This is a genomic window from Pseudorhodoplanes sp. (assembly GCF_035565795.1).
Classification (GTDB): domain Bacteria; phylum Pseudomonadota; class Alphaproteobacteria; order Rhizobiales; family Xanthobacteraceae; genus Pseudorhodoplanes.
Genome location: NZ_DATMRV010000157.1, coordinates 1 through 56,760 on the forward strand (window position 1 = coordinate 1; position 56,760 = coordinate 56,760).

At 63.2% G+C, this 56,760-nt stretch carries 53 protein-coding genes and 1 pseudogene (1 of these 54 only partly in view); 37 read left to right on the plus strand and 17 right to left on the minus strand.

Going from position 1 to position 56,760, the window contains the following annotated elements; translation table 11 throughout:
• The 3 genes and pseudogenes from rlmN to VNZ93_RS14280 form a co-directional block, all read right to left on the minus strand.
• On the minus strand, window positions 1-1,188 hold a 1,188-nt coding region (gene rlmN / locus VNZ93_RS14270; RefSeq protein ID WP_325706150.1), incomplete at its 3' end, for a 23S rRNA (adenine(2503)-C(2))-methyltransferase RlmN.
• A gap of 44 nt (window positions 1,189-1,232) precedes the next feature.
• A pseudogene (locus tag VNZ93_RS14275) lies at window positions 1,233-1,519 on the minus strand (GIY-YIG nuclease family protein).
• An 82-nt stretch (window positions 1,520-1,601) separates the two neighbouring features.
• Entirely contained in the window at window positions 1,602-2,144 is a 543-nt protein-coding gene (locus VNZ93_RS14280) for an invasion associated locus B family protein (protein ID WP_325706153.1), read from the minus strand.
• Window positions 2,145-2,298: 154 nt separating this feature from the next.
• On the opposite strand from VNZ93_RS14280, the gene VNZ93_RS14285 reads away from it, so the two are divergent.
• Window positions 2,299-3,273, plus strand: a complete 975-nt coding sequence (locus VNZ93_RS14285) for an NADPH:quinone oxidoreductase family protein (RefSeq protein ID WP_325706156.1) — start codon at window positions 2,299-2,301, stop codon at window positions 3,271-3,273.
• 97 nt (window positions 3,274-3,370) lie between these two features.
• Here VNZ93_RS14285 and VNZ93_RS14290 read toward each other — a convergent pair whose 3' ends face one another.
• From VNZ93_RS14290 to VNZ93_RS14300, 3 genes are all read right to left on the minus strand, one after another.
• Window positions 3,371-3,592, minus strand: coding sequence for a hypothetical protein (locus VNZ93_RS14290; RefSeq protein WP_325706158.1), 222 nt, complete (start codon window positions 3,590-3,592; stop codon window positions 3,371-3,373).
• 159 nt (window positions 3,593-3,751) lie between these two features.
• Entirely contained in the window at window positions 3,752-4,117 is a 366-nt protein-coding gene (locus VNZ93_RS14295; RefSeq protein ID WP_325706160.1) for a YkvA family protein, read from the minus strand.
• Window positions 4,118-4,200: 83 nt separating this feature from the next.
• Entirely contained in the window at window positions 4,201-5,508 is a 1,308-nt protein-coding gene (locus VNZ93_RS14300) for an MFS transporter (protein ID WP_325706163.1), read from the minus strand.
• Between the two features lie 114 nt (window positions 5,509-5,622).
• Here VNZ93_RS14300 and VNZ93_RS14305 point away from each other — a divergent pair, with 114 nt between their 5' ends.
• The gene (locus VNZ93_RS14305) at window positions 5,623-6,207 is read left to right on the plus strand and encodes a TetR/AcrR family transcriptional regulator (protein ID WP_325706166.1); all 585 of its coding nucleotides are present in this window, start codon (window positions 5,623-5,625) and stop codon (window positions 6,205-6,207) included.
• Window positions 6,208-6,236: 29 nt separating this feature from the next.
• On the opposite strand, the gene VNZ93_RS14310 is transcribed toward VNZ93_RS14305, so the two are convergent.
• The gene (locus VNZ93_RS14310; protein ID WP_325706169.1) at window positions 6,237-7,130 is read right to left on the minus strand and encodes a LysR family transcriptional regulator; all 894 of its coding nucleotides are present in this window, start codon (window positions 7,128-7,130) and stop codon (window positions 6,237-6,239) included.
• Window positions 7,131-7,245: 115 nt separating this feature from the next.
• Here VNZ93_RS14310 and styA point away from each other — a divergent pair, with 115 nt between their 5' ends.
• From styA to VNZ93_RS14325, 3 genes are all read left to right on the plus strand, one after another.
• Window positions 7,246-8,493 (plus strand): styrene monooxygenase subunit StyA, encoded by a 1,248-nt coding sequence (styA, locus tag VNZ93_RS14315; RefSeq protein WP_325706172.1) that lies wholly within the window; start codon window positions 7,246-7,248, stop codon window positions 8,491-8,493.
• 150 nt (window positions 8,494-8,643) lie between these two features.
• Window positions 8,644-8,946, plus strand: a complete 303-nt coding sequence (locus VNZ93_RS14320) for an EthD family reductase (protein WP_325706175.1) — start codon at window positions 8,644-8,646, stop codon at window positions 8,944-8,946.
• 16 nt (window positions 8,947-8,962) lie between these two features.
• A complete protein-coding gene (locus tag VNZ93_RS14325) occupies window positions 8,963-10,375 on the plus strand; it encodes an aldehyde dehydrogenase family protein (protein ID WP_325706177.1) in 1,413 nt (470 codons plus the stop codon).
• Window positions 10,376-10,522: 147 nt separating this feature from the next.
• On the opposite strand, the gene VNZ93_RS14330 is transcribed toward VNZ93_RS14325, so the two are convergent.
• The gene (locus tag VNZ93_RS14330; RefSeq protein ID WP_325706179.1) at window positions 10,523-10,813 is read right to left on the minus strand and encodes a 4a-hydroxytetrahydrobiopterin dehydratase; all 291 of its coding nucleotides are present in this window, start codon (window positions 10,811-10,813) and stop codon (window positions 10,523-10,525) included.
• Window positions 10,814-10,989: 176 nt separating this feature from the next.
• On the opposite strand from VNZ93_RS14330, the gene VNZ93_RS14335 reads away from it, so the two are divergent.
• From VNZ93_RS14335 to VNZ93_RS14350, 4 genes are all read left to right on the plus strand, one after another.
• Window positions 10,990-12,126 carry a site-2 protease family protein gene (locus VNZ93_RS14335; protein ID WP_325706182.1) on the plus strand — a complete coding sequence of 379 codons (1,137 nt, stop codon included), beginning with the start codon at window positions 10,990-10,992 and terminating at the stop codon, window positions 12,124-12,126.
• Between the two features lie 115 nt (window positions 12,127-12,241).
• Complete coding sequence (locus VNZ93_RS14340) at window positions 12,242-13,750, plus strand: TAXI family TRAP transporter solute-binding subunit (RefSeq protein WP_325706185.1); 1,509 nt, start codon at window positions 12,242-12,244, stop codon at window positions 13,748-13,750.
• Between the two features lie 256 nt (window positions 13,751-14,006).
• Window positions 14,007-15,833 (plus strand): translational GTPase TypA, encoded by a 1,827-nt coding sequence (gene typA, locus VNZ93_RS14345; protein ID WP_325706188.1) that lies wholly within the window; start codon window positions 14,007-14,009, stop codon window positions 15,831-15,833.
• A 201-nt stretch (window positions 15,834-16,034) separates the two neighbouring features.
• Window positions 16,035-16,544 (plus strand): GNAT family N-acetyltransferase, encoded by a 510-nt coding sequence (locus VNZ93_RS14350; protein WP_325706191.1) that lies wholly within the window; start codon window positions 16,035-16,037, stop codon window positions 16,542-16,544.
• 61 nt (window positions 16,545-16,605) lie between these two features.
• Here VNZ93_RS14350 and VNZ93_RS14355 read toward each other — a convergent pair whose 3' ends face one another.
• Window positions 16,606-17,604 (minus strand): adenosine kinase, encoded by a 999-nt coding sequence (locus VNZ93_RS14355; protein ID WP_325706194.1) that lies wholly within the window; start codon window positions 17,602-17,604, stop codon window positions 16,606-16,608.
• A gap of 413 nt (window positions 17,605-18,017) precedes the next feature.
• On the opposite strand from VNZ93_RS14355, the gene murJ reads away from it, so the two are divergent.
• From murJ to trmB, 15 genes are all read left to right on the plus strand, one after another.
• Window positions 18,018-19,565 carry a murein biosynthesis integral membrane protein MurJ gene (gene murJ, locus VNZ93_RS14360; RefSeq protein ID WP_325706197.1) on the plus strand — a complete coding sequence of 516 codons (1,548 nt, stop codon included), beginning with the start codon at window positions 18,018-18,020 and terminating at the stop codon, window positions 19,563-19,565.
• Between the two features lie 121 nt (window positions 19,566-19,686).
• A complete protein-coding gene (gene trpS, locus VNZ93_RS14365; RefSeq protein WP_325706200.1) occupies window positions 19,687-20,721 on the plus strand; it encodes a tryptophan--tRNA ligase in 1,035 nt (344 codons plus the stop codon).
• Window positions 20,722-20,809: 88 nt separating this feature from the next.
• Window positions 20,810-21,304, plus strand: a complete 495-nt coding sequence (locus VNZ93_RS14370; RefSeq protein ID WP_325706203.1) for a universal stress protein — start codon at window positions 20,810-20,812, stop codon at window positions 21,302-21,304.
• 100 nt (window positions 21,305-21,404) lie between these two features.
• The gene (locus VNZ93_RS14375) at window positions 21,405-21,962 is read left to right on the plus strand and encodes a NifU family protein (RefSeq protein WP_325706206.1); all 558 of its coding nucleotides are present in this window, start codon (window positions 21,405-21,407) and stop codon (window positions 21,960-21,962) included.
• A gap of 87 nt (window positions 21,963-22,049) precedes the next feature.
• Window positions 22,050-22,730, plus strand: coding sequence for a tRNA (adenosine(37)-N6)-threonylcarbamoyltransferase complex dimerization subunit type 1 TsaB (tsaB, locus tag VNZ93_RS14380; RefSeq protein ID WP_325706209.1), 681 nt, complete (start codon window positions 22,050-22,052; stop codon window positions 22,728-22,730).
• Window positions 22,730-23,215: a GNAT family N-acetyltransferase gene (locus VNZ93_RS14385; RefSeq protein ID WP_414710080.1), complete on the plus strand. Its 486-nt coding sequence runs from the start codon at window positions 22,730-22,732 to the stop codon at window positions 23,213-23,215. Before tsaB ends, VNZ93_RS14385 begins: the two co-directional genes overlap by 1 nt.
• A gap of 137 nt (window positions 23,216-23,352) precedes the next feature.
• Window positions 23,353-23,736: a Fur family transcriptional regulator gene (locus VNZ93_RS14390; protein WP_325706313.1), complete on the plus strand. Its 384-nt coding sequence runs from the start codon at window positions 23,353-23,355 to the stop codon at window positions 23,734-23,736.
• A gap of 235 nt (window positions 23,737-23,971) precedes the next feature.
• Entirely contained in the window at window positions 23,972-25,372 is a 1,401-nt protein-coding gene (gene miaB / locus VNZ93_RS14395; protein WP_325706215.1) for a tRNA (N6-isopentenyl adenosine(37)-C2)-methylthiotransferase MiaB, read from the plus strand.
• A gap of 77 nt (window positions 25,373-25,449) precedes the next feature.
• Entirely contained in the window at window positions 25,450-26,421 is a 972-nt protein-coding gene (locus tag VNZ93_RS14400; protein WP_325706316.1) for a PhoH family protein, read from the plus strand.
• On the plus strand, window positions 26,418-26,930 hold the full coding sequence (ybeY, locus tag VNZ93_RS14405) for an rRNA maturation RNase YbeY (protein WP_325706219.1): 513 nt from the start codon (window positions 26,418-26,420) through the stop codon (window positions 26,928-26,930). The genes VNZ93_RS14400 and ybeY overlap by 4 nt, the downstream gene beginning before the upstream one ends.
• A gap of 11 nt (window positions 26,931-26,941) precedes the next feature.
• Window positions 26,942-28,117, plus strand: a complete 1,176-nt coding sequence (locus tag VNZ93_RS14410) for a hemolysin family protein (protein ID WP_325706222.1) — start codon at window positions 26,942-26,944, stop codon at window positions 28,115-28,117.
• Window positions 28,114-29,709: an apolipoprotein N-acyltransferase gene (gene lnt / locus VNZ93_RS14415; protein WP_325706225.1), complete on the plus strand. Its 1,596-nt coding sequence runs from the start codon at window positions 28,114-28,116 to the stop codon at window positions 29,707-29,709. The genes VNZ93_RS14410 and lnt overlap by 4 nt, the downstream gene beginning before the upstream one ends.
• Window positions 29,710-29,967: 258 nt before the next feature.
• Entirely contained in the window at window positions 29,968-30,372 is a 405-nt protein-coding gene (locus VNZ93_RS14420; protein ID WP_325706228.1) for a helix-turn-helix domain-containing protein, read from the plus strand.
• 126 nt (window positions 30,373-30,498) lie between these two features.
• Window positions 30,499-31,773 (plus strand): methionine adenosyltransferase, encoded by a 1,275-nt coding sequence (gene metK / locus VNZ93_RS14425; protein WP_325706231.1) that lies wholly within the window; start codon window positions 30,499-30,501, stop codon window positions 31,771-31,773.
• A gap of 38 nt (window positions 31,774-31,811) precedes the next feature.
• Window positions 31,812-32,552, plus strand: coding sequence for a tRNA (guanosine(46)-N7)-methyltransferase TrmB (gene trmB / locus VNZ93_RS14430; protein WP_325706234.1), 741 nt, complete (start codon window positions 31,812-31,814; stop codon window positions 32,550-32,552).
• A 33-nt stretch (window positions 32,553-32,585) separates the two neighbouring features.
• On the opposite strand, the gene VNZ93_RS14435 is transcribed toward trmB, so the two are convergent.
• The gene (locus VNZ93_RS14435; protein WP_325706237.1) at window positions 32,586-33,680 is read right to left on the minus strand and encodes a DUF2336 domain-containing protein; all 1,095 of its coding nucleotides are present in this window, start codon (window positions 33,678-33,680) and stop codon (window positions 32,586-32,588) included.
• Between the two features lie 296 nt (window positions 33,681-33,976).
• Between VNZ93_RS14435 and rimP the strand changes: the two genes are divergently transcribed.
• From rimP to pnp, 8 genes are all read left to right on the plus strand, one after another.
• Window positions 33,977-34,726 carry a ribosome maturation factor RimP gene (gene rimP, locus VNZ93_RS14440; RefSeq protein ID WP_325706240.1) on the plus strand — a complete coding sequence of 250 codons (750 nt, stop codon included), beginning with the start codon at window positions 33,977-33,979 and terminating at the stop codon, window positions 34,724-34,726.
• A gap of 2 nt (window positions 34,727-34,728) precedes the next feature.
• Window positions 34,729-36,336 (plus strand): transcription termination factor NusA, encoded by a 1,608-nt coding sequence (nusA, locus tag VNZ93_RS14445; RefSeq protein WP_325706243.1) that lies wholly within the window; start codon window positions 34,729-34,731, stop codon window positions 36,334-36,336.
• A gap of 15 nt (window positions 36,337-36,351) precedes the next feature.
• Complete coding sequence (locus VNZ93_RS14450) at window positions 36,352-37,026, plus strand: RNA-binding protein (protein WP_325706246.1); 675 nt, start codon at window positions 36,352-36,354, stop codon at window positions 37,024-37,026.
• 35 nt (window positions 37,027-37,061) lie between these two features.
• Window positions 37,062-39,641 carry a translation initiation factor IF-2 gene (gene infB / locus VNZ93_RS14455; RefSeq protein WP_325706249.1) on the plus strand — a complete coding sequence of 860 codons (2,580 nt, stop codon included), beginning with the start codon at window positions 37,062-37,064 and terminating at the stop codon, window positions 39,639-39,641.
• Window positions 39,642-39,801: 160 nt separating this feature from the next.
• Entirely contained in the window at window positions 39,802-40,221 is a 420-nt protein-coding gene (gene rbfA, locus VNZ93_RS14460) for a 30S ribosome-binding factor RbfA (protein ID WP_325706319.1), read from the plus strand.
• Complete coding sequence (gene truB / locus VNZ93_RS14465) at window positions 40,214-41,284, plus strand: tRNA pseudouridine(55) synthase TruB (protein ID WP_325706252.1); 1,071 nt, start codon at window positions 40,214-40,216, stop codon at window positions 41,282-41,284. The genes rbfA and truB overlap by 8 nt, the downstream gene beginning before the upstream one ends.
• A 2-nt stretch (window positions 41,285-41,286) precedes the next feature.
• A complete protein-coding gene (rpsO, locus tag VNZ93_RS14470; protein ID WP_325706255.1) occupies window positions 41,287-41,556 on the plus strand; it encodes a 30S ribosomal protein S15 in 270 nt (89 codons plus the stop codon).
• 357 nt (window positions 41,557-41,913) lie between these two features.
• A complete protein-coding gene (gene pnp, locus VNZ93_RS14475) occupies window positions 41,914-44,079 on the plus strand; it encodes a polyribonucleotide nucleotidyltransferase (protein ID WP_325706258.1) in 2,166 nt (721 codons plus the stop codon).
• Window positions 44,080-44,186: 107 nt separating this feature from the next.
• Here pnp and VNZ93_RS14480 read toward each other — a convergent pair whose 3' ends face one another.
• Window positions 44,187-45,074, minus strand: a complete 888-nt coding sequence (locus tag VNZ93_RS14480) for a LysR substrate-binding domain-containing protein (RefSeq protein WP_325706261.1) — start codon at window positions 45,072-45,074, stop codon at window positions 44,187-44,189.
• A 118-nt stretch (window positions 45,075-45,192) separates the two neighbouring features.
• On the opposite strand from VNZ93_RS14480, the gene katG reads away from it, so the two are divergent.
• On the plus strand, window positions 45,193-47,370 hold the full coding sequence (katG, locus tag VNZ93_RS14485) for a catalase/peroxidase HPI (RefSeq protein ID WP_325706264.1): 2,178 nt from the start codon (window positions 45,193-45,195) through the stop codon (window positions 47,368-47,370).
• An 82-nt stretch (window positions 47,371-47,452) separates the two neighbouring features.
• Here the strand turns inward: katG and VNZ93_RS14490 are convergent, their stop codons facing one another.
• The 5 genes from VNZ93_RS14490 to fabA all read right to left on the minus strand — a co-directional run bounded on the left by VNZ93_RS14490 (window position 47,453) and on the right by fabA (window position 50,963).
• Window positions 47,453-47,851: a hypothetical protein gene (locus tag VNZ93_RS14490; RefSeq protein ID WP_325706266.1), complete on the minus strand. Its 399-nt coding sequence runs from the start codon at window positions 47,849-47,851 to the stop codon at window positions 47,453-47,455.
• A gap of 66 nt (window positions 47,852-47,917) precedes the next feature.
• Window positions 47,918-48,736, minus strand: coding sequence for an enoyl-ACP reductase FabI (fabI, locus tag VNZ93_RS14495; protein WP_325706269.1), 819 nt, complete (start codon window positions 48,734-48,736; stop codon window positions 47,918-47,920).
• The gene (locus VNZ93_RS14500; RefSeq protein ID WP_325706273.1) at window positions 48,733-49,077 is read right to left on the minus strand and encodes a hypothetical protein; all 345 of its coding nucleotides are present in this window, start codon (window positions 49,075-49,077) and stop codon (window positions 48,733-48,735) included. Before VNZ93_RS14500 ends, fabI begins: the two co-directional genes overlap by 4 nt.
• A gap of 6 nt (window positions 49,078-49,083) precedes the next feature.
• Window positions 49,084-50,304: a beta-ketoacyl-ACP synthase I gene (gene fabB, locus VNZ93_RS14505; protein ID WP_325706276.1), complete on the minus strand. Its 1,221-nt coding sequence runs from the start codon at window positions 50,302-50,304 to the stop codon at window positions 49,084-49,086.
• Window positions 50,305-50,435: 131 nt separating this feature from the next.
• Window positions 50,436-50,963 carry a bifunctional 3-hydroxydecanoyl-ACP dehydratase/trans-2-decenoyl-ACP isomerase gene (gene fabA, locus VNZ93_RS14510; RefSeq protein ID WP_325706279.1) on the minus strand — a complete coding sequence of 176 codons (528 nt, stop codon included), beginning with the start codon at window positions 50,961-50,963 and terminating at the stop codon, window positions 50,436-50,438.
• Window positions 50,964-51,157: 194 nt separating this feature from the next.
• On the opposite strand from fabA, the gene irrA reads away from it, so the two are divergent.
• The 3 genes from irrA (at window position 51,158) to VNZ93_RS14525 (ending at window position 53,267) form a co-directional block, all read left to right on the plus strand.
• Window positions 51,158-51,688, plus strand: a complete 531-nt coding sequence (irrA, locus tag VNZ93_RS14515) for an iron response transcriptional regulator IrrA (RefSeq protein ID WP_325706282.1) — start codon at window positions 51,158-51,160, stop codon at window positions 51,686-51,688.
• A 160-nt stretch (window positions 51,689-51,848) separates the two neighbouring features.
• Window positions 51,849-52,628, plus strand: coding sequence for a sulfate transporter family protein (locus tag VNZ93_RS14520; RefSeq protein WP_325706285.1), 780 nt, complete (start codon window positions 51,849-51,851; stop codon window positions 52,626-52,628).
• Between the two features lie 186 nt (window positions 52,629-52,814).
• On the plus strand, window positions 52,815-53,267 hold the full coding sequence (locus tag VNZ93_RS14525; protein ID WP_325706287.1) for a cupin domain-containing protein: 453 nt from the start codon (window positions 52,815-52,817) through the stop codon (window positions 53,265-53,267).
• Window positions 53,268-53,306: 39 nt separating this feature from the next.
• Here the strand turns inward: VNZ93_RS14525 and VNZ93_RS14530 are convergent, their stop codons facing one another.
• Window positions 53,307-54,560 (minus strand): flavin-dependent oxidoreductase, encoded by a 1,254-nt coding sequence (locus VNZ93_RS14530; protein WP_325706290.1) that lies wholly within the window; start codon window positions 54,558-54,560, stop codon window positions 53,307-53,309.
• 287 nt (window positions 54,561-54,847) lie between these two features.
• Here VNZ93_RS14530 and VNZ93_RS14535 point away from each other — a divergent pair, with 287 nt between their 5' ends.
• On the plus strand, window positions 54,848-56,760 hold the 5' portion of the coding sequence (locus tag VNZ93_RS14535) for an adenylate/guanylate cyclase domain-containing protein (protein WP_325706293.1). It continues 400 nt past the right edge of the window; 1,913 of the gene's 2,313 nt are visible here — the first part of the coding sequence; it begins with the start codon at window positions 54,848-54,850; the stop codon falls past the right edge of the window.

The window sequence follows — 56,760 nt, forward strand, 5'->3', positions numbered from 1 at the left end:
GCGCTCGCGGGCCGAGAGCTTCTCGGTCTCGCTCTTGAGCTGGCCGCAGGCGGCCAGAATGTCACGACCGCGCGGGGTGCGCACCGGCGAGGCATAGCCCGCATTGAACACCACCTCGGAAAACTTCTCGATCTGCTCCCAGTCGGAGCATTCGTATTGCGAACCCGGCCAGGGATTGAACGGGATAAGGTTGATCTTGGCCGGAATGCCCTTGAGCAGCCGCACCAGTTCCTTCGCCTCGGCGAGCGAGTCATTGACGCCCTTCAGCATCACATATTCGAAGGTGATGCGGCGCGCGTTCGAGGCGCCGGGATAGTCGCGGCAGGCCTGGAGCACGTCCTTGATCGGATATTTGCGGTTCAGCGGCACGAGTTCATTGCGCAGATCATCGCGCACGGCATGCAGCGAGATCGCGAGCGAACAGCCGATCTCGGCACCGGTGCGCGCGATGTTCGGCACAACGCCGGACGTCGACAGCGTGATGCGCCGCTTCGACAGCGACAGCCCGTCGCCATCCATGGTCACGAGCAGCGCGTCCCGCACATTCTCGAAATTGTAGAGCGGCTCGCCCATTCCCATCATTACGATGTTCGAGACGCAGCGCTCGCCTTCGGTCGGCAGGCCTGGGCCGGTGGCCCGCGCCTGCCCAAGGAAATCGCCCAGCCGGTCGCGCGCGACCATGATCTGGCCGACGATCTCGCCGGCCGTGAGATTGCGAACCAGACGCTGCGTGCCGGTATGACAGAACGAGCAGTTCAGCGTGCAGCCGACCTGGCTCGACACGCACAGGGTGCCGCGATCGCTCTCCGGGATATAGACGGTCTCGATCATGTGCGGCCGCTCGCCGGGCGTCTCGCTCGCGAGTTTCAGCAGCCATTTGCGCGTGCCGTCGGCGGATACCTGTTCGGTCACGACCTCCGGACGATCGAGCGTGAAATGCTGGTCGAGCGCGCCGCGCACCTCTTTCGAGATGCTGGTCATCGTAGAGAAATCCTGCGCGCCCCGGACGTAAAGCCAGTGCCAGATCTGCTGCGCGCGCATCTTGCGCTCGCGCTCGGGCACGCCGATCCCGCCCAGCATGTCCGCGAGTTGCGCACGCGAAGCGCCGACCAGCGAGGGCTTGTCGGGCGCGACATAAACCTCAAGCGGCGTCTTCTCGAGCGGGGCAATGGCGGGGACAGCGATCATTACTGGGTCATGCCCGGGCTTGACCCGGGCATCCATCCTTTTCGTCACGATGCGATTTCGTCATACAGGTCTCGCCAGTCGGGATTCGAGGCTAAAATCAGATCGATCTTCCATCCCGCGACCAGTGCTTGATGTTATTTTCGCGCTGGATCGCGGTAGCCGGGTCATCGTATTGCTCGAAATAGACCAGCCGCCTGACGCCATATCGTCGCGTGAAGCCGGCGGCCAGTCCGTTCCTGTGCTCGCAGGCCCTGCGAATCAGGTCACTGGTGACGCCGACATACAACGTCCCGCCGGGCTTGCTCGCCAGCATATAAACCCAAAAGGCCATTTCTCAATGATGGATTGCCGGGTCAAGCCCGGCAATGACCTCGTGGGGAGACTACAATCAGATCAGGGCAGCGTAGGAACGCCTACCGGCACTCCTGTGCGGCGCGGTCCAGCGCCTGCGCGACGCCCTTGAGCGAGAACTTGTCGATGGTCTTGGTGCCGCGGCCCGATTCGCCGCGCACGGTCACTTCCGCCCCCTTACGCATGGCATCTACCAGCCGCGCCTCTTCCGCGGCGTTTTTCACCCAGGCGCCGTCATTCTGGGTGTACATCGCGAAATTGGTCGAACCGATCTCGATCGTGGCGTCGGTATTGGCCTTGAGCGGATACCCAAAGATGATCGACACCTCCTCCCTCACCTTCTCGGAGGGACGGGTCGAGACGAACAGCCAGGCCGGGTCGCGCGGGCGATTCGGCGGCACGGTCTCCGAAGACGAAGGCTTGGCGAGCGCGAAACACACTTTCTTGCCGCCGGGAGCCGCCGTATAGGCGCCCCAGCCGCCGAATTCGCCGAGCAGCTGGGCCGCAGACTGCGCCCGCGCCGAATCGATGGCAGCACCGGCAGACAGCAGGGCCGCCGCACCAAGCAGGCTGGACAGAACGGACAGACGTGTGAGCGCGCGCATCTTCGAAACCCGATAGATTCGGAATGGCCGACAACAGGTTAGCACAGAGAGTCGATTGCAATAATAAGTGAAAATCGGCGATGTGATGGCGCGGCGCCTTCATCTATGCCCGTTGTGCACATTCGCCGCAGGTCGCGCCGGAGAAGGTCTGGACATGAAAGCCATCATCTGCCGCCGCTATGGCACCGCTGACGATCTGGAACTTTACGATCTGCCGGAGCCGGAAGCCGGCGAGGGCGAAGTCGTCGTCAAGGTTGCCGCTGCCGCGCTCAATTTTTTCGACACGCTGCTGATCGCCGGAAAGTATCAGGTCAAGCCGGATTTTCCGTTTTCACCGGCTGCAGAATTTGCAGGAACGGTTCATGAGGTGGGTCCCGGAGTCACAGGCTTCGAGATCGGCGATCGGGTGATGAGCTATGCGGCCTACGGCGCCGCGCGCGAATATTACGTGCAGAAGGCATCGCGTCTCGTGAAGGTGCCGGATAGTCTCGACCTTGACCGCGCGGCCGGGCTCTCGGTCACCTACGGCACAACGATCCACGCATTGAAGGACCGTGCGAAGCTGAAAGCGGGCGAAACGCTCGCGGTGCTCGGTGCTGCCGGCGGCACCGGCCTTGCGGCAGTGGAGATCGGCAAGCTGATGGGCGCGCGCGTCATCGCCTGCGCGTCATCGGACGAGAAATGCGCGTTCGCGAAAAAGCACGGCGCCGACGAAACCATCAATTACGCCGCGAATGATCTGCGCGCCGAGCTGAAGCGCCTCGGCGGACGCCATGGCATCGACGTGATCTACGATCCGGTCGGCGACAGGTACGCCGAACCGGCCTTGCGCTCGATGGCGTGGGCCGGTCGCTATCTCGTCATCGGATTCGCCGCGGGCGAAATTCCGAAAATACCGCTCAACCTCGTGCTGCTGAAAAGCTGCGATATCGTCGGCGTGCATTGGGGCGCGTTCGTCGCGCGCGATCCGGAAGCCGAGGCGGCCAACATGAACGAGATCGTGCGCTGGTGTGCAGACGGCAAATTGTCTGCGCATGTGCATGCGGTCTACCCGCTGAGCGAAACTGCGCAGGCGCTGAAAGACATCGCCGCACGCAAGATCATGGGCAAGGCGATTCTGAAACCGTGACGACCACGCCCGAAAAAGCAAAACCCGGCCTCCTTTCGGAGACCGGGTTGGCTGCCTGAAACGGCGCCGGGGTCACACAGGTGAACCCGAAGAGCGATTAGTAGCCGTAACCGTAGGACTTGTAGCCGTACGAGCGATAGCCGTAGCCGTAGGAATTGTAGCCGTAGCTGTAGGACGGGGTGTAGTAATTGTAGGACGGGGCGTAATACGACTTGTAGCCATACCCACCGTAATAGTGAGCGGAAGCGGCCGTCGGGGCCATAGCGGCGGTTACGAGAGCGGCGCCAGCAGCGAGGCCGAGGATGGTCTTGCGGAACATTGGGTTTCTCCTGTGTGAGGGATACGGTCATCGCATCCTGCACATCAGTCGTGCCGGCCCGCCGGAAGGTTCAAAGCCTCCGCCCCCTCCTCGCACTTCACAGCTTCGTGTGGATTTCTGGCCACCGTGCCGCCTGGCCTCGCAAGGGCCTGGACGCGGCTAAGCCGCCAGCGTCCGCCGCGCAGCCTCGCGGTGCTCCGGCCGGATCGCGTCGGTGACGGCCTTCAGCGCCCCGGCCAGCAGCGCGGCATCGTCCGCAAAGCCCAGTATTGGCAGCATGTCGGGAACCACGTCGATCGGCATGACGAAATAGGCCAGCGCACCGAGCAGGATCACCCGCACATGGTTCGGCGTCTGCCGGTCGAAGGCACAGTAATAAGCCGCCAGCAGGTCTTCGGCGAATGGCAGCCGCGCCGCGACCCTCGTCACCTTCGGCCAGAAGCCGGCGCGCACCGTCTGCTCGTCGGCAGCGGCCTTGTCGTTGAATGATGCCTCATCGGCAGTAGCGGCTTTGGCACGGACCATCGATGGCTCCCCAAGCGACAGACTGCAACAGCCACAAGATGGCCACGGCACGCCCGCCTCGCAAGCAGACCGCCTCCAGTCGATCAGGCAGCCGCCCCCGCACGAACTGTCCCGGTCGGAGCGGCCTCGTCCTTGCCGATCAGCAGCACGAGACCCGCTGCGATCATGCACAGGGCTCCGGCAATGAAGAAAGCCGGCAGGTAGCTGTCGAGCAGCGTCCGGCTCAGACCACCGCCGAAGGCTGCCGCCGCGGCGCCGAGTTGATGACCCGCGAAAACCCAGCCGAACACGATGTTGGTCCGCTCGCGACCGAACCGTTCCGCAGTCAGGCGCACGGTCGGCGGAACGGTGGCGAGCCAGTCGAGACCGTAAAAGATCGCGAAAAGCGACAGGGCGTAGAACGAGAATGACGTGAACGGCAGAACCAGCAGCGACAGACCGCGCAAGCCGTAATACCAGAACAGCAGCCAGCGATTGTCGTAGCGGTCGGACAGCCAGCCCGAACCGACGGTGCCGAGAAAATCGAATGCGCCCATCGCGGCAAGCACGGCTGCGGCGCCTACGGGGAGGATTCCAACATCGCCGCACATCGCGATGAAGTGCGTCTGGATCAGGCCCGCGGTCGATGCACCGCAGATGAAGAAGGTTCCAAACAGGATCCAGAACACCGGCACCCGTGCGGCGTCCGCCAGCACCGTGAACGGCTCTATCAGGGCAAGCCACAGGCTGGGCTTCTCCGCCACCGGCGGCTGCACCTTGCTGTCGCCAAAGGCCGGCAAGCCGAGATCGGAAGGCCGGTCGCTCAGGAACAGCACGACGACGGCAGCGGTGACCACCAGCGCCAGAGCGACGATTGCCAGTGTCACCCGCCAGCCATGGCTGTCGGTGATGCTTGCAAGGAGCGGCAGAAACAGCAACTGGCCGGATGCCGAACTCGCCGAGAGAATGCCGACAGCCAATCCGCGTCGCTGCGAAAACCACCGCATCGCGATCGTCGCGCCGAGCACCATCGCCGTGACCCCGGTCGCCATGCCGAGCATCACGCCCCAGAGCAGCACGAGCTGCCAGAGTTGTGTCATACCAAGCGAAAGCAGGAGGGCCAGCGCGATCGTCGCCAGCGCTCCTGTCGCCATCCGTCGCACACCGAAATGATTCAGCAATGCCGCGGCGAAGGGTGCGAGCGCGCCGAACAACATGAAGCGGATCGCGAGGGCCGACGAAATCTGCGATGCGTCCCAGCCGAATTCCTTCTGCAGCGGCACCATCAGCACGCCCGGCGTGCCGAGCGCACCCGCAGTCACCAGCATCGTGACGAAGGTCGCGGCGACCACGATCCAGCCGTAATAGATATTCCAGCGGCCAAAGATCGGCGCAAACAACGATGCCAGCATGACGCAATTCCCCATCTAATGGCGCGATCACGCCGCTTTAAATGACGGTCATCATCTATTTGCGTATTTATGTTGACCATCATATAAATGTCAAGCCAGCCGGGGACAGGACCCATGAAAGTCAGCCGCGAGGAAGCCGACGCCAATCATCAACGCATTATCGACGTTGCGAGCCGCCTGTTCCGGGAAAAGGGCTTCGACGGCGTGAGCGTGTCCGAACTGATGACCGCTGCCGGGCTGACCCATGGCGGCTTCTACGGGCATTTCAAATCGAAGGATGACCTTGTCGCTCAGGCCGCGGACCGCGCCTTTGACCGTTCCGGCGAGGCATGGGCGACGATCGCAAGCGAATCCGGCAAACCTTTCACGACACTGGTCGACCGCTATCTGGATGAGGCGAAGCTGTCCAAGGCCGGCACTGCCTGCATGTTTGCAGCCCTCGCGCCGGAAGCGGCTCGTCGCGGCCGCAATGTGCGCCGTGTCTTTGCGGAAGGCTTTCGTTCGCTCGTCGGACAGATTGCAAAGCTGTTGCCTTCGGAGACCCGGAGCAAAACCCGGACAACGTCGATTGCGGTCTTTTCCGAAATGGTCGGCGCGCTGGTGCTGGCGCGGTCGGTCGACGATCCCGAGCTTGCGCGCGAAATCCTGAACGCCGCGAAATCAGACCTGAAAAGCCGGTTTCCGGAAGCAGGCGTCTAAGTCTCGGATCGCGCGCCCGGTCAAACCGCTCAAGCGTTGAAGTCTTCCGCCCGCGCGATGACAAAATCGAGGAAACTGCGCGCCCGCGCAGACATCCAGTGCGTCTCCGGATAGACCGCGTGCAGCGGCATGGTGGACACTGTGTAATCAGGCAGCAACGCCTTCATTTCCCCGCGGCGGATGCTGTCCGTCACGCACCAGGCCGGCACGATCGCGACGCCGAGATGCTGCAGCACCGCTTCCCTCATCGCATCCGCATCGTCCACCATCACCGGACCGGAAATGCTGACAACATGGCGTCCGTCATCGGACTCGAAGGTCCATTGGTTGGCCGGCGCCAGCCGCGCGTAGGAAATGCATTGATGGTCCTTCAGATCGTCCGGCGTGCGCGGCGTGCCGTGTTCGCGCAGATAGACCGGCGTCGCGACCAGATGGCGCCTCACCGTTCCGATCCGGCGCGCCATCAGCGAACTCGACTCAAGCTGTCCGATGCGCAGCGCAAGCTCGATCCCCTCCTCGACGAGGTTGATGGTGCGCTCATCGAAACGCAGATCGAGCTTCACGTCCGGATACTCGCGCGCGTAATCGCGCACGATCGGCATGAGATAATGCCGGCCGAAGGATGACGGAACGCTGACGCGCAAAGTTCCGGACGGACGCGCTGGCGCCTCACGGATGCTGGCGCGCGCCGCCTCGAAGGTGCCGAGCACCTGACGCGCGAGATCGTAAACGCGATGCGCTTCGCGCGTCGGCGTCAGCTTGCGCGTCGTGCGCATGAAAAGCTGCGAACCGAACTCCTCTTCCAGCAGCGCGATCCGCTTGCTCACGGCCGGCTGGCCGAGCCCAAGTTCCTTGGCCGCCGCGGAGAAGCTTCCGCCCTCCATGGCCCGCACGAACGCCAGCAGACAGTCGATCCGGTCCATCCGACTAATTCCCAGCCGGAATAAATCTTATTCTGTTCATTCCGTATACGCCAGCCCGGACCGTGCCCTAAGCTTCGCGCCAACAAGCAAGAAATCTGAAAATCGGGAGGATCCTTTGAAGCGTTCGATCGGAATTGTCGGCGCCGGTGTCGGCGGCCTGCATCTCGCTCTCTATCTGCAAAAGCATGGTGTCGACGCGACGATCATCACCGATCGCGCTGCGGACGAGTATCGCAACTCACGTCTGCTCAACACCGTCGCACATCATGCCGTGACGATCGCGCGCGAGAATTACCTCGGCCTCGATCACTGGAACGATCCGAAGCTGTTCTATTACTACCACGACCACGTCTTCAATTTTCCGCAGCCGCTGCAATTCCGCGGCGACTTCAAGAAGCCGAGCCGCGCGGTCGATTACCGCATCTATCTGCCGACGCTGATGAACGACTTCGCGCGCCGCGGCGGCAAGATCGAAATCCGCAAGATCGAGGAAGGTGACATCCCGGCTCTGGTGGACCGCTTCGATCTGCTGGTAGTGTCCACCGGCAAGGGCGCACTCGGCGATCTGTTCTCGTATCGGCCCGAACATTCGCCTTACACGCAGCCGCAGCGCCGGCTCTGCGTCGGCCTCTACAAGGGCGTGCGCCAGCCCAACCCGATGAATGTCACGCTCTCGGTTTCTCCCGGCCACGGCGAGATGATCGTGATCCCGACATTGACTTTCGACGGCATCGCCAACGCGCTGCTGATGGAGAATGTGCCGGGCGGCGATCTGGAAGAACTCGCCACGCTCAATTACGAACAGGACCGCAAGCGCTTCCTGCAGGTGCTGCTCGGCAAGCTCGAAAAGCATCATCCGACCACTTACGACCGCATCGACACCGCGAGCTTCGATCTCGCGCAGCCGCAGGACCTGCTGCAGGGCGGGGTCGTGCCCACCGTCCGCAACTCCACCGTACAGTTTGACGGCGGCAAATGCGCGATCGCGTTGGGCGACCTTCACTCCGTCGTCGATCCCATGATGGGCCAGGGCGCGAATATGGCCTCCTACGCCGCCTTCGTGCTGGGCGAGGAGATCGTCAATGCCGACGCGCTGGATGCGCGCTTCTGCGAAAAGGTCGACATGCGCCGGCAGGATCGCGTGCTCGCGGCATCGCGCTGGACCAACCTGATGCTGGCGCCGCCCTCCGAAGCGATGGGCGCGCTGATTGGGACGATGAGCCAGAACAAGACGCTGGCGGACGAGTTCACCGAGAACTTCAATTATCCCGAGCAGCAATGGGATCGCATCGCGACGCCACAGCGCATTCACGCGTGGCTCAATCGTGTATCATCGCCGCAAGCCGCAACCGCGGCCGCGTAGCCGGTCGATAGCCATCAGCACCGTTCGTCCCCGCGAAAGCGGGGACCCAGAGAGACGACATCTGGATTCCCGCTTTCGCGGGAATGGGCGGCCATGAGCAAAGCTCCTCGATCGCGTCACGCCCGAGAACAAACCAGGGAAACGCACCCGATGCACTGTCTTACTGTCATTTATCCGCGCCCCGATGACGAGGCCCACTTCAAGAAATACTACAAGGAGACGCACATCCCCCTTGCCAAGCAGCTCCCCGGGCTGAAATCCTGCCACTATTCCTATCCGGCGGCCGTTGGGCCCGCCGACAACGTTCCGTTCTGCATCTTCCAGGCCTTCTTCGACTCTCCGCAGGCCATGGGTGCAGCGATGCAGTCGGACATGGGACAGAAGGTTGCGGCAGACGTGCCGAACTATTCGCCCAAGGGCGCGACCATCTTCCACTTCGCGCCGGAACAGTAACGCAAGGACAATAGCAGTGCAGGAAACGACCCGTTACAATCTCACCATCGGCGGCAAGTCCGTCCCGACCAAGGATCACTTCGAGGTTCGCAATCCGTCGACCGGCGCGGTCGTTGGACTCGCACCCAAGGCAAGTGCGGCGGATCTCGATCTCGCCGTCGAATCCGCACGGACCGCATTCGCGAGCTGGTCGAAGCTGTCGCATGCCGAGCGCCAGAAATTCTGTCATGCGGCGGCGCAGAAGCTTACCGACAATGCCGAGGAGATCGCACGCCTGATCACGCTGGAGCAGGGCAAGCCGCTGAACGGGCTTGGCTCTCGCTTCGAGATGGGCGGCGCCGGCGCCTGGGCGAACTACACCGCTTCGCTCGATATCCCGGTGAAGGTGCTCCAGGACAACAACGAAGGCCGCATCGAGTTGCATCGCCGTCCGATCGGCGTCGTCGGTTCGATCACGCCATGGAACTGGCCGGTGCTGATCGCGATCTGGCACATCTTCCCGGCGCTCCGCGCGGGCAACACGGTGGTCAACAAGCCGTCGCCGTTCACGCCGCTGTCCACCTTGCGCGCGATCGAACTGATGAACGAGGTGCTGCCGGCCGGCGTCCTCAACGGCATCGCGGGCGAAGACACCATCGGCGCCGCCATGTCCTCGCATGAGGGCATCGGAAAGATCGTGTTCACCGGGTCGGCTGCAACCGGCAAGAAGGTGATGTCGAGCGCGGCGAACACCCTGAAGCGTCTCACGCTCGAACTCGGCGGCAATGATGCCGGAATCGTGCTGCCGGATGTCGATCCGAAGCAGATCGCGCCGGGGCTGTTCTGGGGCGGCTTTATCAATAACGGCCAGACCTGCGCTGCGCTCAAGCGGCTCTACGTGCATGACAGCGTCTATGACGATGTCTGCAAGGAGCTGGTCGCATTTGCGAAGACCATCCCGATGGGCGATGGCCTGAAGGACGACACGCAGCTCGGCCCGGTGCAGAACCGCATGCAGTACGACAAGGTCACGCGCCTCGTCGAAGCGGCGAAGAAGGGCGGCGGCCAGGTGCTGATGGGCGGCGATCCGGAAAAGGGCAGCCTGTTCTATCCGATCACGCTGATCGGCGGGCTCGACAACGGCAATCCGCTGGTTGACGAGGAGCAGTTCGGACCGGCGCTGCCCATTATCCGCTATTCCGATGTCGATGAAGTCATCGTGCGCGCCAACGACAACCCGAACGGCCTCGGCGGCTCGGTGTGGTCGAAGAATATCGAGAAGGCGAAGGAATACGGCGCGCAGCTCGAATGCGGCACGGTGTGGATCAACAAGCACGGACCGATCCAGCCCAACGTGCCGTTCGGTGGCGTGAAGGGCTCCGGCATTGGTGTCGAATTCGGCGAGGAAGGCCTGTTCGAGAACACCAACGTGCAGGTGATGTACAGCTGATCCTTCTTCTTTACCTCCCCTGGAAGGGGGAGGTCGGCGAGCGAAGCTCGTCGGGTGGGGGTCCATCTTCGAGGCCACTTGACCTCCTCCCCAACCCTCCCCCTTTCAGGGGGAGGGAGCGCACTGAGTTCGCGGCTACGACAATGATCATCCCGCCAGCTTGTCCATCGCCCTTGCCAGGGCGATGTCCTTTTCCGTCAAACCTCCGGCGTCGTGGGTCGAGAGCGTCACCTCCACCGTCTTGTAGACATTCAGCCATTCCGGATGATGGTCGCGCTTCTCCGCGATCAAGGCCGCGCGCGTCATGAAGCCGAAGGCTTCGTTGAAATCCCTGAACACGAATTTGCGGAAGATCGCGTCGCGCTCCATCAGCTCGGTCCATTCAGGGATCGTGGCAAGTGCGGCCTTGCGGGCCTCTCCGGTGAGTTTCTCAGCCATGAACCAAACTCCAGGTGTCCGCTCGTCCCCGCGACGGCGGGGACACAGCGCATAAAGTCTGATCTCCCGCTCCGGCAGGAATGAGCAGGCCGAACGCCCTACAATCAGGCTGGTTTCGATATTAGCTTTCTAGTCTCAACGCTTCGAGAACCTAAAGGTCTCACCGCGAGGGCTTCATGGGCTGGTCAGTCACCGTCGGATCGATTGCGGGCACGGCGGTCCGCATTCACATCACCTTCCTCCTGTTCCTCGTCTGGATCTTCGGTGCGGCCTATGCATCCGGCGGCGCCAGCGCCGGGTGGACCAGCCTGATCTTCATCATCCTCGTCTTCCTGTGCGTGCTCGCGCATGAATTCGGCCACATCTTCACCGCCCGCGCATTCGGTGTGATCACGCCGGACGTGGTGTTGCTGCCGATCGGCGGCGTGGCGCGGCTCGAACGCATTCCTGAAAAGCCGATCGAGGAATTCCTGATCGCGATCGCAGGTCCGCTGGTGAATGTCGTCATCGCCGGTGCCTTGCTGCTTTTCGCCGGCGCCGACGTCACCTCGAATGCCGCCTTCGCCGCACTCGACAACACGAAAATTCCGATGGTCGACAAGCTGGCCGCGGTGAACCTGTTTCTCGCACTGTTCAATCTGATCCCGGCTTTTCCGATGGACGGCGGCCGCGTGCTGCGCGCGGCATTGAGTGCGCGCCTCGGCTTCGTGCGCGCCACCGAAATCGCGGCCGCGATCGGACAGGGCGCGGCCTTCCTCCTCGGCTTCATCGGCCTGTTCTACAACCCGATCCTCATCTTCATTGCGATTTTCGTTTATCTCGCGGCCTCGTCCGAGGCGCACATGGTCGCGCTCCGCGCCGTCTCTCGCGGCGTACCTGTCGTCACCGCCACCATGACCAAGATCGCGACGCTGTCGCCCGATGCGCCGATCGAGAATGCGGTCGAGGTCCTGCTTCAGACCAGCCAGAGCGAATTCCCGGTGGTGGATGGCGACCACAGGCCGGTCGGTCTGCTCACGCGCAGCGACATCATTCGCGGCCTGAAGGATTTCGGGCCGCAGGCGCGCGTCAGCGAAGCCATGACAACCGATGTGGTATCACTCGACCGCAGGCGTCCGCTGGAAGAAGCGGTCAAGCTGCTGCAGGAACGCTCGGTTCCGGCGGTCGCCGTCATCGAGCCGGACGGCCGTCTCGTCGGCCTCATCACCACCGAAACACTGGGCGAGCTGATGATGGTCAGCCAGGCGATGCCGGAAGGCTTCAGCCTTGGCGGTAAGGCGGGACCGTGGGGCCGGACCGCGGGCGCCGGCTAGCGCCCCGAGAGCGACCTCAAGGAAAAATGACTATTCGTTCAGAATAGCATGATAAAGTCATAATCATCGGAGCAAGTGGCAGCGATCCGGTGACAAGAGGGCCCCGCGCCCATTCATGAACGTTCACAACCCATCGTTCACGCCGGCTGAGCCCGCGCCTGAAAAGCGGCCGCTCGGCGGCAGCGCGCGTCTGCGCCGCATCTCGCGCAATCCCCTGATGATCCTGCTCGGGATCGTCCTCGCCGGCGCGGGCATCGCGGTTGTGGTGTCCTACATCCAGTCGAAGCCCGTAACGCTCAACATCGCGGTCGGTCCGCGGCAAAGCGAGGATCTGCGGCTGGTCCATAATCTGGCGCAGTATTTCGCGCGCGAGCGAGGGCCGCTCCGACTGAAGGTCGTTCAGCAGGACAACGCGCAGCAGAGCGCCGAGGCGCTGGACACCGGAGCGGTCGATCTTGCCGTGGTTCGCCGCGATGTCGCCATGCCGAAGATGGGGCAGGTCGTCGCGATCCATCGCCGCAACGTCGCCGTGCTGATTGTTCCAGCAACGGATGCTCCCGCGGCGTCCGCTTCAGCCAAGACAGCGAGCAAGAGTGCAGCGAAGAAAAAGGGCAGCGCGGCCAAATCAGCCAAGGCGCCGACGCCGCCGACTGGCGCGAAGCCGGTCGAGAAGATCGAAGACCTGAGCGGCCGGACCGTTGCGATCGTCGGCCAGTCGAGCGCCAATGTCGCGATGCTCCACACGATCCTCGGACAATACGGCGTGCCGCCCGAAAAGGTCGCGACCATTCAGTTCAGCACCGAGGATCTGACCACGAAACTGAGGGCCGCGAAGTTCGACGCGCTTCTCGCCGTCGGTCCGATCGGCAGCAAGATCACGGCGGAAGCGGTGACGGCGCTGGCACGCGGCAAGGAGCAACCGACATTCCTCGAGATCGGCTCGTCCGAAGCGATCGAGCAGCAGAACCCGGTCTACGAATCGACCGAGATACCCGCCGGCTCTTTCGGCGGCTCGCGGCCCGCCGAAGCGATCGAGACCATCGGCGTATCGCATTACATCGTTGCGCGCCGTTCGCTTGACGATACGGTCGCCGGCAATTTCACCAAGTGGCTGTTCGACGCAAAGCAGGCGCAAGGCAGCGAGTTCCCGGCCTTCACCAAGATTGAAAGCCCGGACACCGCCAAGGCGGCAACGCTCGCGGTGCATCCCGGTACTCTCGCCTATCTCGAAGGCGAGCAAAAAAGCTTCTTCGAGCGTTACAGCGAGGCGCTGTATTGGGGTTTGATGCTGATTTCGTTCTGCGGCTCGGGTGCCGCGTGGCTTGCCAGCCGCACCAGCCCCGCCGCCAATGACCGCCACGACCTCGAAAACCTGATCATGATCGTCAAGCGCGCGCGCTCCGCAGCCGCCGAAGAACTCGAACTGATCAGCCTCGAGATCGACGACATCATCGAGCGCGCGATCCGCCTGATCGAAGCAGGCGACATCGACCAGAACCTCCTGTCCGCCCTCACCCTCGCCGCCGAACAGGCCCGCCGCGCGGTCGCCGAACGGCGCGCAGCCCTCGCGCCGGCTCCCGCTGCCCGCAAGCGCCGGGACTCGAAGGCCCCTCTGACGATCTAGGCTGCAAGGTCGTCGGACGCCCTGGGCAGCGGAACCATCGCGCGCGACAACTCAGTCACTTCGTCCTCGACAACCGCATCGTGATTGCCCCTCGGCAACTTTAGGAATATATGTCCAGGGACACTCCCTGAAGGGCGACCGGCAGAGCTTGGTTGCTTCTCGGTCCGTCCTGACTATATTGCGCCGCAATAGAGCGGGCCCCGGGAACCAAAACATCCCTCCTTCGGCCCGCGTTTTTGATTCTGGACCCCATCGTATGAAACTTCGCAATGTCGCGATCATCGCGCACGTCGACCATGGCAAGACCACACTGGTCGATCGCCTGCTGCAGCAATCCGGCACTTTCCGCGAGAACCAGCGCGTCGCCGAGCGTGCGATGGATTCCAACGATCTGGAAAAGGAACGCGGGATCACGATCCTGGCCAAGGCGACCTCGATCGTCTGGAACGATGTGCGCATCAACATCGTGGACACGCCGGGGCACGCCGATTTCGGCGGCGAGGTCGAGCGCATCCTGAACATGGTCGATGGTGCGATCGTTCTCGTCGATGCCGCCGAAGGCCCATTGCCGCAGACCAAGTTCGTGGTCGGCAAGGCGCTGAAGATGGGCCTCAAGCCGATTGTCGCGATCAATAAGGTCGACCGGCCGGACGCCCGCGCGTCGGAGGTCCTGAACGAAGTCTTCGATCTTTTCGCAGCGCTCGACGCCACCGACGAACAGCTCGATTTTCCGATCCTCTACGGCTCGGCGAAGGAAGGCTGGATGAACTTCGCGGAAGACGGCCCGAAGGACGAGGGCATGAAGCCGCTGTTCGAACTCGTGCTCCGCCATGTTCCCGAGCCGACCATCGAGGAAGGTCCCTTCCGGATGCTCGGAACAATCATGGAGTCGAATTCCTATCTCGGCCGCATCATCACCGGCCGCATCACCTCCGGTACCGTGAAGCCGAACCAGATGGCCAAGGTGCTCGATCGCGACGGCAAGGTGATCGAGGAAGGCCGCATCTCAAAGGTCCTTGCGTTCCGCGGTCTCGAACGCACGCCGCTCGAGGAAGCCGAAGCCGGCGACATCGTCTCGATCGCGGGCCTGCCGGATGCCACCGTCGCGCATACGATCTGCGCGCCGGAAGTGACGACGCCCCTCCCCGCCCAGCCGATAGATCCGCCGACCCTCGCGATGACCTTCCGCGTCAACGATTCCCCGCTCGCCGGCACCGAAGGATCGAAGGTCACGAGTCGCATGATCCGCGATCGCCTGCTGCGCGAAGCCGAAGGTAATGTCGCGCTGCGCGTTTCCGAATCCGACGAGAAGGATTCGATGGAGGTCGCGGGCCGTGGCGAATTGCAACTCGGCATCCTGATCGAGACGATGCGCCGCGAAGGCTTCGAGCTTTCGGTGTCGCGACCGAAGGTGCTGCTGAAGCGCGATGAGAACGGCACGCTCACCGAGCCGATCGAGGAAGTCGTGATCGACGTCGACGAGGAGCATTCCGGCGTCGTGGTGCAGAAAATGGCCGAACGCAAGGCCGATCTTCTTGAGATGAGACCGTCCGGCGGCGGCCGACTGCGGCTAGTATTCCACGCACCGACGCGCGGACTGATCGGTTATCAGGGCGAACTTCTCACCGACACGCGCGGCACCGCGGTGATGAACCGGCTCTTCCACGAATACGCGCCGTACAAGGGCGAAGTGCAGGGCCGGCGCAATGGCGTGCTGATCTCCAGCGAACAGGGCGAAGCGGTCGCCTACGCGATGTGGAAGCTTGAGGATCGCGGCCCGATGATGATCGAGCCCGGCTGGAAAGTGTATCGCGGCATGATCGTCGGCGAACACACGCGCGACAACGATCTCGAAATCAACGTGCTCAAGGGCAAGCAGCTTACCAACATCCGCACGACATCGAAGGACGAGGCCGTGCGGCTGACGCCGCCGATCCGCATGACCCTGGAAAAGGCGCTCGCCTATATCCAGGACGACGAACTGGTCGAGGTCACACCGAAATCGATCCGGTTGCGCAAGAAGCTGCTCGATCCTAACGATCGCAAGCGCGAAGAGCGCCGCAAGGAAGCGGAAGCGGTGTAAAACTCCGCCTCCGCGGCGTGTCCTGTGATGGGACACGCCGGACAAGGCTCACGAAAAAGCCTGCAAAATCAGGCCATTCCGAAGAATTGTGTTTCGGAACATGGCAGGCCGCACCATCCAACCGGTGCAAAAAATCCACACTTTAACCGTTCATTAATTATGGGGCTTGAACGCCGAGTCGGCCCTTGCTCATATGGCGTCATGAGCACGACCCTAATCGAGATTCGACGAGCAAAGCCTTCAGACGCCGGCGACGTAGCCCTCGCTCACGACGAGGCATGGCGCTCGGCCTATCAGGGAATCATCCCGGGCACCGAACTCGAAAAGCTGATCAATCGCCGTGGTCCCGACTGGTGGCACTCCGCCATTCGCAAGGGCAGCCGCATTGCGCTGATGCAATTCGGCGATACGATTGCAGGCTACGCCAATTATGGGCGCAACCGCGCGCGCAGCCTGTATTACGATGGCGAGGTCTACGAGCTTTATCTTAAGCCGGAATTCCAGGGCCTCGGCTTTGGCCGCCGGCTGTTCACGTCCGCACGCCGCGATCTCGCGCAGAGCGGGTTGAAGAGCCTCGTGATCTGGGCGCTGTCCGACAACGAACCGGCGGTGGAATTCTATCGTGCGCTCGGCGGCCGTGCGGTGGCGCGCTCATCGGAACGCTTCGGCACCAAGGTGCTGGATAAGGTGGCTTTCGCCTGGCAGTCCTGAGCAGCGCTCAGAAATAGAAATTGAGTGAAGGGCGCGAGCGAGACTCGCGCCCTTCGTCGTTTCAGAGCAATCCGTTTTCCTGCGCCAGCGCCTTCAGCGACACCGCCGGCCGCGCACCGATATGCTGGATCACTTCCGCCGCCGCGAGCGCGGCCAGCTTTCCACAGGCCGCGTGATCGCGGCCGGTCGCGAGCCCGAACAGGAAGCCGGCCGCAAACAGGTCGCCCGCGCCGGTGGTATCGACGAGCGCGTCGATCGGCGCCGCCGGAACCGCCAGCGTATGGTCCTTGCTGACCACAACGCAGCCCTTCTCGCTGCGGGTGACCACCGCGAGCGTCGCATCGTTCCTGAGCGCGGAGATCCCTGAATCGAAATCGGCGGTCTGATAGAGACTCTTCAGCTCGGCTTCGTTCGCGAATACGAGGTCCACCGTCTTGTCGCGCATGAGCTTCAGGAACTCGTCGCGATAACGGTCGACGCAGAACGCGTCCGACAGCGTCAGAGCTACCGTGCGTCCGGCGTCATGCGCAGCCTTCGCGGCCTTGCGGAACGCTTCCTTGGCGTGCGGCGGATCCCACAGATAGCCCTCGAGATAAGTGATCGCCGCGTCTCCGATCAGCTTCGGATCGATGTCTGCGGGCGAAAGATTCTGCGCGGCACCGAGATAGGTGTTCATGGTGCGCTCACCGTCCGGCGTAACCATGATGTAGCAGCGCGCGGTGGACGGCCCGTCATTGGCGCGCGGCGTATCGAAGCCGACACCGAGCGCGCGGATGTCATGGGCGAAGACGGTACCGAGCACGTCCTCGCGGACCTTGCCGACGAACGCAGCGCGTCCGCCGAGGCTGGCCACGCCGGCAATCGTGTTGGCCGCCGAACCGCCGGAGCTTTCCGTCGCAGGCCCCATCGCCTCGTAGATCGCGTCCGCACGCGCCTCGTCGATCAGGGCCATGCCTCCCTTCTGCATGTTCTGCTTGATGAGGAAATCGTCATCGGCGCGAGCAATGACATCGACGATGGCATTGCCAATTCCGAGAACGTCGTAACGGGGAGCGGTCATTCGTGGTTCCTCTGGACAAAGGGCGGCGCACTATAGCTGCGGCCGCTTTCAGGGCAACCGTGGGCCTCGAACAAGACTGCCCACGCTTGCGCCCGCATCACGCACGAACGCAGGCCGCGGCGCGTTCGAGCAGCTGGGCACGTTCGCGCGCCTTGTGTGTCAGCCCCGCCGCGCGCTCGAATTCCCACCGGACCTCGGCAAGCTTGAAGCGTTTGCCTTTCGATGTGGGATGCAGACCTCGCTGGTACCGAGCAGGACGCCTGCCTTGGAATTCCGACCGCCGGACCCGTTCTGCCGTCACGACGAATGGGGGAGCAGCCCGGTCGACATTCGAACCAGACTTTTTTCGATGTGACATGCTGCCCGCATGGTGACAAGAGCCGGGCTTTAGGATGGGTATCGAAGTCATGTCTATGACCCGGCATGTCCTGATCGTCGGCGGAGCCACCCTGACCTCACGGGTGCTGGGCTTTGTCCGCGACGTCGCTCTTGCCGCGCTCTTTGGGGCAAGCGCGCGGGCGGAAGCCTTCGTTGTGGCGTTCCAGTTTTCGAACCTGATCCGGCGGCTGCTGACCGAAGGCGCATTGAACGCGGCTTTCGTGCCGCTCTATCTGCGCCGGCGCGACGAGGGCGGCGAGGAGGCCGCGGGCGCGTTTGCCGGCAGGCTGATTGGCACGATTACGCTGGTCCTTGTCGGGGCATCATTACTGCTCGCGCTTGCCATGCCGCTTCTGATGCTTGGGCTGGCGCCGGGCTTTTCCGATCGGCCGCAGCCGCTCGCGCTGTCGATCGAGTTGTCGCGGCTGATGCTGCCTTATCTCGTTCTGGCCGGTCCGGTCGCCGTGCTGATGGGCGTACTCAACGCCAATCATCGCTACAGCATCGCGGCATTTGCGGCCGTGACATTCAATATCGTGATGCTGTTCGCGATTGCCGCCGCATTCCTCGCACATGCGGGAGACAGCGACGGGTCTGCTCGAATCGTCGCCTTGTCGATTGCTTGCGCAGGCATGTGCCAACTCGCACTCGTCGGCTTCGCAGTATGGATCGGGCCGGAAAAATCCACGCCGATCGGCCTCCTGCCGCGCCCGGAGGCCATGCGATTTGCAGCGCTCGCAATACCGGGCCTGATCGCCAGCGGCATTCCGCAACTCACGATGATCGTTGCGGTGATGGTGGCGTCCGATTGGCCCGGGGCGGTGTCATGGCTCTATTATGCGAACCGTCTGGTTGAATTGCCGCTCGGGATCGTCGGCATCGCGATCGGCACGGTGATGACGCCGGCCCTCACGCATGCGGTACGCGGCAGTGACCGCGAGCTTGCACCGCGCACCATCCGGCACGGCATCGAAATGGCGCTCGGCCTCGCACTGCCGGCCGCGATCGCGCTCACCCTGTTGTCGTGGCCGATCATCCGGATCCTGTTCGAGCGCGGCGCCTTCACGATCGCCGACAGCAATTCGACGGCAGCGATGCTCGGCGCGCTCGCCCTGGGACTGCCGGGCCATGTTCTGATCAAGGCGCTGTCGCCCATCTTTTTCGCGCGCGAAGACACGCGTACACCGATGATCGCCGCCGGCGCCGGCCTCGTAGCCGCATTGATCGGCAGCGTCATCTTTCTCGCAGCCGGACGCCCGACGGGGATTGCGCTGTCGGTCGGGCTGTCCGGCTGGATCGGCGCGGGCCTGCTGTGGACGATCGCAACGCGGCGCAAGCTCCTTCACCTGGAGACCGGCGATTGGCGGCGCCTCCTCCTGATCGCGCTCTGCGCGCTGGCCATGGGAATTGTCGTGCGCCTGCTGGCGGAACTTCTCGGCCTTGGCGTGATCGAAAGTCGGCTCACACAGGTGGCCGCTCTCGGATTGGTGATCGGGAGCGGTCTGGCCTTCTACGCCGCCTGCCTGTGGCTGACCGGCATCGCGCGCCCGCAAGACTGGCAGGCCCTTTTCCGCCGCGGCTGAGGCTCTTGCCGACGCTGCCTTTGCGTGGCATTGACCCGCGCCTTATCTGTTGGCGCGCGATCGGACGCAAAACCGGCGTCCACTCTTGCTGCTCGCGCTCTGCCTACCTGAAGAGACGACCATGGCCTTCAAGCAACTGGTATTTTCCGGCGTACAGCCGACCGGAAACCTGCATCTCGGCAATTATCTTGGCGCAATCGTCAAGTTCGTCGAATTGCAGAAGCATTTCGAATGCATCTATTGCGTTGTCGATCTGCACGCCATCACCACCTGGCAGGACCCCGAGGAATTGCCGAAGGCGATCCGGGAAGTGACTGCAGCCTTCATTGCCTGCGGCATCGACCCGAAGAAGCATATCGTCTTCAACCAGAGTCAGGTCGCCGAGCACGCCGAGCTTGCGTGGGTGTTCAATTGTGTCGCCCGCATGGGCTGGCTGAACCGCATGACGCAGTTCAAGGAGAAGGCCGGCAAGGACCGCGAGAATGTGTCGGTGGGTCTGTTCGCCTATCCCACGCTGATGGCCGCCGACATTCTGGTCTACCGCGCGACGCATGTGCCGGTCGGCGAAGACCAGAAGCAGCATCTCGAACTGTCGCGCGACATCGCGCAGAAGTTCAACAACGACTACTCCGCCTCGATCGCAAAGCACGGCTTTGGCGACGCGTTCTTCCCGCAGCCGGAGCCGCTGATTCAGGGACCAGCGACCCGCGTGATGTCGCTGCGTGACGGCTCGAAGAAAATGTCGAAGTCGGACGCGTCGGATTATTCGCGCATCAACCTGACCGACGATGCCGACACGATTGCGCAGAAGATCCGCAAGGCGAAGACCGATCCGGAACCGCTGCCGAGCGAAGAGAAGGGCCTTGAGACACGTCCGGAAGCCGACAACCTCGTCGGCATCTATGCCGCGCTGAAGGACACCACCAAGGCCGACGTGCTGCGCGAATTCGGCGGCGCACAATTCTCGACCTTCAAGTCGTCGCTCGTCGATCTCTCGGTCGCCAAGCTTGGCCCGATTGGCGGCGAAATGAAGCGGCTGGTCGCGGACCCCGCCTATATCGACGCCGTGCTGGCAGACGGATCGAACCGCGCGCGGGAGATTGCGGCGAAGACCATGCTGTCGGTCAAGGACATCATTGGCCTCGTCCGGCGTTGATATCCTGCGAATCCCCGAAATCGCCGTTGCGTCGCCTTGTGATGATGGCGTGCGCCATGGCAACATCCGTTGCGTGGAGGGATAGCCGATGAGCCGTCAGCGCCGCTCCTACGAATCCGGTCACAAGCCGAAATACCTGGTTGTGGTCGACGATTCACCGGAATGCGACCGGGCGATCTATTACGCCGCCCGCCGCGTTTCCCGCATCGGCGCCGGCATGATCATGCTGCGCGTGATCGATATCGAGGACCGCAACCAGCAATGGCTCGGCGTCGCCGACATCATGCGCGCGGAAGCCTATGAAGAGGCCAATGAGGCGCTCGATCGCGCGACCGGGCGCGCCAACGGCGTCGCCGGCATCACCCCGGAGCGGGTCATCCGCGAGGGCTCCTGGATCGAGCAGGTTCTGAAGCTGATCGACGAGGACGAGGACATCGCGATCCTGGTCCTTGCTGCGGGAACGACCAAGGAAGGCCCGGGGCCGCTGGTCACGTCGATTGCGCGGACGGCGGGTGAATTTCCGATCCCGGTCGCGATTGTTCCCGGCCATCTGAGCGACGAAGAACTCGACGCCCTGTCCTGAGCCGCAGCCCAGCCGGCCGCCTTTGCCGGTTGACCTTGTTCGACAAAACGCCATCTATAAGGGCACGGGGCCTGCCGAATGGGCCCCGGCGGAGCTGTCCATGTTTATCCAGACCGAAGCCACGCCGAATCCGGCGACATTGAAGTTTCTGCCCGGCCGCAACGTCCTCGACGGCACGCTTGAGATGACCGACCGGGGGCAGGCCGCCAAGTCGCCGCTGGCCGAAAAGCTGTTCGACATCCCGAATGTCAGCGGCGTGTTTTTCGGGTCAGACTTCATCACCGTCACCAAGACCGCCGGTGAGTGGCAGCAACTGAAGCCGCTCATCCTCGGCGCGATCATGGAGCACTACATGTCCGGCGCGCCGCTCCTGAGGGACGGCGAAACCGCAGGCGATTCTGACGGCGCCGAGTTCTTCGACGCGGCCGACGCCGAGACCGTGAAGACCATCAAGGAACTGATCGAGACGCGCGTGCGTCCGGCGGTCGCCAATGACGGCGGCGATATCACGTTCCGCGGCTTCAAGGACGGCGTTGTGTTCCTGTCCATGAAGGGCGCCTGCTCCGGCTGCCCCTCCTCCACGGCGACGCTCAAGCACGGCATTCAGAACCTGCTGCGGCATTTCGTGCCGGACGTGAACGAAGTCCGCCCCGTCTGATTTCACAGCGCCCCACAAAGGTGGGGACCGTCGCTGCAGCCCTGCGATAGGCATCCCGGCCGTCGCCGGGATGTCTATAATCATCGCATGCTTGTCCTCGCCATCGACACCGCGCTGGAGGCCTGTTCGGCCGCGATCTTCGATTCCGGGCAGGCTGCCATCCTTGCGAGCGAAAGCGAGATCATGAGCCGCGGCCATGCCGAGGCATCGATGCCGCTGCTCGATCGCGTGATGCGCGAAGCCGGGATTGATTTCTTCGCGCTCGACCGGATTGCGGTCACGGTCGGGCCAGGCAGCTTCACCGGCCTGCGCGTCGGGATCGCAGCCGCGCGCGGCATTGCGCTCGCCGCGAAGAAAGAGGTTGTCGGGATCACGACGCTCGCCGCGCTCGCAGCCCCGTATATCGCCGCCGACCCCAACATGCCGGTTGCCGCAGCTGTCGATGGCCGTCACCGGCATGTCTATTTCGAATTATATGGCGCGCAGGGCCGCGTGCTGCTGTCGCCGCGTATCATTCCGGTCGAGGACGCCGTGCATGCGGCGGCCGGTGCGTCGGCACGGCTTGTCGGATCGGGCGCGGCGATGATGGCAGAGCTTTGGCCCGATCCCACGCATTTGCCGCCGATCGACGAGCGGCGCTCTCCCGATATCGACTGGGTTGCACGTCTTGGCGCACGCGCTGAATTGCGTGCGGCGCCACCGAAGCCCCTCTATCTGCGTCCTCCGGACGCCCATCCGCAAACCGCATCGATCCTGCCGCGCCGATGATGCGATGGTTTTTCGATATGGTCTCGCCGGCGCGTCCGCCGATCGTTTCGGACGCCGTCTTGCGCGACGTCGCAGCAATCGCCGCGCTTCACGCGGCCTCGTTCCGGCGCGGCTGGAGCGATGACGAAATCGAAGGCATGCTTCTCGATCGTAGCGTGGTCGCGCATCGTGCCGCGATCGGGAGCAACTTCGCCGGATTCGTCATCTCACGCATGGCCGCCGACGAAGCGGAAATCCTGTCGGTCGCTGTCGCGCAGAGATATCGCGGGCGCTCGGTTGCACGCACGCTTCTGCGCCACCATCTCGGGCGCCTGGCCGCGCTCGGCGTTCACGCAGTTTTTCTCGAAGTCGACGAAGGTAACGCGCCGGCAATCAAACTTTACCGGCGCTCCGGTTTCGTGGAAGTCGGACGGCGTGAAGGCTATTATATGAATACTGGAGGCAAACCCGCTGCAGCGTTGGTGCTGCGCCGCAATCTCGTGTGACCGGATGGATAATGGACGGTTTGCTGCTGTGTAACTAAGATGCGTCCCAGGATTGGAGACGAGGCGGTAGTGTGGTTGCCAAGGTATCGAACATTCGGAAGCTGACGAATATCGAAGCGCGTTGCGCCGAGAAGGGCATGCGGATGACCGATCAGCGCCGCACGATCGCGCGCGTGCTCAATGATTCCGACGATCATCCGGATGTCGAGGAATTGTATCGCCGCTGCGCAAACATCGACGATCGCATCTCGATCTCCACGGTCTACCGCACGGTAAAGCTGTTCGAGGATTCCGGTATCATCGAACGGCACGACTTCCGGGAAGGCCGTGCCCGGTTCGAGCAGATTTCGGACGCGCACCACGACCACCTGATCAATCTGCGGACCGGCGAGGTCATCGAGTTCCAGTCCGAGGAAATCGAGCGGCTGCAGGCCGAGGTTGCGCGGAAGCTCGGCTACAAGCTGGTGGATCACCGGCTGGAGCTTTATGCCGTGCCCCTGAAGGACGACAATCCTGACTGAACCCTCATCCGCCCGTCCCCGGACGGATTGCGCGTCGGGTCTTGAAGCCTGAAAAATCTGGGTTATTTCCGCACCGGCCTGCCGAATTCGGCCAATCCGGGGGCCGGAGAATTCCTTTTTGGCCGATTTGGATGTATGAGGGGCTTCTCAGGAACCCCGGCATGCCTGTCGCATTTGGACGGAAGGAAACAGGACCGTTGACGCATCCCGCGCCGACAGCGCTCCGCAGAGCGGTATGACCGGACCCCGCAAGCTTTATATCAAGTCCTACGGCTGCCAGATGAACGTCTACGACTCGCTTCGTATGGCGGACATGCTGGCCCCTGACGGCTTCGCCGAGACCAAGGACGTCGCCGAAGCCGATCTCGTGGTGCTGAACACCTGCCACATCCGCGAGAAGGCCGCCGAGAAGGTCTATTCGGAGATCGGCCGACTGCGCGTCCTGAAGGACGAAGCGGCGAAAGACGGGCGCAAGGTGACGATCGCCGTGGCGGGCTGCGTCGCGCAGGCCGAGGGCGCGGAGATCATGCGGCGCGCGCCGGTGGTCGATCTCGTGGTCGGTCCACAAAGCTATCACCGCCTGCCCGCCCTGCTGGATCAGGCCGACCGCGGCGAGCGGCCGGTCGAGACCGAGTTTCCGGCGGAAGACAAATTCAATTTTCTGAAAAATCCCACCCGCGACGCGATCCGTGCGCGCGGCGTCAGCGCCTTCCTCACCATCCAGGAAGGCTGCGACAAGTTCTGCACTTTCTGCGTTGTGCCCTACACCCGCGGCGCCGAGGTCTCGCGCCCGGTCGAGAAAATCCTTGCGGAAGCCGAACGCCTTGCCGCCGCCGGCGTCCGCGAAATCACCGCGATCGGCCAGAACGTGAATGCCTATCACGGCGATGGCCCCGACGGGACGACATGGACGCTGGCGCGCCTGTTCGAGCGCCTCGCGCAAATCCCCGGCATCGATCGCCTTCGCTACACAACGAGCCATCCACGCGATGTGGATGACAGCCTCGTCGCCGTTCATCGCGATCTGCCCGAACTGATGCCGCAACTTCATCTGCCGGTGCAGTCGGGCTCGGATCGCATCCTCGATGCGATGAACCGCAAACACACCCGCGACGATTATCTGCGCGTGATCGAGCGTCTGCGCAAAGCGCAGCCGGCGCTGGCCTTCACTTCGGATTTCATCGTCGGCTTTCCCGGCGAAACCGATCGCGATTTCACCGACACGTTGAAGCTGATCGAAGAGGTCGGCTTCTGCGGAGCATTCTCGTTCAAGTATTCGCCGCGTCCCGGCACGCCGGCCGCCGACATGGACGATCAGGTCCCCGAACACGTAATGACCGAGCGGTTGCATGAACTGCAACTGCTCATCGACCGGCAGATGGCCGCCTTCAACAAAGCCTGTGTCGGCAAGACCCTGGACGTGCTGTTCGAAAAGACCGGCCGGCATCCCGGCCAGATCGCCGGCAAGTCACCCTATCTGCAACCGGTTCAGGTCATGGCGCCGGCTTCGCTGATCGGTACCATTGCCTCTGTGCGGATTGATGACACGGGCAGCTACAGTCTGTTCGGCACGCTGGCGGATGAGGTCGGCAACCGCGTACCGGAACGCCCGAACCTTGCGGCTTTGGAGGCTTGACGCCGTTGCGCAATTACAAGCCAGGTCACGGCACTCCGGTTTCGCCCAAGGCGGGCGAAGAGCCTGCAATCCAGACCATGCTGGCCTTCGATGACAACAAGCTCGCCTCTGTCCTGTTCGGACAATACGGACAGAACCTGGCGCTGATCGAACGCAAGCTCGACGTCGTCGCGGATTCGCGCGGCAATCACGTCACCATCGAGGGGACCCGCGAAGCCTGCGATCAGGCGCGGCGCGTGCTGGAGACACTGTACGAACAATTGAAAAATGGCGCCGACCTGTCGCAAGGCGATGTCGAAGGCGCGATCCGTCAGGCGGCGGCGCAGGGCTCGCTGTTCGACAACGATCCCGCAAGTGCGCGTCCGAATTTTGCAGACATCGCGCTGCGCAAGCGCACGGTGCGCGCGCGCACGGCCGGACAGGATGCCTATATCCGCGCACTCAAGCGCAATACGCTTGTGTTCGGTACCGGCCCCGCCGGAACCGGCAAGACATGGCTCGCGGTCGCGTATGCAGTCTCGCTGTTCGAGCGCAAGGAAGTCGATCGCATCATCCTGTCGCGCCCCGCGGTCGAGGCCGGCGAACGGCTCGGCTTCCTGCCTGGCGACATGCGCGAAAAGGTCGACCCGTATCTGCGTCCGATCTACGATGCGCTGTTCGATCTGATGGATATGCGGATCGTCGAGCGCGCGCTGCAGGGCGGCGAGATCGAGATTGCGCCGCTCGCCTTCATGCGGGGACGCACGCTGCACAATGCCGCCGTCATTCTCGACGAGGCGCAGAACACGACATCGATGCAGATGAAGATGTTTCTCACGCGGCTCGGCGAGAACAGCCGCATGATCGTCACCGGCGATCCGAGCCAGATCGATCTGCCGCCGGGCCAGACCTCCGGGCTTTCGGAAGCCACGCGCCTGCTCGCGGATGTCGAAGGCATCGGCCATATCACATTTAAGAATGAAGACGTGATCCGTCACGAACTCGTGGCACGCATCGTCGCGGCCTATGACCGCGCAGCACCGTCGCAGAAATCCCGCGAGCCGAAATGATGAGCGCCAGCGCGCAACGTCGCTCGGAGCCAGGCGTCGACATCGACGTGATGATCGAATCCGCACTGTGGTCGGCCTGCCCGGATGCGGACGCGGCCGTTCGCCGCGCCGTCGAGGCAGCGGCGCAGGCCGCCGGCAAATCCGGTGCGGTCGCGGTCATGCTCACCGACGATGCGTCGATCCGGCAGATGAATGCCCAATGGCGAGGTATCGACAAGCCGACCAACGTGCTGTCGTTTCCTGCGGGCGGAACACCGCCGGTTCCAGGCGCCGATCACCATCTCGGCGACATCGCCATCGCCTATGAAACGGTCGCAGCCGAATCCTTGTCGGAAAACAAGAACTTCGCCGATCATCTCGCGCATCTCGCCATTCACGGCTATCTTCACCTCGTCGGATTCGATCACGAGACCGACGACGAGGCCGCATGCATGGAGAATCTCGAGACACGGATCCTTTCGAGCCTCGGGATCGCCGACCCCTACGCAGATGCGGCCTCCGCGGACTGACAGACAGAGCCATGCCTGACACCGAGCGGCCAAGCGAAACGGCCGAGCCCCAGAGTACCACCAATCTCCCCGCCGTTGTCGGAGGAGCAAAATCGCGCGAAGGCGGCGACAACCTGTTCGCGCGCTGGGTGCGTACCATTTTCGGATGGCGCTCGGGATCGACACGCGCCGATCTCAAAGAGGTGCTTGAAGAAAGCCCGCCGAGCGAACTGGGCTTCTCGCCGGAAGAAGGCGCGATGCTCAAGAATATCCTTGGGCTCCGCGAACGCCGCATCAACGACGTCATGGTGCCGCGCGCGCATATCGTCGCGGTTCAGCAGGACATCCCGCTCGGCGAACTCGTGAAGGTGTTCGAGAAGGCCGGCCATTCTCGCCTTGTCGCATTCAACGACACGCTCGACGATCCTGTCGGCATGGTCCACATCCGCGACCTGATCGCGTTCATGGCCGAGCATGCTTCCACCGGCGCCAAGCCGAAGGCGCGACGAAAGAAGAAATTGCCCGAGGGCAGCGCCGAGACGCCGGCGACCGAAGAGCCCGTCATCGAGAAGGCAGCGGAGAAGAAGCCGCAGAACGCGCTCGACTTCAGCGCGATCGATCTCGCGATGCCGCTCTCGAAAACAAAGATCATCCGGAGTATGCTGTTCGTCCCGCCGTCAATGCCGGCGATCGACCTGCTCGCCAAGATGCAGGCGACGCGCATTCATCTCGCGCTGGTCGTCGACGAATACGGCGGCACCGACGGCATCGTCTCGATCGAAGACATCGTCGAACTCATCGTCGGCGACATCGAAGACGAACACGACGACGATGAGGCGCCGGGAATTCTGCGGCAACCCGACGGCTCGTTCGTCGCCGACGCGCGCGCCAGCCTGGAAGACGTGGTCGAGGCCGTCGGAAAAGGCTTCGATGTCGGCGAGGCGCTGAACAATGTTGACACGCTCGCCGGCTACCTTGTGTCTCAGGTCGGGCGCGTTCCCGTGCGCGGCGAACTCGTTCCGGGTCCAAGCGGCTTCGAGTTTGAAGTGCTGGATGCCGATCCCCGCCGCGTGAAGAAGGTCAGAATTCATAGCGGCAAGAGCAAGCGCGGCGAGCGGCCACGCGAACTGCCCTCGCCGATCAAGCCTGCGGCATCGGCTCCGCCGCCGCGGGATCAAGGCCCTGGAAAGAGTTCGCAGCAGCCGTGAGCATAGCGGCCATTGCCAACGCGATCGTTCTGTCCTGGGGCTGGCGCCGCGCAGCAATCGCGTTCGTCGCGGGCGCGGTATCGGTGCTGGCGCTGCCGCCGTTCAACCTCTGGCCCGTTCTGTTTCTGACTTTTCCGGTCGCCATTTGGCTGATCGATGGATCGGCGGCCGGCCGCCTCGATGGCGTACCCGCCGCCGGGATCGCCGGCTGGTTCTTCGGCTTCGGGTATTTCCTCGCCGGCCTGTACTGGATCGGTCACGCCTTCCTGGTCGACGCCAGGACGTTCGGGTGGCTGCTGCCCTTTGCGGTCACCGCCATGCCGGCGGGGCTTGCCGTCTTCACCGCTGCGGGCCTTGCTTTTGCGCGCATGATTTGGCCGCGCGGCGCGATGCGCATCATCGCGCTCGCGGTCGCGCTGACCATCGCGGAATGGCTGCGCGGACATGTCCTGAGCGGGTTTCCCTGGAACAGCTATGGCTATGCGCTGACGGGTCCTCTCGTGCTGGCGCAAAGCGCGTCGGTGCTCGGGCTATGGGGCCTCACCTTCCTCGCCGTCGCGATCTTCGCCAGCCCCGCCACACTCGCCGACCAGCCGATCGCCCTGCGCCGGCGCGCTGCGCCCCTTGCGATCGGCATCCTCCTCCTTGCAGCGATGGCGGGCTTCGGCGCGTGGCGCCTTGCACAGAACCCGACGCAGTTCGTCGACAATGTCCGGCTGCGGATCATGCAACCCAATCTGCCGCAGGACGAGAAGTTCAACTACGCAGCGCGGCACAAGATCATGAGTCACTATCTGTCGCTGTCCGACCGCGCGACCGGGCCGCAGAATAGCGGCCTGCGCGATGTGACTCACCTGATCTGGCCGGAATCGGCCTTCCCGTTCTTCCTCACGCGCGAAGGCGATGCGATGGCGCAGATCGCTGAACTGCTGCCGCCGGGCACGGTGCTGATCACCGGCGCCGCGCGCGCCGCGGAGCCGTCGCCCGACCGGCGCATCCGCGCGTACAATTCAGTCTACGTGATCGATCACGACGGCACCGTGCTGTCGGTCTACGACAAGGTTCACCTGGTCCCGTTCGGCGAATACCTCCCGTTTCAGTCGGCGCTCGAACAACTCGGCCTGATGCAGTTGACCAAACTGCCGGGCGGTTTCCTGTCGGGCGACCGGCCACGCAGCTATCAGCTTCCCGGCGCGCCGCGCATGGCGCCGCTGATCTGTTACGAGATCATCTTTCCCGGCGCGGCGGTGCCGTCCGGCGAACGTCCGGGCTGGCTGTTGAACGTCACGAATGATGCCTGGTTCGGGATCAGCTCCGGGCCCTATCAGCATTTCCAGCAGGCGCGCGTTCGCGCTATCGAGGAGGGACTGCCGCTCGTACGCGCCGCGAACAACGGCATCTCCGCGACAATCGATCCGTTCGGCCGAATCATCGCGCAGCTTCCTCTTGGAACGGAAGGCGTTCTCGATTCGCCCTTGCCGCGAGCAACCGCACGAACGATCTACGCCCGCTTCGGTGACAGTATTACGTATGTGATTGTTGCGATGCTCTTGCTCATAGTCATGCGTTATCGGTCACAACGATCCCGCTAACCACTTTGAAAAAGTGGTTCGCGATTTTGTTGGCAAACGCAATATTTGCCTTCGTTAGTCAGTTCTTCATCTCAACCTTCAACAGAACCTCTTGCTAATTGAGACTCGAGCGAGCAAAATTTATTCGCCCGGTTGATTTGCGCTCGGGTTATGACAACTGCGACGCAAAATCGTTTGACCACGTGCCGGGAACGTGCGCAAAGCACCCGCGAAATTTTGAAGCGCCGGAAATTGCTTTGCGTCGCTGCGGAGAATCGAATGGTCAAGAAGTCGCCGAACCCAACTGACAAACATGTCGGAGCCCGAGTTCGGATGCGTCGCATGATGCTGGGAATGAGTCAGGAAAAGCTCGGTGACGCCCTCGGGCTCACCTTCCAGCAGGTTCAGAAATACGAGAAGGGAACAAATCGCATCGGCGCAAGCCGGCTGCAGCAGATCTCGAACATCCTTCAGGTGCCGGTTTCGTTCTTCTTCGAAGGCGCCCCGAATAATTCGAATCCGGAATCGGGTTTTGAGGAAGCCCCCTCGCCGTCCTATGTCTCGGACTTCCTGGCGACTTCCGACGGTCTGGCGCTGACCCGCGCCTTCATGCGGATCAAGACCCCCAAATTGCGCCGCCGGATCGTGGATCTGGTCGAGCAGATCGCTTCCGACGAGCAGTAATCCCACTCTTGCCCCCTAGGGCCGCCCATCCAGCCCACATCTTGACCGCGCGGTGCCAAGGCTGCATTGAACAGCTTTCCACAACCGACGAACGGTCCGTCTCGTCCCTAGGGGGAGTAGCCAGCAGTGCCGCGCAAGAGTCACCTTTTCACCAGTGAGTCCGTCTCCGAAGGACATCCGGACAAGGTTTCCGACCAGATTTCCGACGCGATCCTCGACGCGTTTATCGAAAACGATATCAAGCTCGGCATCGCCGACGACAGCCTGGTCAATACCCGCCTCGGCTGCGAGGTCCTGACCACCACCAACAAGATCGTCATTGCAGGTGAAGGCCGCGGTCAGGCGCCCCTGTTCAAGAAGTACGGCAACCACGCGGTCATCAACCGCGAGCAGATCGCGCAGATCGCCCGGGATGTCGTGAAGGACATCGGTTACGACCAGGACGGCTTCTCCTATCACGGCGCCGACATCGAAGTGCTGCTGCACGGCCAGTCGCCGGACATCGCCATGGGCGTCGATGCCAAGAAGAAGAAGGGCGCCGAGCAGGAAGGCGCAGGCGACCAGGGCATGATGTTCGGCTTCGCCTGCACCGAAAGCGAGGTCTATGAGAAGAACTCGTTCATGCCGGCGCCGATCTATTTCGCGCACAAGATCCTGAAGGTCCTGTCCGAACAGCGGCACTCCAAGAAGCTGTATGACCTGCAGCCCGATACCAAGAGCCAGGTCACGATCAAGTACGAGGACGGCAAGCCGGTCGGCTGCACCAAGGTCGTGGTCTCGACCCAGCACAACGCAACCAATCGCAACGGCAAGAAGTACACGCCGTCGATGATTAAGGACCTGATCGGCTCGGCGGTTGAATCGGCGCTGCCGAAAGGCTGGATGCCGAAGAAGGAGTCCGACTTCCTGGTCAACCCGACCGGTAACTTCGTGGTCGGCGGCCCGGACGGGGACTGCGGACTGACCGGTCGCAAGATCATCGTCGACACCTACGGCGGCTACGCCCCGCATGGCGGCGGTGCGTTCTCGGGCAAGGACCCGACCAAGGTCGACCGCTCGGCCGCCTACGCGGCGCGCTATCTCGCCAAGAACGTCGTGGCCGCCGGCCTCGCCGACAAGTGCACCATCCAGGTGGCCTACGCGATCGGCGTCGCCGACCCGATGTCGCTGCTCGTGGATACGCACGGTACCGGCAAGGTCGATGACGGCAAGCTGGAAAAGGTGCTCGCGGAGCTGTTCCCGCTGCGCCCGACCAATATCCGTCGCACCCTCAAGCTGAACCGCCCGATCTACCGGCGCACCGCGGCCTATGGCCATTTCGGCCGCGCACCGGAAAAGGACGGCGGGTTCTCCTGGGAGAAGACGGATCTCGCCGATCAGATCCGCAAGGCGGTCCGGTAAGACCACCAAGAGAGTTGAGTTTTGCGAACGGCCGCATCATGGATGCGGCCGTTATGCATTCCGACACCTCGAAAACCCATGACCGCGCCTACCAGGGCGCATTCTTTGGCCGCCGCAAGGGCAAGGCGCTGCGGGCGGGTCAGGCGCGCCTGTTCGAGACATTGCTGCCGCGCCTCAGCATCGATCTGCAATCGAACGCGCCGGCCGACCTCGCCACGTTGTTCCCCGGCCCGGTCCGCGAGGTCCGGCTCGAGAGCGGCTTCGGCGGCGCCGAGCATCTGATCGCTCAGGCCGCCGCCAATCCCGATTGCGGCTTCATCGGCATCGAGCCTTTCATCAACGGCATGGCCAAGGCGCTGGCCTCGATCGATGCGAAGGGCATCACGAATATCCGTTTGCATCACGGCGACGCCATCGACCTGCTCGCCTGGCTACCGGATGCATCGCTTGCGACCATGTACCTGCTCTATCCCGACCCCTGGCCGAAGCGTCGGCACTGGAAGCGGCGTTTCGTACAGGATCGGACGGTCGCGGAGATTGCGCGTGTATTGCGACCCGGCGGCGAATTCCGGTTCGCGAGCGATATCGACACCTACACCGCCTGGACGCTGACGCGGCTGTTGCGCGCTCCGGCCTTCGCATGGACCGCGGAACGCGCCGATGACTGGCGCAAACCCTGGCCGGATTTCCACGGCACGCGGTACGAGGCCAAGGCGAAGCGTGAAGGCCGCACGCCCTGTTACCTGACATTTCGACGTCAGGAACTGCCGTCCCAATAGTCCGAATAAAGAGGCGCGCGGGAGCCGTGTTCGCTAGGGCGCCGTTGTCAGGCTGCCCGGCGTGACCTGCCAGAAGCGCACAACGCGCTGCGCCGTCGATGTCGACAGGCGTTCGAAATTGGCGCTGGCCGCGTCGAGGGTCGGCGCACCTTTGCCGCGATTGCCGAGGCGCGCCAGGATGATCTCGCGCGCGGTCGGCCAGGAATAGCCCGCCGCCTTGCACAGGATCAGAATGGGATCGGGGCGATCACCGTTCATCAGGCGGTCGACCACATCGATCGGCACGCCGGTGAGCTGCGACAACGCCGCGACCGTGTTGTCGTAGGACTGATCCTTCGCGAATTGCACCAGATGCTCTTCGGCGAGTTGACCGGCATCTGCGAGCGCGCGCATCCGCGCCTGAGCCTGCGAGAAGTCACGCGCCGGTTTCGTGGCAATGACTTCGCCGGAGACCCTCGCAAGGACCCGACGGATTTCGTCCTGGGTTTCCGGCCGCGCTTTCGCGAGCAGGCGCCGCTGCACGACTTCGGTGGCGCGCGTCAGCAATTCGCGGAACATATGATCGGGCACGTCGGAACGCAGCGCCACCGCTTCCGCCAATACGCTGTCGTGCTCGGCACTGCGAACGAGGTTCGTGAACCCGACCTCGGAAATCTTCGCACCGGCATTGCCGGCGAGCTTGCGTTTGACCGTGAAATCGCCGCGCCTCACGAGCACATCGGTGACGGGCTCTTCGATCGCCGCGCGGCTGGATATGGCGTAGAGATGCTCCGTGCTCATCGCATTCGCGATCTCGACCAGGTCCGGCGTCGTCAGTCGCGGCGACTGAGCCAGCACCGGGCCGGCGACCATGATGTCCTCGTCCTTCGCGAGCCGCTTCAGGGCTTCAAGGGGCGCGTTGGGGACCGGCGCCAGTTGTCGGGACAGTTCCGCGCGGGCCTTCGACTCGATCTCATTGATGAGCATGACGAACACATCGTCGAACAGACGGATGTGATCCTCGGAGAACCGGCTGGAGCCGTGCAGGAAAAGCGCAGTGATCCGGCGCAATGCGTCCGCACGACGCTCATCCGAACCGTGCCGAACGACGCTTTCGAGTTCAGGAATAAGCGAGGAGGCAGCGGCCATCGAAACAATCAAAAAGAGGGCATCGAGCGCGAACGCTCAAAAGTTGCCACAAAAGTTACTGCCCGATTGTGAAAGAAGGGTTAGCCGGTTCCCTAGCTTTGTCCCTTGCGAGATGCCGGAAATCCGCTATATTCCGCCTGTCTTAAGACACCTCATAACGATCCGGTTGGATCGGTTTTTGAGAGTGGGCCCCGCCCGGGACCCGCTCTTTTTTGTTACCTGAGGGCCGGACGCGGCAGAAAAGCGTTTCCGGTACGAGCCGGGCAAACGAGACCTTTACGGACAAAAAGGCTTCGATGAGCTTGTTGCCTGATGCCAAGATCGCTTCGGAACCGCGCTTGATCGCGGAGCCGGGACTTGCTGCGCGTGTCGCTGCCATCGCGGAACCCGTGATCGAGGGTATGGGCTTCCGGCTGGTCCGGGTCCGGATTTCCGCTGCCGATGGCTGCACCGTCCAGGTCATGGCCGAGCGGCCGGATGGCACCCTGGCCATCGAGGATTGCGAAGAGATTTCGCATGCGCTCTCGCCGGTGCTGGATGTCGCCGATCCGATCGATCGCGCATACAGGCTTGAGATTTCTTCGCCCGGCATCGACCGCCCGCTGGTCCGCCGCTCGGACTTCGAGCGGCACACCGGGCATCTCGCCAAGGTCGAGATGAGCGTTCCGGTCGAGGGCCGCAAGCGCTTCCGTGGTATCCTGCTGGGCGTCGAGGGCGATGCCGCCCGCATCCGGCTCGACGACGCGAAAGTCGCCAAGACCGGCGAGACGAACGAGTTTTTGCTGCCGATCGGTGATATGGCAGACGCCAAACTCGTCCTCACCGACGACCTGATCGCAGAAGCGCTTCGCGCGGGCAAAGCCGCGGAGCGCGAAGCGCGAGGCGAAGCAGAGCCCAAGCGCGATTACGCGCCGAAGACAAAGGCGAAAGCCAAGGCCGCCGATCGGCCGAAGCAGAAGCAGGACCGGGCGGCGCCCCGCCCGAAGCAAGCTCAATTGGATCGTGCGAAGAAGGCGCGGTCCGGTGGTTATGACGAAGGAGAGTGACCATGGCAGCCGTGAGCGCAAACAAGCTCGAATTGCTGCAGATCGCTGATGCGGTCGCGCGCGAAAAGTCGATCGACCGCAGCATCGTCATTGCAGCAATGGAAGACGCGATCGCGCGCGCCGCACGCTCGCGTTATGGCAGCGAAACCGAAGTCCGCGCCGAGATCGATCAGAAGAAAGGCGAGCTGCGCCTCTCCCGCCACATGCTGGTGGTCGATCAGGTCGAAAATCCCTCGAACCAGATCAGCCTCGAGGATGCCCGCCGGCTCAACCCGTCGGCGCAGGTCGGTGACACCATCGCCGATGCCCTGCCGCCGCTGGAATATGGCCGCATCGCCGCGCAGAGCGCCAAGCAGGTCATCGTGCAGAAAGTGCGCGAGGCTGAACGCGACCGGCAATATCAGGAATACAAGGACCGCATCGGCGACATCGTCAACGGCGTCGTCAAGCGCGTCGAATACGGCAACGTGGTCGTGGATCTTGGCCGCGGCGAAGCGATCGTGCGTCGCGACGAAATGCTGCCGCGCGAGGTGTTCCGCAACGGCGATCGCGTCCGCGCCTATATCTACGACGTGCGCCGCGAACCGCGCGGCCCGCAGATCTTCCTGTCGCGCACCCATCCGCAATTCATGGCGAAGCTGTTCGCGCAGGAAGTGCCGGAAATCTATGACGGCATCGTCGAGGTGAAGGCCGTCGCACGTGACCCCGGCTCGCGCGCCAAGATCGCCGTGATTTCGCGCGATTCCTCGGTCGATCCCGTCGGCGCCTGCGTCGGTATGCGCGGTTCGCGCGTGCAGGCGGTGGTGAACGAGTTGCAGGGCGAAAAGATCGACATCATCCCGTGGTCGCAGGATATCGCAACCTTCGTGGTGAATGCGCTTGCGCCGGCCGAAGTCGCAAAGGTCGTGCTCGACGAGGACAAGGAGCGCATTGAAGTTGTCGTTCCGGATGCCCAATTGTCGCTGGCGATCGGACGGCGCGGCCAGAACGTGCGTCTCGCCTCGCAGCTGACCGGTTGGGACATCGATATCCTCACCGAGCAGGAAGAATCCGAGCGCCGCCAGGCCGAGTTCCAGAACCGCACCAAGACCTTCATCGAAGCACTCGATGTCGACGAGGTGGTCGCGCAATTGCTGGCCTCGGAAGGTTTCACCTCGGTCGAGGAGCTTGCGCTGGTCGACGTGAAGGAAATCGCCGGGATCGAAGGTTTCGACGAAGAGACCGCGGAAGAGCTGCAGTCGCGCGCGAGGGATTTCCTCAGCCGCATCGAGGGCGAATACGACGAGAAGCGGCGGGCGCTCGGTGTCGCGGACGAACTTCGGGACGTTCCCGGTGTCACCACGAAGATGCTGGTCGCGTTCGGCGAGAACGGCGTGAAGACCGTCGAGGATCTCGCCGGCTGTGCGACCGACGACCTCGCCGGCTGGACCGAACGCAAGGATGGAGAGACGAAGCGCGAGCCGGGCATCCTGGACGGCTTCGATCTGACCCGTGACGAGTGTGAAGCCATCGTGATGCAGGCCCGCCTGAAGGCCGGCTGGATCACCGAAGCCGACCTCGTCAAGGAGGCCGCCGAGGAGGCGACCGAAGCAGAAACGACGGACGCGTGAGGTGAATAACCCGGCATGCTCGCTGTGCTCGACGATACGGCGCTCGACAGCGGCCCCCACAAGGGGGCTGCGACGGAGCGGCTTTGCGTGGTCGAGCGCACGGTCAAGCCGGTCGACGAACTGATCCGATTCGTGGTCGGCCCGGACGGCTCGGTCGTGCCGGACGTGAAACGCAATCTGCCCGGCCGCGGATTGTGGGTCACCGCGACCCGGGCGGCCCTGGAGACCGCCATCCGCCGCAAGCTGTTCGCCAAGGGGTTCAAGCGGGAGGTCCGGGCCGGCGCCGATCTCGGCGAGGTCACCGACCGCCTGCTGGAGCGGGCGGCGCTGGATTCGCTGTCGATCGCGGGCAAGGCCGGGAGCGTCACGACCGGCTTTACCAAGGTCGAGGCGGCCCTGAACCGGGATAACCCGGTCGGCCTCCTGCACGCCTCCGACGGCTCCGAGGATGGCCTGCGGAAGCTGAAGGCCCTGCTGCGCCGGAACGAGGACGGCGAAGGCCCTGAAATACCGGTCATCCGGTCTTTTTCGGGCGCGCAATTGGATTTGGCATTAGGGCGGTCAAATGTGATACATGCTGCCCTGCTCGCCGGCCCAGCGAGCCAGGGCTTCCTCACGCGTTGTCTGCGCATGATGCGCTTCCGCACCGGCGACACGGAAAAGCCGGGGCTAAAGCGCGCGCAGGACTAGGAACCCTCCACACCGGATTCGGGAACGGAATACGAATGAGCGATACGAAGGCACCTGGCGAGAAGAAGGTCGGCGGCGGAAAAACGCTGACGCTGAAGCCGCGCACCGAAACGGGCGTGGTCCGCCAGAGCTTCAGCCACGGCCGCACCAAACAGGTCGTGGTCGAGACCGTGAAACGTCGCACGATCGGCAAGCCCGAGGCGAAAGCGCCCGAACCTGCCCCGCAGGAAGCGCCGAAAAAGCCGCAGGCGCCCGCGCCGCGTCCCGGCGCGCAAGCCCCATCCGCGCCGAAATCCGGCGTGGTGCTGCGCACGCTGACCGACGACGAGCGCAACGCCCGTGCGCATGCCCTCGCCGACGCGCGCATGCGCGAGGCTGAAGAACGCAGGATCGCTGAGGAAGAAGCGCGCCGCCGGCAGAGCCGCGAAGGCATCGAGAAGGCCGAACGCGAAGCCGCAGAGGCCCGCAAGCGCGAGGAAGAAGAGCGTCATCGCCGCGAGGAAGAGACCAAGCGCAAGGCCGAGCAGGAAGCCAAGAAGCGCTTTGGCGACGAAAAGCCGGCAACTCCGGCGACCACCGCAGCGCCCGGCGCCGGGCGCGTCGGTGCGCGGCCGCAGGTCATCGAAGCCGACGACGACGAAACCCCGCGGGGCCGCCGTCCCGGCGCAGGTGCCGGACCGGCACGTCCCGCCCCGGCCGTGAAGGCGCCGCGCAACGCCGCTCCCAAGCAGCGCACGCGCCTGACCGTCGTGAATGCGGGTAATGCCGACGAAGTGCGCGAGCGGTCCGTCGCCTCGTTCCGCCGTCGCACCCAGCGCCTGAAGGGCCATCACGACGAGCCCAAGGAAAAGCTCGCCCGCGAAGTCGTCATTCCGGAAACCATCACGATCCAGGAGCTCGCCAACCGTATGGCCGAGCGCGGCGTGGACGTGATCCGGATGCTGATGAAGCAGGGCCATATGGCCAAGATCACCGACGTCATCGACGCCGATACCGCGCAGCTGATCGCCGAAGAGCTCGGCCACACCGTCAAGCGCGTCTCGGAGGCTGACGTCGAGGAAGGTCTGTTCGACGAGCCGGATGATCCGGATGAACTCGATCCGCGCGCGCCCGTGGTCACCATCATGGGCCACGTCGACCACGGCAAGACCTCGCTGCTGGACGCCATCCGTTCGGCCAACGTGGTCTCGGGCGAGGCCGGCGGCATCACCCAGCATATCGGCGCCTATCAGGTTGAATCGCCGTCGCACGGCAAGATCACCTTCATCGATACGCCGGGCCACGCCGCCTTTACCGCGATGCGTGCGCGCGGCGCCAAGGTCACCGACATCGTGGTGCTGGTTGTCGCCGCCGATGACGGCGTGATGCCGCAGACGATCGAAGCGATCCAGCATGCCAAGGCAGCGAAAGTGCCGATGATCGTTGCCATCAACAAGATCGACAAGCCGGACGCCAAGCCGGACCGCGTGCGCACCGAACTTCTCCAGCACGAAGTGCAGGTGGAATCGCTCGGCGGCGACGTGCTCGACGTCGAAGTCTCCGCCCTGAAGAAGATGAACCTCGACAAGCTGCTGGAGACCATCGGACTGCAGGCTGAAATCCTCGACCTCAAGGCCAATCCGCGTCGTCTGGCGGAAGGCACCGTGATCGAGGCCAAGCTCGACCGCGGCCGCGGCCCGGTTGCGACCGTGCTGATTCAGCGCGGCACGCTCGATATCGGCGATATCGTCGTCGCCGGCTCCGAATGGGGCCGCGTGCGCGCGCTCATCAGCGATACGGGTGAGGCGGTCGATCAGGCCGGGCCTTCGGTCCCGGTCGAAATTCTCGGCTTCAATGGCACGCCGGACGCCGGCGACCGCCTCGCGGTCGTCGAAAGCGAAGCACGTGCGCGCGAAATCACGACCTATCGTGAACGTCAGCGCCGCGACAAGCAGGCCGCTCGCCAGACCGGCATGCGCGGCTCGCTCGAGCAGATGATGGCGCAGGTCAAGACCGCGGGCCGCAAGGAATTCCCGCTGGTGATCAAGGGCGACGTGCAGGGCTCGGTGGAAGCGATCATCGGCGCACTGGACAAACTCGGCAACGACGAGGTCGGCGCGCGGGTGGTCCTGTCCGGCGTCGGCGGCATCACCGAGTCCGATATCACGCTCGCGGAATCGATCGGCGCTGCGGTCATCGGCTTCAACGTGCGCGCTCACAAGGAAGCGCGCGAGGCCGCCGAGCGCGACGGGATCGAGATCCGCTATTACAACATCATCTACAATCTCGTGGATGACGTGAAAGCGGCGATGTCCGGTCTGCTCACGCCGGAACGGCGCGAGACCATGCTCGGCAACGCGCGCATCCAGGAAGTATTCAACGTGTCCAAGGTCGGCAAGGTCGCCGGCTGTATCGTCACCGATGGCACGGTGGAACGCGGCGCCGAGGTTCGCCTGATCCGCGACAACGTCGTGGTTCACGAAGGCAAGCTCTCGCAGCTCAAGCGATTCAAGGACGACGCAAAGGAAGTGAAAGCCGGCCAGGAATGCGGCATGGCCTTCGAGAACTACCAGGATATGCGCGTCGGCGACGTGATCGAGTGTTACCGCGTGGAGCAGGTGCAACGCAGCCTGTGAGTCCAAGTCTCACGGCTTCGCAAGACATCTGCTTTGTTGAGACGTCATGGCCGGGCATAAGCCGTCGAAGACGGCGTCCGGCCATCTAGTCCTGAAATCGAAACAGAAGGACGTGAATGCCCGCGGCAAGCGCGGGCATGACGGCGTTGAGAGCACTCTCATGCGAAACAGGAAATCCAATAACGACAGCCCGGCCGGCGCATCGCAACGCCAGCTCCGCGTCGGCGAACTGATCCGTCATGCGATGGCGGAGATGCTGACGCGCGGCGACATCCACGATCCGGTGATCGAGAGCCACATGATCACCATCCCCGAAGTACGCATGACCGCGGACCTCAAGCTCGCGACAATCTATGTCATGCCACTCGGCGGCAAGGATGTGAACGCGGTGATCGCAGCGCTCAACGACAACAAGCGCTTCCTGCGTGGCGAGATTGCGCATCGCGTTAACTTAAAATTTGCACCCGACATTCGATTCCGCGCGGACGAACGATTCGACGAAGCGGAACGGATCGAGAAACTTTTGCGAACGCCGGAAGTACGGCGCGACATCGAGAAGGATGGAGCCGCAGATGAATAACGAGCAGCGCTCCACGCTTTCGCAGCCGACACTTGAACGCCCTCACGACGAGCGCGGACCGATTGTTTCGACCCAGGGGCCCAGGAAGGAAAAGCGTAAGCAGCAGCCGCGGCGCGACAAGCGCGACGTTCATGGCTGGGTCGTGCTCGACAAGCCGATCGGTATGACCTCGACTCACGCGGTCGCGGTGATCCGGCGGCTGTTCTCGGCGAAGCGCGCCGGCCATGCAGGCACGCTCGATCCGCTTGCGACCGGCTGCCTTCCGATCGCGCTCGGCGAAGCGACCAAGACCGTCCCCTTCATCATGGATTCGACCAAGACCTATCGCTTCACCGTGCGCTGGGGCGAGGAGCGGGACACCGACGACACCGAGGGCCGTGTGGTCGAAGTCAGCGACGTCCGGCCGACCCGCGACCAGATCGAGTCCATCCTGCCCCGGTTCAAAGGGGTCATCCTGCAGACTCCGCCGCGTTTCTCCGCGATCAAGATCGACGGCGAGCGCGCCTATGACATCGCCCGTGACGGCGAGGTGGTGGAACTGCAGCCCCGCGAGGTCGAGATCGACCGGCTGGACCTGATCGAGCTGCCGGACCCTGACCATGCGGTTTTCGAGACCGATTGCGGCAAAGGTACCTATGTAAGGGCGCTGGCGCGCGATTTCGGCCGTCTGCTGGGCTGCAAGGGGCATGTTTCGGCGCTCCGGCGGACCTCCGTCGGCCCCTTCGCGGAACCCGAAATGATTTCTCTGGAAGAATTGCAGGGGTTGTGCGATAGAGCCGCCGCCGGCGAGGCAAGCCTCGCCGACGCGTTATGGCCCGTTGAGACCGCGCTGGACGACATCCCGGCGCTGGCCGTCAACAGGTCCGATGCGGCCCGGCTCCAGAGAGGCCAGGCCGTTATCCTGCGCGGACGGGACGCTCCCATTCTTGAGGGCCTGGTCTACGTCACGGTGGCGGGCGAGCTGATCGCTCTTGCCGAGACTGGTCAGGGCCAGATCGTTCCCAAGCGTGTGTTCAACCTCACCGGCCTGACTGGCAGCGCCGGCAAAGAAAAAGGCATTTGACGATGTCGATCGAAGCCGGCCGCAAGGCCGAAGTCATCAAGACGTTTGCACGTAGCAAGGGCGACACCGGTTCGCCTGAAGTCCAGGTCGCGATCCTCTCCGAGCGGATCAACAACCTGACCGGTCACTTCAAGACGCATACCAAGGACAACCATTCGCGCCGCGGGCTGCTGAAGCTCGTGTCGCTGCGCCGCCAACTCCTCGACTACATCAAGCGTAAGGACGAGGCGCGCTACAAGGACCTGATCGAGCGGCTGAATATCCGCCGCTGATTGCGCTGCGCCCGCTGGCGCGGGCGCGACGGGGCACATCCGAAAGACACATCATTTTTCGGACCTGTTCGTGCCCCAACGAGCGGACGCATTGCGGCGTCCGCATTTGTTGAGCGAACGCGAATACCGCGCTCGCTTTGTTGTGCGAACGCAGGACAAGCGCGTTCGCGTGCGACCGGCAGCGTGATCTGCCGGACCGAACGGTGGCAATACGGATTGGCCCGTTCGCATCCCGGAGGGATGAGCCATGGCAGGATCGCCGGACGCTTTTGCCTGACGCTTTCGCCGCGCGCGACAGCGTCTCGCCGTCTTGCACATGGCTTTTTCCTCAGTCCGAACCGATGAGAGAAAAGCGAAATGTTAGATATCAATCGTGTTGAGCTCGACTGGGGTGGGCGCAAGCTCGTCCTCGAGACCGGCAAGGTGGCGCGTCAGGCTGACGGCGCCGTCGTCGCGACCTATGGCGAAACCACCGTGCTCGCGACCGTTGTCGCAGCCAAGACGCCGCGCGAGGGCGTGGACTTCCTGCCACTGACCGTCGATTACCAGGAAAAATTCTACGCAGCCGGCCGCATTCCCGGCGGCTATTTCAAGCGCGAAGGCCGTCCGACCGAAAAGGAGACGCTGGTCTCCCGCCTGATCGACCGCCCGATCCGCCCGCTCTTCGCCGATGGCTGGCGTAACGAGACGCAGGTGATCGTCACCACGCTCTCGCATGACATGGAAAATGATCCGGACGTGCTGGCGATGGTTGCGGCTTCTGCCGCGCTGACGCTGTCCGGTGTGCCCTTCATGGGCCCGATCGGCGCCGCCCGCGTCGGCTTCATCAATGGCGAATACGTGCTCAATCCGGTGCTCGACGAGATGCCGGAAAGCGCACTCGACCTCGTGGTCGCCGGCACCGGCGATGCGGTTCTGATGGTCGAGTCCGAAGCGAAGGAACTCACCGAAGAGGTCATGCTCGGCGCGGTGATGTTCGGCCACCGTCATTTCCAGCCGGTGATCCAGGCGATCATCCAGCTTGCTGAAAAGGCCGCGAAGGAGCCGCGCGAGCTCAACGTCGTCGACAATTCCGAGCTCGAAAAGGAAATGCTCAGCCTGTTCGAGAAGGACCTGCGCGCCGCCTATTCGATCTCGAAGAAGCAGGATCGTTACGCCGCCGTCGCCGCCGTCAAGGAGAAGATGGTTGCGCATTACTTCCCGGAAGGCGCGGAGCCGAAATACGACAAGCTGCGCGTCGCCGGCGTGTTCAAGGAGCTCGAAGCCAAGATCGTGCGCTGGAACATTCTCGATACGTCGAAGCGTATCGACGGCCGCGACCTGACCACCGTGCGTCCGATCGTCTGCGAAGTCGGCGTGTTGCCGCGCACCCATGGCTCGGCGCTGTTCACGCGCGGCGAGACCCAGGCGCTCGTTGTCACCACGCTCGGCACCGGCGAGGACGAGCAGTGGATCGACGCGCTGCAGGGCACCTACAAGGAGCACTTCCTGCTGCACTATAACTTCCCGCCCTTCTCGGTCGGCGAGACCGGCCGTCTCGGCGGCACCAAGCGGCGCGAGATCGGCCACGGCAAGCTTGCCTGGCGCGCGATCCATCCGGTGCTGCCGCTGCATCACGACTTCCCCTACACCATCCGCGTGGTGTCGGAGATCACCGAGTCGAACGGCTCGTCCTCGATGGCGACCGTGTGCGGCACCTCGCTCGCGCTTATGGATGCCGGCGTTCCGCTCAAGCGGCCGACCGCAGGCATCGCGATGGGCCTGATCCTGGAAGGCGAGAAGTTTGCCGTTCTCTCGGACATCCTCGGTGACGAGGATCATCTCGGTGACATGGACTTCAAGGTTGCTGGTACCGAGCAGGGCATCACCTCGCTGCAGATGGACATCAAGATCGCCGGCATCACCGAGCAGATCATGAAGATCGCGCTCGGTCAGGCGAAGGATGGCCGCATCCATATCCTTGGCGAGATGGCCAAGGCGCTGACCGCGGCGCGCGCCGAACTCGGCGAGCATGCTCCGCGCATCGAGACCCTGAAGATCCCGGTCGACAAGATCCGCGAAGTGATCGGCACCGGCGGCAAGGTGATCCGCGAGATCGTCGAAAAGACCGGCGCCAAGATCAACGTCGAGGACGACGGCACCGTGAAGGTTGCCTCCGCCAATGGCGAGCAGATCCGCGCTGCGATCAAGTGGATCAAGTCGATCGCATCCGATCCGGAAGTCGGCATGATCTATGACGGCACCGTGGTGAAGGTCATGGACTTCGGCGCTTTCGTGAACTTCTTCGGCGCCAAGGACGGCCTCGTCCATATCAGCCAGCTCGCACAGGGCCGCGTGCAGAAGACCTCCGACGTCGTGAAGGAAGGCGACAAGGTGAAGGTGAAGCTGCTCGGGCTCGACGATCGCGGCAAGGTTCGCCTGTCGATGAAGGTCGTCGACCAGCAGACCGGCGAGGACCTCGAGGCCAAGCAGAAGGCCGAGCGCGAGAAGGAGCCGGAAGCGGCTGCCGGCGGCGCGGAGTAATCAGCGCACGACGCGCGATTGCGCCATGTGTTTCAAAGGGCGGCCATGTTGGCCGCCCTTTTTGTTTCGGAGCTGGTGTATCGCGCTATTCCATTCGAGGATCCGCGTCAGTTCACCACCTGCGTCACGATCTGGCCCAGCGCCCTGAAATCCCGCGCGCGAGAGGATGTCCTGCGCCACGCCAGTCCGACGGTGCGGAAGGGTTCGGGCTTTGCAAAGCGCAGAAGCTGCACGCGCTCGTCGCGCGCTTCGACCGGCACGGCGACCTCGGGGATAAGTGTGACGCCGTAGCCGTTTGCGACCATCTGCATCACCGTGGTGAGGCTGGTGGCGCCGAGTTCGCGCAGCGTGCCCCCCGATGCATCGCTGCAGAAGGCGAGCGCCTGATCGCGCAAGCAATGCCCTTCCTCCAGCAGGATCAGACGGCTTGGATCGATATCATCCGCCGTGATGCGCGCGCGGCTGGGCAGATCGTCACCCGCGGGCGCTGCGAGCAGGAATGCGTCATCGAACAGGGCCAGCGTCTCGATATCGGCTTGCGGCGCAGGCAACGCGATCATCACCACGTCGAGTGCGCCGCGGGTCAGTTCTTCCACCAGGAAGCGGGTCTGGGTCTCGCGCAACTCGAGTTCGAGTTCGGGATGCTTCTCCTGAAGGACCGGCAGGAGATGCGGCAGCACATATGGCGCAACCGAGGGGATCACGCCGAATCTCAGCGTGCCCGAGAGGACCTTGCTGCGATGGCGCGCGAAATCCTCAAGGTCCGAAACCTCGCTCAGGATCCGCTCCGAGCGCCGGGCGATCTCGAGCCCGGCCTCGGTCATCACCACGTCGTTGGTCCGCCTCTCCACCAGCGCCACACCGAGGTCACTCTCCAGGTCCTTGATCTGCATCGACAAGGCCGGCTGGCTGACGGCACAGGCTTCCGCCGCGCGGCCGAAATGGCGGTGCCGCGCGAGTGCGTTGAGATAGCGAAGCTGTCGAAGAGTGACCATGACGATAAGATAATCTTATCGTTGATCCTAATCAATTCGATTGGACCTTATCCAAACTACGGAGCATGGTCCCGCCCCGATCAGCCCCGATTCCGCTCAATAAGGAGGAGCCAAAAACATGGATGCAAAAACCGACAAATGTCCGTTCTCGGGCACGCGCGGACCGAAGAATCGCGACTGGTGGCCCGAGATGCTCGACATCAGCGTCCTGCATACGAACTCCGGCCTGTCCGATCCGATGGGCAAGGACTTCGACTATGCCAAGGAGTTCAAGACGCTCGACCTTGAAGCGGTGAAGAAGGATCTCACCGCCCTGATGACGAACTCGCAGGATTGGTGGCCGGCGGACTTCGGCCATTACGGCGGCCTGATGATCCGCATGGCCTGGCACTCGGCCGGCACCTACCGCATCACAGACGGGCGCGGCGGAGCAGGCGCCGGGCAGCAGCGCTTCGCGCCGCTGAACTCGTGGCCGGATAACGCCAACCTCGACAAGGCTCGCCGGCTGCTGTGGCCGATCAAACAGAAATACGGGCGCAAGATCTCCTGGGCCGACCTGATGATCCTGGCCGGCAACGTCGCGCTTGAGTCGATGGGCTTCAAGACCTTCGGCTTCGCCGGCGGCCGCGCCGACGTGTGGGAGCCGGAAGAGCTGTACTGGGGTCCGGAAGGCAGCTGGCTCGGCGACGAACGCTACAGCGGCGAACGTCAGCTTTCGGAACCGCTCGGCGCCGTGCAGATGGGCCTCATCTACGTCAACCCGGAAGGCCCGAACGGCAATCCTGACCCGCTCGCTGCGGCCAAGGACATCCGCGAAACCTTCTTCCGCATGGCCATGAACGACGAGGAAACCGTCGCGCTGATCGCCGGCGGCCATACCTTCGGCAAGACCCATGGCGCGGGCGACCCCTCGCTGGTCGGTCCCGATCCGGAGGGCGCTGCCCTTGAGGATCAGGGTCTCGGCTGGAAGAGCAAGCACGGCACCGGCAGGGGCGCCGACGCCATCACCGGCGGCCCGGAAGTCACCTGGACGCAGGCTCCGACCAAATGGAGCAATCTGTTCTTCAAGAACCTGTTCGAAAACGAATGGGAGCTGACGAAGAGCCCGGCGGGTGCAAAGCAGTGGGTAGCGAAGAACGCTGCGGCGGATGTGCCGGATGCCTTCGACAAGTCGAAGAAGCATCGTCCGACCATGCTGACCACCGACCTGTCGCTCCGATTCGACCCGGAATACGAGAAGATCTCGCGGCGCTTCTATGAGAACCCGGATCAGTTCGCGGACGCTTTCGCCCGCGCCTGGTTCAAGCTCACGCACCGCGACATGGGTCCGCGCGCGCGCTACCTCGGCCCGGACGTGCCGAAGGAAGTGCTGATCTGGCAGGATCCGATCCCGGAAGTCGATCATCCGCTGATCAACGACAAGGACGCGGAAGAACTGAAGGCGAAGATCCTCGCCTCCGGCCTGACCGTCCAGCAGCTGGTCTCGACCGCCTGGGCTTCGGCCTCGACGTTCCGCCGCTCCGACAAGCGCGGTGGCGCGAATGGCGCTCGCATCCGTCTGGCTCCGCAGAAGGACTGGGAGGTCAATGAGCCGGCGAAGCTCAAGACCGTTCTGGCGAAGCTCGAGGAGATCCAGAAGGGCTTCGGCAAGAAGGTGTCTCTGGCCGACCTGATCGTGCTCGCGGGCAATGCGGGCGTCGAAAAGGCTGCGAAGGACGCCGGTGTGAACGTGAAGGTGCCGTTCTCACCGGGCCGCATGGACGCGTCGCAGGAGCAGACCGACGTCGCCTCGTTCGCTCCGCTGGAGCCGCGCCAGGATGGCTTCCGCAACTACATCAACAAGAAGAAGCTGCAGTTCATGAAGCCGGAGGAAGCTCTGGTCGACCGGGCACAGCTCCTGACGCTGACTGGACCGGAATTGACGGTCATGATCGGCGGCCTGCGCGTGCTCGGCGCCAATTTCGGCGACTCCAAGCACGGCGTGTTCACCAATCAGCCGGGCAAGCTGACGAACGACTTCTTCGTCAACCTGCTGACCATGGACACCGAATGGCAGGCTCCGGACGCGGAAGGCATCTACCAGGGCGTCGACCGCAAGACCAAGGCGCCGAAGTGGACAGCGACCGCGGTCGACCTGATCTTCGGTTCGCACTCGCAGCTCCGCGCCTATGGCGAGGTCTATGCCTGCGCAGACTCGAAGGAGAAGTTCGTGAAGGACTTCGTGAAGGCCTGGACGAAGGTCATGAACGCGGACCGCTTCGACCTCGGCAAGGACGATCTGCGCGAAGTGGCGTAAGCGCTTTCGCTCTCACGGAAATGAAAAGGGCGGCCGAAAGGCCGCCCTTTTTTATGCCGTACTCCACGCACCGCCTTCGCGACTATGCCTCGCGACCCAGGCTTCGCTCGGCCTGGACCGCCGCCAGCACGTATTCGGCGCACGCCGTCTTCACGGCTTCAGCGTCCTCACCGGGAAGCCCGACGGATTCGTAAAGCGCACTCAGGATGAAATACGCGTAGCTTTGTTCCTCGTCGCGCTCGAAAGCCTCCCGAGCGAGTCCGGCGAGTTGCTGCGCGATTGCAGCCTTGGTGTCAGCCGGAATGGTTTCGAACGCCCCGAAGGTTTCGCGCGTCTGCCTTGCATAATCCGCGAGATACAGTGACACCCGAAACCGGGCCTCGTCATCGAGGCGGGCAACCCTGCTCAACACGTCATCGAGTTCGACGCGCAATTGCGGTGCCCGCGCTTCCTTCTGGCGCGGTCCGGCGCTCGCGAGCATCGCTTTCTTCCCGGGCAAAACAGAAATTCTGGCCGCGGATAGAAACACGGATTGCCCCTGCTCTGTTCAGTCGCCGTCTTTTCCGCCGGCATCGGTACGCAGCGCATCCGGCAGCGGCATGGCGATCACATTGTAACCTGAGTCGACGAAATGGATCTCGCCGGTGACCCCGGTCGACAGATCCGAACACAGGTAAAGTCCCGCGCCGCCCAGTTCCTCAAGCGTCACGCCGCGGCCGAGCGGCGAATGCCGCTGCTGAAACGCAAACATGTAGCGGGCATCGTGAATGCCCGCGCCGGCGAGCGTGCGGATCGGGCCGGCCGAGATCGCATTCACGCGGATTTTCTGCTTGCCGAAATCGACCGCGAGATAACGCACCGACGATTCGAGCGCCGCCTTGGCAAGCCCCATCACGTTGTAATTCGGCATCGCGCGGTCGCCGCCGTTATAGGTCAGCGTCAGCATCGAGCCGCCATTAGGCATTAGTTCGGCCGCACGCTTCGCGCCCTCGGCAAAGGAGAAGCACGAGATCACCATGGTGCGGACGAAATTCTCGCGCGTGGAATCCGCAAAGCGGCCCTTCAATTCGTTCTTGTCGGAGAAGCCGACGGCGTGCACGAAAAAGTCGATCGTGCCCCACTTCTTCTTCATCGCGTCGAACACCGCGTCGACCGTCGAAATATCCTCGACATCGCACGGCATCAGGAAATCCGAACCAACAGATTGCGCCAGCGGCTTCACGCGCTTGAGCAGCGCCTCGCCCTGATAGGTGAAGCAAAGCTCCGCGCCGTGTTCGGCCAGCGTCTTCGCAATGCCCCAGGCGATCGAGTGGTCGTTCGCGACGCCCATAATGAGGCCGCGCTTTCCCTGCATGAGTTTTGTCATTTTGTAGCTTCTGTCAGATGAAAACTTTGCGCTTCCGCTTCCACCACCCCGCCGAACAGGGTGACGGTCAGGATTTCAGTCTCGTCGCCGGCCTCGACGCGCATGAAATCGATGTTACCGGCCTTGCTGTGCCGGCGGATGCGAGTGGCATCCGCCGAAAAAAGGATACGACGAAGGCCTTCGCCGGTGCACAGATAGCGCTTGCGGCGGTCGACGCCTTCTTCGTCGGGATAGAGATCGAGGAACAGCCGAACCGTCTGTTTCGTACCCGGCAATCCGGCGACATGAACGTCGACCAGATTGCCATCGTGCCAGTCGATCTCCTGCTCGACGAGCCGCATCGCCGGTCAGGCATCGATGTGCTTGAACACGATCGAAGCATTTGTCCCGCCGAAACCAAAGGAGTTCGACAGCACGCAGCCGAGCTTCACGTTGTCCTTGCGCTCGCGCATGATCGGCATGTCGGCAAAGGCCGGGTCGAGGTTCTTGATGTTGGCGCTCTCGCAAATGAAGCCGTTATTCATCATCAGCAGCGAGTAGATCGCCTCCTGCACGCCGGCTGCGCCGAGCGAGTGCCCGGTCAGCGACTTGGTTGCGGAGATCGGCGGGCACTTGCTGCCAAACACTTCGCGCAGCGCCTCGATTTCCTTGGCGTCGCCGACTGGCGTCGCGGTGGCGTGCGGATTGACGTAATCGACCGGCGCCTTCACGGTCTCCAGCGCCATGCGCATGCAGCGCACCGCGCCTTCGCCCGACGGCGCGACCATGTCGTGACCGTCCGATGTCGCGCCATAGCCTGCCACTTCGGCATAGATCTTCGCGCCGCGCGCCTTCGCGTGCTCCAGCTCTTCCAGCACGAGCACGCCGGCACCGCCTGCAATCACGAAGCCGTCTCGATCGACGTCATACGCGCGGGACGCGGTCTCCGGCGTATCGTTGTACTTCGACGACATCGCGCCCATTGCGTCGAACAGGTTCGACAGCGTCCAGTGCAGATCTTCGCAGCCGCCTGCGAAGATCATGTCCTGCTTGCCCCACTGGATGATCTCCGCCGCATTGCCGATGCAGTGGTTGGACGTCGCGCAGGCCGACGAGATCGAATAGTTCACGCCCTTGATCTTGAACCAGGTCGCAAGCGTTGCGGAGGCGGTCGACGACATGGCTTTCGGCACGGCGAACGGTCCGATGCGCTTGGGCGATCCCTTTTCGCGGGTGATGTCGGCGGCTTCCACGATCGTCGATGTGGTCGGTCCGCCCGATCCCATCACGATGCCAGTGCGCTCGTTGACGATGTCCTTCTCTTCGACGCCGCTGTCGCGGATCGCCTGCTCCATCGCGATATGATTCCAGGCGGCACCCTGACCGAGAAAGCGCATCGCCCTGCGGTCGATCATGCTTTCGACGTCGATATTCGGAACGCCGGCGACCTGACAGCGGAAGCCATGATCCGCAAACTGCTCCGCGCGCGAAATGCCCGACTTCGCCTCACGCAGGCTCGCCAGAACTTCCTGTGTGTTGTTGCCGATGGACGAGACAATGCCCATCCCGGTCACGACCACTCGCCGCATGACTGCCTCGCAAGAAAAAAGAAATCAGATCGCAGGTGTCAGATCATCCACACCCGCCGGCCCGGAGGCGCCGATGGCGGGCATGGGTATAGGGCACACTTGGCCGGTTCGGCGCAATATCGCAAGGCGCGTTACGCGCCTGCGGCGAGCGGTGCATCCTGCTTGAACAGGCCGACTTTCAGGTCGCTCGCGCGATAGATCACATTGCCATCGGCGGACAGCCAGCCATCGGCAATCCCGAGGATGAGCTTGGACCGCATTACCCGCTTGATCTCGAGGCCGTACACGACCTTTTTCACGCTCGGCAGCACCTGGCCCGAAAATTTCAGTTCGCCGAGGCCAAGCGCGCGGCCATTGCCCGAGGAACCCGTCCAGCCGAGGAAAAAGCCCAGCAATTGCCACAGGGCGTCGAGCCCGAGACAGCCCGGCATGACCGGATCGTTCTTGAAATGGCAGGCGAAAAACCAGAGGTCCGGCTTCACGTCGAGTTCCGCCCGGACGAGGCCCTTGCCGAATTCGCCGCCCTGCTCGGACATCTCGGCGATCCGGTCAAACATCAGCATCGGAGGCAGCGGCAATTGCGGCCCCTCCGAGAAAAGCTCACCCCGGCCGCAGGCCAGAAGGTCCTCGTATTCGAAACTGGTGCGGCGGCTCTGCATGCCGGTGTCGTGCCCCCAATGTGTGGAAAAGCCCGCGGTTCCTATCACAGTGGGAGATAGCCAGCAAAGCGACGGTTTTGTGCTATTCTAATCTGCCCAGATGCGAAACGGTTGCAAGTGGCAGAACGCACCGGCTATAATTACATATGCAACCATCTCGGCCTTGAACCGGGATCAAGGGGCAGAAGAGAGCTATGAACCCACCGCGTACCATCGTCTTTTCGACTCCGTCGGAGCAAGCCCCGGCCCACCTGCGTCCGGCGCATGTCCACCCGGCACACGATCAGCATCGTGCTGCGCTGAACGGATGCCCCTGGCATGACGTGAAGTCGATGCTGCGGGACGTCGGCCTTCGCCCGACCCGTCAGCGCATGGCGCTCGGCTGGATCCTGTTCGGCAAGGGCGACCGGCATCTGACCGCGGAAATGCTCTACGAGGAGGCGACCAAGGCGAAAGTGCCGGTGTCGCTCGCGACCGTCTACAACACCCTGCACCAGTTTACCGAGGTGGGTCTGCTGCGTCAGGTCGCCGTCGACGGCTCGAAGACCTATTTCGATACCAACGCGTCCGAGCATCATCATTTCTTCGTCGAGGGCGATAACGAGCTCGTCGACATTCCGGGCACCGACGTCATCGTCGACAAGATGCCCGTCGCTCCCGAGGGCTACGAGATCGCCCGCATCGACGTCGTGGTCCGCCTGAAGAAGGCCGAACGTCGCCGCTGATCGGCTCTGACAGGACACAGAGAGAGATTTGAAAGGCCGGGCTTGCCCCGGCCTTTTGCATTTCCGGCCCGCAGCGCTGGTCTTGCTCCCGCCGATTGCATCTTTATCTCTAGCCGCGGCGCCGCCCCCTTGGCGGCCAAGCACGGGGCTGGAATTCTCCATGTTCGACGCCGCCTTCAAGGCCTTGCAGCAGATGTTCTCGCCGCCCTTCCGGTCGGTGCTGATCAAGTCAATGCTGCTTGCGCTGGTGATGATCATTCTGTTCGGCGTCGGCCTCTACAAATTCCTCGACTGGCTGACGGTGAGTGGCGGAGTGTGGGCGGAAGGCGCGCTCGGCCCGAAATCGCACACGCCATTGTCCTGGGTGATCTGGATCGCCTCATTCGCGTCCGCACTCGGCATCCTGGTCGGCGGCGTTTTCCTGATGCCGGCCGTAACCGCCTTTGTCGGCAGCTTCTTCGTCGACGAGATCGCCGATCTGGTGGAGCGCACCTATTATCCCGCCGACCCGGCGGGCAAGGCGATGCCGCTCGACCGCTCCATCCTCGAAGGCACCAAGACCGCGCTGCTCGCGGTCCTGATCTATCTGATCGCGCTACCCTTCATCCTGTTCGCCGGGTTCGGCTTCATCATCCTGTTTGTTGCGACCGCATGGCTGCTCAGCCGCGAGTATTTCGATCTCGCCGCAATGCGCTTTCGTCCGCCGCACGAGGCGAAAGCCTTCCGCAAGGCGAACCAGCCGCTGGTGTTCACCTCAGGTCTGCTGATCGCCGCCTTCGTCTCGATCCCGATCGTCAATCTCGCAACGCCGCTGTTCGGCATGGCGATGATGGTGCATCTGCACAAGAAGCTGTCCGGCCGCAGGCCCTCCGAGATCGGGACGAGACGCGCCGAGGCGCTTCCCGGCTCCGCGCAGGGGCCGCACGGCTCCGCCGGTTGACGGCGCGCGCCCACCGCGCCTGCCGTTAACACTAAGCGGCGGTGTACATCCGCCTGCCGCCGCGCTGAATGCCCACCGTATTTACGCTCTTGCAAAAAGAGAGGGCGCGAGCCGCACGGACGGTTTTCGATCCGGTTCCCTTTCTGATTTAATGCGGCAACGGAAGGCGAAGGGAGTTTGCGTCACATGCAACCGCTTACGGCAGGCATCACCAAGGCCGCGACCGGCATCGATGGCATCGTCTGGAATATTCTCGGCCAGACCTATGTGCCGAAAGTGCTGTCGGAACAGAGTTTCGCCTGGCACGCCACCTTCCCGCCCGGCACGTTCGTCCCGCCGCATATTCACCCGACCCAGGACGAATTCATCTACATGCTGGAAGGCAAGCTCGACTTCCTGCTGGACGGGCGCGACTTTTCGGCGACCGCAGGCGACACGATCCGGCTGCCGATGCAGATCCCGCACGGCATCTTCAACAAGTCCGATCAGCCGGTGAAGTGCGTGTTCTGGGTCACGCCGACCCGCAAACTCTACGACCTGTTCTGGGGCATCCACTCCATGAAGGAGCAGAAGCCGGAAGAGGTGGTCGCGCTCGCGGCGCGCCACGAGATCATCTTCCTGCCGCCGCCGGCGGAGTGAGGTCGTAAACTGCAATCCAACCTGTGAAGGCGGCGTCCGCTACGCCGCCTTCACCACCGGCCGGTTGACCTGCTCGCGCGCGAATCCTGCGGCACCGGCATAGCCCCTAACGATCGCCTTGCGCTGTTCGTAGGACAGCACATCGTCGATGTTCGTGAAGCCGTCGGGCGCGCGCGCCTCCACCGCGTCGATCACGCCTTCCGGCCCGCCCTTGCGATTCATCATCACGATCTGCGTGGTCATCGGCAGCCGCTCCTGCTCATAGGCATAGAGCGCGTGGCGCGCGTGCTCGCAATCGACCAGCCGGTCCGCGAGACAGCGGGCATCGAGAATCGCTTGCGATGCACCATTCGAGCCGACCGGATACATCGGGTGCGCCGCATCGCCGAGCAGCGTGACGCGGCCATGCGACCAGCGCGGCAGCGGATCGCGGTCACACAGCGGATATTCCCAGAATTCCGGCGTCGCTTCGATCAGGGCCTTGGCGTTGCAATAGGGGATCGCGAATTTCTGCACATGCGGCATCAGATCCTCGAACCGGCCGGGACGTGACCAGTCTTCCTTCTTCGGCGTGCCACCACCTTCGCTGACCTTCACCATCACGGCCCAGTTCATCAGGCAGCGATCCTCGCGCGAGCCTTCCGCGATCGGATAGAGCACGAGCTTGCCCGCCATGCCGCCTGCGATCACCATCGAACGGCCGGTGAGAAATTTCGGCCAATCCAGTGCGCCGCGCCACAGCACCGTGCCGGTGAAACGCGCCGGCTCTTCATTCGGGAAAAGTTGCGCACGTACGAAGGAATGCAGCCCGTCCGCGCCGATGAGGATATCGCCTCTTGCAGTCCGGATGTGCGAACCGCTGCGATCGAAAAAGTACGCCGTGACGCCGGTCTCATCCTGGGTGAAGGAGCCAAGCCGGTGTCCGGTATGGACGCGGGATTCGCCCAGTCGCGCGCGCGCTGCTGCGTAAATGACGCCCTGCAGCCGTCCGCGATGGATCGAGAATTGCGGATAGTCGAAACCGGCGTCCGTGCCGCGCGGCTCACGCCAGATCTCCTGGCCGAGCCGGTTGCAATAGATCAGCTCGTAGGTGCGGATGGCCACGGCATCGAGCCGATCGAGCAATCCGACCTGCGCCAGCTCCTTGATGGCATGGGGAAGCGTGTTGATGCCAACCCCGAGTTCCCGGATCTGGTCGGCCTGCTCGAACACCTCGCAGTCGATGCCGCGCGCTTGCAGCATCAGTGCTGTGGTCAACCCTCCGACCCCGCCTCCGACGATGATCGCCTTCATTCCAAGACCCCTCAAATACCAGGCGCGCATTTTGCGCGGGCGACGCCCGAAAGAGCAATCAAATCAATCATCCTTGGTTGACGGCGGCATGCGGGCCCGGCCGGCTGACGGTAAAATATGCAGACAGCTGCAACCGCGATGCCCCGGGAAAACGCTGCTCCCGGACGGTCGGTTCGGCCCCCGGCCCCTTTCGGGCAGCGGTCAAAGCCGCTATCCCGCTGTCTGCAGAATTTTCAGCCGCCTCGCTTCGTCTGGCGCAATATCAGTCCCTTTAGTAGCCTCCGCCCGTGGCCCCGAACCTTAAAGAACAAATTCACCGCCTCAACGAACGGCGGCTCGCAATTCGTGAGAAACGTCGGGAGGAGCGCGAGCAACGGGCCGCTCTCGGCCGGCGCTTCAGCCTCATCGGATGGTTCGGCCTGAGGCGCACCACGGGCTTCCTGCTGCTGGCGGCATTTCTCGCCCTCAGAATCTGGGATCCGGTCCAGCTCGAGAATTTGCGGCTGCGCAATTTCGATTTCTATCAGGTCCTCAAACCGCGCCAGCCGACGATCAAGCCTGTTGTCATCGTGGACATCGACGAGCCGAGCCTTGAGGCGCTGGGACAATGGCCCTGGCCACGCACGCTGATCGCCGAACTTGTCGCCAAGTTGCAGCAGGCGGGCGCCGCTGCCATCGCGTTCGACGTGATCATGGCCGAGCCGGACCGCATGTCGCCCGCGGCCATCGCGGACACACTGCCGCAGATCGACGAAGCGACGCGCGACAAGATGAAGAGCCTGCCAGGCAACGACGAGGTGCTGGCGCAGGTCATGCAAAGCGGTGGCCGGGTGGTCCTCGGCCAGTCGGCCATCCTGACGCCGACACCGAGCAACGAGGACATGCCGCGTACCGGCATCGCGACAATCGGCCCGGACCCGTCACGCTTCCTGCTGACCTACCAGGGTTTGCTCCGCAATCTCCCGGTGCTGGAAAAGGCGGCGGCCGGCCGCGGAGCACTGACATTGCGCCCGGAGCGCGACGGCATCGTGCGCCGCGTCCCGATGGTGGTGAAAGCCGGCAATGAAATCGTGCCGGCCATGACGCTCGACATGCTGCGTGTGGTCACGAATTCAGGCGCCGTGCTGGTGCGCACGGACCCCGTGGGCGTCCGCGCCGTCGCCGTGCCGGGGCTCGAATTGCCGACCGATGAAAACGGCCAGTTCTGGATCAACTTCAGCCCACATGACGCGTCACGCTTCGTCTCGGCAAAGGACGTGTTGAACGGCACGATTCCGTCGGACCGCTTCGCCGATCGTCTGGTTCTGATCGGAACGTCAGCGGTCGGCCTGCTCGACATCAAGGCGACACCGGTCGAGACATCCATGCCGGGCGTCGAAATCCATGCCCAGGTGCTGGAAAATGTACTGGGCCAGACACTTCTGTCCCGGCCCAATTATGCCGTCGGAGCCGAGGTTCTCATCACCGGCATCGTTGGTGTTGCAACGGTCATTCTGGCGCCGACGATGGGCGTGATGACGCTGCTGGCATTCGGCTTCGTCGTCGCCATGCTGGTCGCCAGCATCTCCTGGTATTTCTACACACAGCACGGCCTTCTGTTCGACGCATCGTTTCCGCTGATCTCGATCTTCTTCATCTATCTGACGCTGGTCTTCATCAACTACTTCCGCGAACAGGCCGACCGGCGACGAATCCGCTCCGCGTTCGCGCATTACCTTTCGCCGACACTGGTCGAACAGCTTGCGAATGCACCGGAACGTCTGGTTCTCGGCGGCGAGACCCGCGACATGACGATCCTGTTCAGCGACGTACGCGGCTTCACCAGCATTTCGGAAACGTTCAAGGATGATCCGCAAGGCCTGACCAAGCTGATGAACCGGCTGCTGACGCCGCTCACCAACTCGATCATCGATCGCAAGGGCACGATCGACAAATACATCGGCGACGCCATCATGGCGTTCTGGAATGCGCCGCTGGACGATCCGCTGCATGAAGTGCATGCCTGTTCGGCCGCCCTCGACATGCTGCACAAGATCGAGGATCTCAATCACGAGCGCGAGGCAGAGGCACTCGAGGACGGCATACCGTTCCTGCCGATGCGGATCGGGCTCGGTATCAATACCGGCCGATGCGTTGTCGGTAACATGGGATCGGATCTGCGCTTCGACTATTCGGTGCTCGGCGATCCGGTGAATCTCGC

Bases quoted from the DNA above. Each gene is read 5' to 3' on its own strand.
- VNZ93_RS14280 (WP_325706153.1), bottom strand. From the start codon at position 2,144: ATGCGCGCGCTCACACGTCTGTCCGTTCTGTCCAGCCTGCTTGGTGCG.
- VNZ93_RS14285 (WP_325706156.1), top strand. From the start codon at position 2,299: ATGAAAGCCATCATCTGCCGCCGCTATGGCACCGCTGACGATCTGGAA.
- VNZ93_RS14290 (WP_325706158.1), bottom strand. From the start codon at position 3,592: ATGTTCCGCAAGACCATCCTCGGCCTCGCTGCTGGCGCCGCTCTCGTA.
- VNZ93_RS14295 (WP_325706160.1), bottom strand. From the start codon at position 4,117: ATGGTCCGTGCCAAAGCCGCTACTGCCGATGAGGCATCATTCAACGAC.
- VNZ93_RS14300 (WP_325706163.1), bottom strand. From the start codon at position 5,508: ATGCTGGCATCGTTGTTTGCGCCGATCTTTGGCCGCTGGAATATCTAT.
- VNZ93_RS14305 (WP_325706166.1), top strand. From the start codon at position 5,623: ATGAAAGTCAGCCGCGAGGAAGCCGACGCCAATCATCAACGCATTATC.
- VNZ93_RS14310 (WP_325706169.1), bottom strand. From the start codon at position 7,130: ATGGACCGGATCGACTGTCTGCTGGCGTTCGTGCGGGCCATGGAGGGC.
- VNZ93_RS14320 (WP_325706175.1), top strand. From the start codon at position 8,644: ATGCACTGTCTTACTGTCATTTATCCGCGCCCCGATGACGAGGCCCAC.
- VNZ93_RS14330 (WP_325706179.1), bottom strand. From the start codon at position 10,813: ATGGCTGAGAAACTCACCGGAGAGGCCCGCAAGGCCGCACTTGCCACG.
- VNZ93_RS14335 (WP_325706182.1), top strand. From the start codon at position 10,990: ATGGGCTGGTCAGTCACCGTCGGATCGATTGCGGGCACGGCGGTCCGC.
- VNZ93_RS14340 (WP_325706185.1), top strand. From the start codon at position 12,242: ATGAACGTTCACAACCCATCGTTCACGCCGGCTGAGCCCGCGCCTGAA.
- typA (WP_325706188.1), top strand. From the start codon at position 14,007: ATGAAACTTCGCAATGTCGCGATCATCGCGCACGTCGACCATGGCAAG.
- VNZ93_RS14350 (WP_325706191.1), top strand. From the start codon at position 16,035: ATGAGCACGACCCTAATCGAGATTCGACGAGCAAAGCCTTCAGACGCC.
- VNZ93_RS14355 (WP_325706194.1), bottom strand. From the start codon at position 17,604: ATGACCGCTCCCCGTTACGACGTTCTCGGAATTGGCAATGCCATCGTC.
- murJ (WP_325706197.1), top strand. From the start codon at position 18,018: ATGACCCGGCATGTCCTGATCGTCGGCGGAGCCACCCTGACCTCACGG.
- trpS (WP_325706200.1), top strand. From the start codon at position 19,687: ATGGCCTTCAAGCAACTGGTATTTTCCGGCGTACAGCCGACCGGAAAC.
- VNZ93_RS14370 (WP_325706203.1), top strand. From the start codon at position 20,810: ATGAGCCGTCAGCGCCGCTCCTACGAATCCGGTCACAAGCCGAAATAC.
- VNZ93_RS14375 (WP_325706206.1), top strand. From the start codon at position 21,405: ATGTTTATCCAGACCGAAGCCACGCCGAATCCGGCGACATTGAAGTTT.
- tsaB (WP_325706209.1), top strand. From the start codon at position 22,050: ATGCTTGTCCTCGCCATCGACACCGCGCTGGAGGCCTGTTCGGCCGCG.
- VNZ93_RS14385 (WP_414710080.1), top strand. From the start codon at position 22,730: ATGCGATGGTTTTTCGATATGGTCTCGCCGGCGCGTCCGCCGATCGTT.
- VNZ93_RS14390 (WP_325706313.1), top strand. From the start codon at position 23,353: ATGCGGATGACCGATCAGCGCCGCACGATCGCGCGCGTGCTCAATGAT.
- miaB (WP_325706215.1), top strand. From the start codon at position 23,972: ATGACCGGACCCCGCAAGCTTTATATCAAGTCCTACGGCTGCCAGATG.
- VNZ93_RS14400 (WP_325706316.1), top strand. From the start codon at position 25,450: ATGCTGGCCTTCGATGACAACAAGCTCGCCTCTGTCCTGTTCGGACAA.
- ybeY (WP_325706219.1), top strand. From the start codon at position 26,418: ATGATGAGCGCCAGCGCGCAACGTCGCTCGGAGCCAGGCGTCGACATC.
- VNZ93_RS14410 (WP_325706222.1), top strand. From the start codon at position 26,942: ATGCCTGACACCGAGCGGCCAAGCGAAACGGCCGAGCCCCAGAGTACC.
- VNZ93_RS14420 (WP_325706228.1), top strand. From the start codon at position 29,968: ATGGTCAAGAAGTCGCCGAACCCAACTGACAAACATGTCGGAGCCCGA.
- trmB (WP_325706234.1), top strand. From the start codon at position 31,812: ATGGATGCGGCCGTTATGCATTCCGACACCTCGAAAACCCATGACCGC.
- VNZ93_RS14435 (WP_325706237.1), bottom strand. From the start codon at position 33,680: ATGGCCGCTGCCTCCTCGCTTATTCCTGAACTCGAAAGCGTCGTTCGG.
- rimP (WP_325706240.1), top strand. From the start codon at position 33,977: ATGAGCTTGTTGCCTGATGCCAAGATCGCTTCGGAACCGCGCTTGATC.
- nusA (WP_325706243.1), top strand. From the start codon at position 34,729: ATGGCAGCCGTGAGCGCAAACAAGCTCGAATTGCTGCAGATCGCTGAT.
- VNZ93_RS14450 (WP_325706246.1), top strand. From the start codon at position 36,352: ATGCTCGCTGTGCTCGACGATACGGCGCTCGACAGCGGCCCCCACAAG.
- infB (WP_325706249.1), top strand. From the start codon at position 37,062: ATGAGCGATACGAAGGCACCTGGCGAGAAGAAGGTCGGCGGCGGAAAA.
- rbfA (WP_325706319.1), top strand. From the start codon at position 39,802: ATGCGAAACAGGAAATCCAATAACGACAGCCCGGCCGGCGCATCGCAA.
- truB (WP_325706252.1), top strand. From the start codon at position 40,214: ATGAATAACGAGCAGCGCTCCACGCTTTCGCAGCCGACACTTGAACGC.
- rpsO (WP_325706255.1), top strand. From the start codon at position 41,287: ATGTCGATCGAAGCCGGCCGCAAGGCCGAAGTCATCAAGACGTTTGCA.
- pnp (WP_325706258.1), top strand. From the start codon at position 41,914: ATGTTAGATATCAATCGTGTTGAGCTCGACTGGGGTGGGCGCAAGCTC.
- VNZ93_RS14480 (WP_325706261.1), bottom strand. From the start codon at position 45,074: ATGGTCACTCTTCGACAGCTTCGCTATCTCAACGCACTCGCGCGGCAC.
- katG (WP_325706264.1), top strand. From the start codon at position 45,193: ATGGATGCAAAAACCGACAAATGTCCGTTCTCGGGCACGCGCGGACCG.
- VNZ93_RS14490 (WP_325706266.1), bottom strand. From the start codon at position 47,851: ATGCTCGCGAGCGCCGGACCGCGCCAGAAGGAAGCGCGGGCACCGCAA.
- fabI (WP_325706269.1), bottom strand. From the start codon at position 48,736: ATGACAAAACTCATGCAGGGAAAGCGCGGCCTCATTATGGGCGTCGCG.
- VNZ93_RS14500 (WP_325706273.1), bottom strand. From the start codon at position 49,077: ATGCGGCTCGTCGAGCAGGAGATCGACTGGCACGATGGCAATCTGGTC.
- fabB (WP_325706276.1), bottom strand. From the start codon at position 50,304: ATGCGGCGAGTGGTCGTGACCGGGATGGGCATTGTCTCGTCCATCGGC.
- fabA (WP_325706279.1), bottom strand. From the start codon at position 50,963: ATGCAGAGCCGCCGCACCAGTTTCGAATACGAGGACCTTCTGGCCTGC.
- irrA (WP_325706282.1), top strand. From the start codon at position 51,158: ATGAACCCACCGCGTACCATCGTCTTTTCGACTCCGTCGGAGCAAGCC.
- VNZ93_RS14520 (WP_325706285.1), top strand. From the start codon at position 51,849: ATGTTCGACGCCGCCTTCAAGGCCTTGCAGCAGATGTTCTCGCCGCCC.
- VNZ93_RS14525 (WP_325706287.1), top strand. From the start codon at position 52,815: ATGCAACCGCTTACGGCAGGCATCACCAAGGCCGCGACCGGCATCGAT.
- VNZ93_RS14530 (WP_325706290.1), bottom strand. From the start codon at position 54,560: ATGAAGGCGATCATCGTCGGAGGCGGGGTCGGAGGGTTGACCACAGCA.